Source organism: Streptococcus sp. HF-100, from assembly GCF_015594635.1.
Classification (GTDB): domain Bacteria; phylum Bacillota; class Bacilli; order Lactobacillales; family Streptococcaceae; genus Streptococcus; species Streptococcus vaginalis.
The window spans coordinates 57,672-99,960 of sequence record NZ_JADNQV010000007.1 but is presented as its reverse complement, the minus strand read 5'-3'; the positions used below and the strand labels follow the sequence as shown (position 1 = coordinate 99,960).

The following is a 42,289-nucleotide window of genomic DNA, read 5'->3' as shown; positions in this document are numbered from 1 at the left end:
CGAATCGTCATACACCAGAGAAGCCACAAATTCCACAAACCCCACCAAGTACACCAGAGAAGTCGAAGAAGAAAATTCTCCCTTCAACAGGTAGTCAAAATTCATTCTTTGCATTACTTGCAGGTCTATTCACCTTAAGTGGAGCTGCTTACTTGTTAAAGAAGAAGGCGTAATTCTATCATCAGATAGATCGAGTAAAGAGGCTGGGATAAAAGTCCGACCTCAAATATAAAAAGCGAACAAAACTAGTTTTCTGGTAATCAGAATTCTGCTTTGTTCGCTTTTCGCATTTAATTATAGATTTGAAGGGCTTAATAATTAAGATTTTTAAAAATTGAAATCTTTTTGTCCCAAACTCTTTTAAGGGTTCTTTGTCAATTGAAGTGGGTGACGGTATTGAAAAAGCTGCCAATGATTTTGAATCAGAAGTAGCTGCTACAATGGCTGCTGAACTTGGACAAAACTAAACCAGTTAATCCACTATCTAGAGTTTAAAATAAGTAAAAAGGTTAGAGAACTAAGTCTGTTCTCTAACCTTTTCTAGTCTCATTTGCTATTATTTTACAATTCGTTTCGTGAATCCCTTGTGAGAAATCACAGAGTCTACAAAGATTAAAACGATTAAAGAAATTAGTAGATAGGTAATTTCGGAGTAGGTAAAAGCGATTCGATATGTTTGTGTAAAGAGAATAGCACAGACACTTACAGTAATGATAGCTAAATCAATTGTCCATTTTGTTTTAGGGTTTATTGAAGACGGTTCAAATAAAAATGGAGCAAATAAGCAGATGACTAACGGGACGACTTGGACATCCACATAGTCAGCAGAAATAATTGTAAAAAAGAATAAAGTTGAAACCAACCAAACCAGTACATGACGTGTATATTTGAACCAATCCATTTTCATTCATTTGGCCTCCTTTTATTATTATCGTCAAATTTTCATCTATATTATAACGCTTTAAAATTAAAAGGCAAGCGTTTACACTCGAATTATTCCTATTCTATAAGCTTTTTCACTTGCTTGAATAATCAGACTTTTCAGTTTTTCATTTAGGTCTTTTTCTTTCAAAAATAAGAGATTTTCGGTATAATATTAGTCAAAGATAGTCAATGTCAGTTGCTCATTTATGGAGCAAAAGAAAGAACTGGAAGAAAGAGTTGTCATGAGCCATAAGAATACGTCAGACAGTATTGAGGAATATATCAAAGCAATTTTAGCTCAAGCTGGGATTGCAGAGTTGAAGCGCAGTGAAATTGCGGATGTTTTTCAGGTTGTTCCAAGTCAGATAAATTATGTCATCAAGACACGTTTTACGGAAAGTCGTGGCTATGTTGTTGAAAGCAAGCGTGGTGGAGGCGGCTACATTCGGATTGGTCGGATTGAGTTTTCCAATCATCATGAGCTGCTTTGTGATTTGCTGCATAGCGTTGGCGAGCAGATTAGTCAACAGGTCTTTACAGATATCATTCAGCTATTGTTTGATGAAAAAATCATGACAGAACGAGAAGGGAATCTTCTTTTAGCGACGACAACAGACAGGGTATTGGGAGTAAATGCTGCACAGATTCGTGCGCGGATGTTAAAGAAAATTTTACAACAAGTTGATAGAAAAGGGAAAAACTAATATATGAAATATTCAAAAGCTTTGACAGAAAGTATTGAGTCGGCGCAACTGCTAGCAAGCCATTTTGAAACAGATTATTTGGAGTCTTGGCATTTGTTGATTGCCATGGCGAATAATCCTTATAGTGTTGCGGGTTCTGTTTTAAATGATTATCCGCTTGAAATTGATGATTTTGAGAAAGCAGCCTTTCATATCACAGGAAAGATTTATCAACAAGAGGGAAGCTTTACCATTTGGCCATTTTCTCATCGTATGAAAGTGTTGTTTTTAACAGCTGAGCGAATTGCAGAGGCTGTGCATGCTAAGAATCTTGGGACAGAGCATGTGTTGTTAGCTATGCTGTTTGACCGAGGAAGTTTGGCGGCACGTTTCCTTGAATTTACAGGCTTTAGCTATGAGGATAAAGAAGGCGTTTTACGTATGACCGATCTTCGGAAAAACTTAGAGCATAAGGCTAGCTGGGGTAAAGAAGATATAAAGGCTATTCGCCACTTAAATAAAAATATTGCTGCAGCGAAACAAACGATGGCTAATATGATGGGGATGCCTCCTTCTACCAGTGGCGGACTAGAAGATTATACCCGTGATTTAACCGAAATGGCTCGTGCTGGTCTTTTAGAACCGGTTGTCGGACGTGATAAAGAGATTTCTCGTATGCTTCAGATTTTAAGTCGCAAGACGAAAAATAATCCAGTGTTGGTTGGAGATGCAGGAGTTGGGAAAACAGCACTGGCCCTTGGTTTGGCGCAGCGTGTGGCTGCTGGTCAGGTTCCAAATGAGCTTGCAAAGATGAGAGTTCTGGAGCTGGATTTGATGAATGTGGTAGCTGGGACTCGTTTTCGCGGTGATTTTGAAGAGCGGATGAACAATATTATCAATGATATTGAAGCAGACGGGCATGTGATTCTCTTTATTGATGAGCTTCATACTATTATGGGTTCTGGCAGTGGGATTGATTCGACATTAGATGCAGCGAACATTCTCAAGCCAGCTTTGGCTAGGGGGACGCTCAGAACGGTCGGCGCAACGACACAAGAAGAGTACCAGAAATATATTGAAAAGGACGCAGCTCTTTCACGGCGATTTGCCAAAATTACTATTGAAGAGCCGACGGTAGCCGATAGTATTGCGATTTTACAGGGGCTCAAGAAAAGTTATGAAGAACACCACAAAGTGGTGATTACAGATTCAGCGATTGAGACAGCGGTTAAGTATGCTCATCGTTATCTAACAAGTAAACATCTACCTGACTCGGCGATTGATTTGCTAGATGAAGCTGCCGCAACGGTACAAAATAAAGGTCCGCAAAATCATGTAAAAACAGAATTGAGTGCAGCAGACGAGGCTTTAATGGCAGGCGATTGGAAAAAGGTTGGCACTTTGTTGGAGAAAGAAAGTCAGCCAATTGTCTACAAACTAAAGGTTAAAGATGAGGATATTTTGGCAACACTCAGCGGTTTATCGGGAATTCCTGTGCAAAAGTTGACGCAAACAGATGCGAAGAAATACCTCCATTTAGAAAAGGAGTTGCACAAGCGGGTCATTGGGCAAAATGAAGCAATTTCTGCTATTAGTCGAGCGATTCGGCGCAATCAATCCGGTATCCGCACTAGCAAGCGTCCAATTGGCTCCTTTATGTTCTTAGGGCCAACCGGGGTCGGAAAAACTGAGCTGGCTAAGGCTTTGGCAGAAGTTCTCTTTGATGACGAAACGGCACTGATTCGTTTTGATATGAGTGAATACATGGAAAAATTTGCTGCCAGTCGCCTTAATGGAGCGCCTCCAGGTTATGTTGGTTATGAAGAAGGGGGCGAATTAACTGAAAAAGTTCGCAATCGTCCATACTCTGTACTCCTCTTTGATGAGGTAGAAAAAGCACATCCTGATATTTTCAATGTGCTTCTCCAAGTCTTAGATGACGGGGTGCTGACAGACAGCAAGGGGCGCAAGGTAGATTTTTCCAATACCATTATTATTATGACCAGCAATCTTGGTGCGACAAGTTTGCGGGATGATAAGACGGTCGGTTTTGGAGCGCGTGATGCCCGCTTTGATCATGAAAGCATGGAAAAACGGATGATGGAAGAACTCAAGAAAAGTTATCGTCCGGAATTTATCAATCGGATTGATGAAAAGGTTGTTTTCCATAGCCTGACTAGCGAAGACATGCAAGAAGTGGTAAAAATTATGGTGAAGCCACTCATTGTCAGTCTCGCTGAAAAAGGAATTGAGCTGAAATTCCAACCTAGTGCTTTGAAACTTCTGGCTCAAGAGGGTTATGACCCTGAAATGGGAGCTCGTCCACTGCGCAGAACTCTACAAACTCAGGTAGAAGATCATTTATCCGAATTACTTTTAGCTGGTGAGTTACAGATGGGACAAAGTTTGAAAGTCGGTGTCAAAGCTGGACAGCTGAAGTTTGAAGTGCTCTGAGTTTTTATACGAAGCATTCATCTGGGAATAGATAAGGTATTTTAATATGAACATTCGTGAAATGACAGAAACGGATTATGATCAGGTTTATCAATTGTGGTTATCATGTGCAGGCATGGGATTGAATGATTTAGATGATTCAAAAGAGGGAATTGCTCGGTTTTTGCAGAGAAATCCTCAAACTTGTCTGGTGGCAGTAGAAAATCAAACGATTATCGGAGCGATTTTAGTTGGTTCGGACGGACGAAGAGCCTATATCTACCATACAGCTGTTCATCCGAATTACCGTAGGAGAGGGATTGCTCGGCAGTTGGTTGAGACAGTTTTAACTGTCTCAGATGAGTTAAAAATTCACAAGGTCGCTTTGGTCGTATTCAAAAGGAATACAGAAGGAAATCGTTTTTGGGAAAAATTAGGTTTCTCTGTTCGAGAAGATCTCATTTACCGCAATCAAGCAAGGACTGAAATGACTCGGATAGATACCTGGTAGAAATTACTCTTTAAATAAAAAGCACCAACCATTTGGGAATAATTTTCCAGATGATTGGTGTCTTTTTTTTGGTGTTTAGACTTGCAGCAACTCTTCAATTTCCGCAAGGCTGTTGGCTTGGGAAATGGCACCGCGGAGTTTGGCCGCGCCAGCAGTTCCGCGGAGGTAATGAGGAGCTAAACCGCGAAATTCTCGAACGGCGATATGCTCTCCTTTAAGGTCAATCAAGCGCTTCAAATGATCGTAAGCAATGTGCATTTTATCCTCAAAGCTGAGGTCGGGCAAGATTTCTCCCGTTTCAAAATAATGGTTGATTTGTTGGAAGAGGTAAGGATTGCCCATAGCAGCGCGCCCAATCATGACAGCGTCAGCACCGACTTCTTCTATGCGTTGTTTGGCATCTTGAACGGTGCGAATATCGCCATTGGCAATGAAAGGAATCTTGGTTAAGGCTTGCGCAACATGGTGGAGAGTTTCAAGATCGGCATGCCCAGTGTACATTTGTTCGCGTGTGCGTCCGTGCATAGCAAGAGCTGACACACCAGCAGCTTCAGCTGCCAGTGCATTTTCCACAGCTAGTGAGGCGTCCGACCAACCAGTGCGCATTTTCACAGTCAACGGAATATCTAGAACAGAACGAACTTTATTGATAATAGAATAGATTTTTTCTGGATCTTTGAGCCATTTTGCCCCAGCTTCGTTTTTAACAATTTTATTGACGGGACAGCCCATATTGATGTCCACAATATCTGTTTGGGTATTTTCTTGGATAAACTCGGCTGCACGTGCCAAACTATCTTCGTCACTCCCAAACAACTGAATGGAAACGGGATGTTCTCCTTCATCAATATGCAGCATGTGAAGTGTCTTTTCGTTATTGTACTGAATGCCCTTGTCTGAAACCATTTCCATGACGACAAGTCCTGCGCCAAGCTCTTTTGCAATCGTCCGAAAAGCCGAATTGGTCACACCTGCCATAGGAGCGAGAACCGTTCGGTTGGGAATTTTCACATTGCCAATCAGAAAAGAGGTGTTAAGATTTGTCACGAATGAGTTCCTCCAAGTCTTTTTCGTCAAAATGATATGTGCTTTGGCAGAATTGGCAAGTGATTTCAGCACCGTGGTCTTCATCTCGCATTTCTTCAAGATCTGACTTAGGTAGGCTTGAGAGGGCATTTAAAAACCGATCTTTGCTGCAATCACATTGGAAGCGGAGTTCTTCTTCTGACAATCGTTTGTAAGGTTCGTTGCCGTAGATAGCTGAAAGCAGGGCTTCAATATGGTTTTCGGATTCTAAAAGTGTTGAAATAGCAGGCATTTCTTGGATTCGCTTTTCAAAGCGAGCGATTTCTTCTTCTTTGGCACCAGGAAGGACTTGCAAGAGGAAACCACCAGCAACCTTGACCTTGTCATTGGCATCTAGTAGAACATTTAACCCGACAGCTGACGGAGTCTGCTGGCTTTCTGTTAGATAGAATGCCAAATCTTCGCCAATCTCACCGGATACAAGTGGTGTCATAGAATGATAAGGATTTCCAGTTCCATAGTCTGTAATGACAAGGAATTCGCCATTTCCAACGAATGGTCCGACCAGCACTTCGCCAGTCGCGGTTTTTTTAATGTCTACGCCGGGATTTTGTACATAACCTTTGACCGTACCTTTTGTATCTGCAACGGTGATAATAGCACCGAGAGAGCTTGTTCCCAGCACTTTGACGGTGATTTTTGTATCTCCTTTTTCGTTTGCTGCAAGAATTTGACTGGCAATGAGCGTGCGACCTAGTGCTACAGTTGAGCTGGCCTGAGTGTGATGTTTTTCTTGAGCTGTCCGAACGGTTTCAGTACTGCCCAGTACATAAGCTCGGAAAGCTCCGTTTTCTGAAATAGTTTTAATAATCTTGTCCATACCTTTTATTGTAACATAAAAAAAGAAAAGGGAGCGGGACAAAAATCGGTATTTCGTAAGAAATTGATTTTGTTGTTCCACCCCGCATAGTTGACGAGGTTGTTGTCATTCTTTGCATAGCAAGGAATGACAACAACCAAGCACCTATTTCGTTTCGGTGAAAAAATAGTATATTATAAGAATTTAGGAAACTTTTGTCCTAAACTCTTGTTCCAGTCCATTAGTTTTCGTTTGTAGTCCGTTCATCCACTTCTTTTTGAGTTTCTTTTCCCTGATCTAGCAAAGCTTGGATAATCTTTTGGTCGCGTAGTTTAACAGAGTCGTTAATGGTTTCAGCGGATTGGATAACGGTCGCTTCAAGGAGAGCGCGTTTTTCCCGTCCTTTGTCAATGGCTTCGATAATACCTTGGTTTTGAGCGACTAAGCTTTCAGCCAACTTAGTGACAGATTCGACTGCAATTGTTGGATTTTGCGAGATTCTCTCCATTTGTGGAATGACTTCTTTGCTGGTTTCAGCCAGCATTTGAAGCGCTGCATTGTTGGCATTAGAAATAGCGTCCGCTACCTGACCAGATTTCATTGATTGTTGCAAAATACCTAGTTGAGCAATAGAGAGCTTCATGGTCGGAATGGTATTGCGACGAAGCATGCCGAGCTTTTGGCGCATATCAGAAGATACCTTCACGAGATTACGCATTTGCGGGGTAGTGGCCCAAGCAACATACAGACGGCTGATGTATTCAGTGTGTTGCTGTTCCAATGTATTGACAACTTCAGTCAAGCGAGCCAATTCTTGTGATTTGGTTTGGTAATCTAGAGTGGCAGTATCTAATTGTGCCACTTTATTTTGAAGAGTCAAGGCACGCGCACTGGCTTCTCTTTGACTGGCTTCGATAAAGGAAATGACACCGACTAGATTTTCAATGGATTTGGTGTTGTCTTCAATTAACATTTCGGCAGAAACGATATTGCGTGCGAGTACATCTTCTTGCTTGACGACAGTAGCAGCCATTCCGTCCATTTTTTGCTCGATATTTTGTGAATCAAAATAGAACTCTTGCAAGGTATTCTTGCTTTGTTTAAAGAGTTTTTCTAAGAAATTTGGTTTTTTATCTAGTTCTGCAATTTGAGCATCCTTGTACTTAGCAACAAAACCATTTAACTCTTTATTAGTGTTTTTTAGCAATTCATCGACTTGTGGGATTTGAAGTTTCTTTTGCTCGGCTAAAATACGGTTGACAGTGTTATTAACATCTTCGACCGCGGCTTGTCCAAAATCTAAAAGAGCATTTTGGTCGGAAATAAAGTTATCTACCAACTGAGGGGCTTTTGCCATGATAGCATTTTGTTGTTCAGGAGTTAATTTCTCCAAAAAAGTTAACTGCCCATTTGCTTGAGTTCTGGTTGATTCAATGATTTCGGTGGTTTTATCCGTTTTCGTAATGGCATTGTTAGCGATTTTGTCAATGTCGAAGTTAAATTCTTGGCTCATAAGGTCTCCTTTTGATGTTATAGTTCTGTGTTCGTCTCTTTTTTAGTTAAAATCCGCAAGCTGATGTCAAAATCTCGTAAATCAGCTTCGTTGAGCTGACGGAGTGTTTCATCCAAGTCTAAATCAAACTGCTCAATAGCCGCTTTGGCACTGGAGAGCCGTTCCTTGGCATTGTAAAAATCTTTCGGGGAAGCCTTGATTTTTAGGTAGCCTTCTAAAATATCCTCATAATGCTCCATTTGAGATTGATGGATCGCAGTTAATTCTTCCTTGTTGTTGCTTTCTGACTGAGAAATTTTCTTGAGAATAGCTTCATGGTCGGTTTGGATATTGTGAATGGTTTCGAGCAATTCTGGTGCTAATTCTTCAAGGCTTGACTTTGTACTCTCAGCATCTTGCGTGCGGAGGTTGTAAAGTTGAGCATGAATGTCTGCTGTTACGTCTCGCACTTTCCGTTGAATCCGCTGGTAAATCTCAGGTGAGATATGTTTTTTCAAGGTATCAGTCCGACCTTGGATATAGCTTAATTGAGGCAAGAGTTGTTCAGCTAACTGTTGGTATTTTTCATAAGCCTTTTCTTCCAGATAAGCATCTAATTGTTTGATTCGACTATCTGCGGCACCGATTTCCTCTTTCAAATCTTCAATTTGCTGACTGGCGCTAGGTCCTGTGATTTTTTTCGGCTGATGGGTTGCATAGTAGTAAATTCCGTAGCCTATACCGACAGCAAAGAGGATTGGGATGAGGTACTGCATAATAATACCGACTGCGATAAAAATAAGCAGTATACCAATCCATCTTCTAGAACGTACATTTCTATAATCTCTTCTGGACATAAATTCTATAATCCCGTTTCTTCTGAAATTTCTAAGTCTATTTTAGCATAAAAAAGCATCAAAGACGGAACTGAACAATATTTTTAATAAAAAGTTTGGCTGAAAATAATCATGGGCTGCTAAGATTTTTCAAAAATTTCTTGACTTCGAGTGCACTCCAAGGTATATAATAAAAGTGTAAATATTTTATCTTTTTGATGAATGTGGAGCATCATCTTTTTAATAGAGAAAGGAACAATAAGATGAAAGCAGCAGTTTTTGTAGAACCAGGAAAAATGGAGGTAAGAGAGGTTGCGCGTCTAGATGCTATTTGTCGGACGCGTCGGAGTGCCACATACAGGAGACATCAATATCGGTGACTACTGGATGGTCAACTTGGCAATGGCTGGTGGACCTGCTTCTTGTACAATTTATGATAAAGAAGTCTTGTTAAAAGCAGTTCTAGACGGTCAAATCAATCCTGGTAAAGTTTTCACTCAATCTTACAAATTGGAAGATATTGACCAAGCCTACAAAGATATGGCTGACAGAAAAACGATTAAAGCCATGATTGTGATGAATTAAGAGTTCTGAAAGAGGTTGGTATAATCCGGCCTCTTTTATGATTGTGAATGTTAGTTCAATAGTTCTCAAATACCTTCATTTTTGATAAAATAAAAGAAAAGCAGTTAAAAAGGGAGAAAGTCATGTCTTTAACTAGTCAGATTATTACAGCTGAATTTCCAGATTTAGAAAAAGTGGAACGACTCAACACGGAAGCTTTTCCTGAGGAAGAACGTGCACCGTTATCGGAGTTGCTACGCTATGGAGATGGAGAATTTTCTCATTTCTTTGCCTTTTATGATGAGAATGAATTTGTCGGTTTTGCCTTTTCAGTCTACAATGACAAAGCCTTTTATGTTAGCTTTTTTGCGATCATGCCTCATTTACGCAGCCACGGTTATGGTGGCAAAATTATTGATAAATTGGTGGATTTTTACCAAAGGACAATGGTTTTAGAGGTAGAACGCCTTGACGAGCCTTGTGATAATCTGGAACAGCGAAAAGCTCGTATGGATTTCTACCAGCGAAACGGCTTTCGCTCTTCGCATGCCTACTTAGAATACGACGGTTTAAGCTTTGAAATTCTTTATAAAGGACCGTTTTTTGATGAAGAAGCCTACCGTGATATTTTCAAAAAAATCCAAGAAGACGGTTATTTTGAATTTGAAATCAAGCATGGTCATGGAAGAGACTGGGAGTAGCTGAGAAATTCTAGCAGATATTTCTATTTTTCATTGAAAGTTATACATAAAAAAACGAGCTGTTGTTTTCAGCTCGTTTTACAGTGTATTTAGTATTTAATGGATTTCTGGGAAAAGTTTAGCCAAAATTTTAGGTGTAATGCTTTGACCGGGACCTTCTGCGCAATAAGTGTGCATATACATGGATGGATTGAAATTCAGCTCAATGCAGGTGCAGTGGGGCTCATTTTTGCTGGCTGGAAGTGTGCTATCTGGGATAATTAAATCCACGCCACAGACCCAAGCTCCCATAGCAGCTGCCATTTCTGCTGCTAGTTCCTTATAGGAGGTGTGCATGGTTTCAGTCACATCTACTGAGTCTCCACCAGTAGAAATATTAGAATTACGGCGAAGAAAAACTTGAATTCCTTGCGGTAGGACATCATCTGCTTTATAACCTTGCTGGGCTAGCATGAGTAGCTCAATCTCACCAAGCTCAATCATTTCCAGTGGAGAGCGATGGTCGCGCCCTCGTAGGGGATTGGTATTTTTAAAAGCTACCAATTCTCGAATAGTATGCTGACCGTCTCCTACAACATTGGCTGCTAAGCGCAGAAGCACTGCCTCACATTTTCCGTCTAGGACAAAGAAACGGTATTCGGTTCCTGCGATAAATTCCTCAACAAGGATAGAGCTGTCCTCTGAAAAGGCAATTTCCAATGCTTTTTGGTAACTGTTTCTGCTGGCTGGTTCCTGAAAAATAGAAATTCCTAACCCGAAGTTGGTGGATTTGGGTTTGACAACAATCGGCTTATTTTTGATAAAGGGATAGTAAGCTATTCCTTCTTCCAGAGTGGAAAATTCGGCTCCAGCAGGAACAGGAAAGCCAGCAGCAGATAAAATTTTCTTAGTTACTGTCTTATTTGCCATCGCAAGAGGCACGATATAGTTGTCCTTTGAGGTCATATTGCCATTTTTGACATACTCGATATGATCTTTATGTTGAAGCTTTAAAAACTGGTCACTTTCGTCCAAGATTTCTACTTGCACCCCTTTTTGAATAGCGTCAAAGAGGAGCATTTGAGTGGAGAGTTCCATATTTTCATAGCCTTTTAGCGCATAATGTGCATGCCAAGCGTAGTTGTGGTATTCTTTGGCTTTTTCTAAACCAAAGGCTTCTAAAGACTGGTTTCGAAGATAAGGCAAGAGCTGAGCGGAAAGGGTCAGACTGGGGTCCGCAACTGCAGTTTTTACATGATGAAACAGGTCTTGATAATAGGAGCTTAATCCGAATTGGTGAATGACAGCTTGCATAGCTTCAAGGAGCAAATCGCTGTCAGCTTCAACAGGCAAAGGAGTCAGAGGGTGGCTGAGAGCTATTTTTTCATTTAGAGCATGAGCTTGCTCTAGGATCTCATCAGGGTATGCTATATCATCTAGCCAGAGCAAGGCAAGCAAAAAGAGATGAACCGTGTCCATGGTCTCTTGGCTGATTCCTAGCACTTCAAAAGGATTGAGGTCAAAACAGCGGAATTCCAAATAGGTAATTCCTTTTTCTAGGTAATGCCGATTTTCTTTTTGCCCACGGAAGCGGACGGGTGTGTAGCATTCTTTCTCGGCAATTAAATCGCCTTGTGCTACGTATTTCTCTATATCGCTTACATAAGACTCTAGTGAAGCATAGGAAATGTGAATCTTTTTATCGTTTACATATCCTAAATCACTGTTGCGGATAGAGCGTACAGGCTGAGAAATCTTTCTCGTCAAAAACCCTTCTTCAGCAATTGGTGCTGCCCCGTATAAATAGGTCAGAAACCAGCGGAACCGTAAAAAGTTTCGAGCCAATTTGAGATAGAGGTCATTTTTAAAAAGCCGAATATTTGGGTAATCACTGACCTTGAAAAGAGCTTGGATCAAGTCGGCTCCCAATTCCACATTGTAGTGAATGCCTGAGATAGCTTGTAGCGTTTTTCCATATTTTTTTGCTAAACTTTCTCGATAATGACGCTCAAAATCGTTTTCTAAATGAGCGATTTGAATTTCTGCTGGCGATAATTTTGGGGGCATAGAGAGTGGCCAGATTGCTTCATTTTTTTGGATGGTGCGTCCAGCTACATCGGTAATAGCAGTGAGAAAACGCCTTGCTTCTTTTGTAGAAGTTGCAATCGGGGTGATGAGTTCTAATTGCTGCTCACTAAAATCGGTCTGAATCGTCGGGTGAAAATTGCGGTTGCCAAATGCTTGGGGATGAGGAGTTTGAGCTAATTTTCCGTTTTGATTGATGCGCAAGCCCTCCCTTTCCAACCCAAAAGTAGCTTGTAAAATAGGTGTATCTGCTGCTAATTTTTCGAATAAGTGATTGATGTTCATGGGAAATACCTGTTTATTTTCTAATACTTTTAGTCTATTATAAAAATGCTCAGAAAACAAATTTCTACTACGTTTTCCGAACCTTTTTTAAAAGAAAACGATTCTATTTTAGATAGGATAAGAATTTTCCAAAAGAGGGGGACTCAAACTTCGTCATTTGCAAACAACTGCGATAGTCTTATCTTGAAAAAAGAAGGAATTTTTCTTATAATAAAGTGTAAGACATAATTGCGGGTGAAACTCCTGCCATGTAGACAAGAAAGGACGAGCGCTTAGCTCAGACAAAATTATGACATCAGTTGTAGTTGTAGGAACCCAGTGGGGAGATGAAGGAAAAGGAAAGATTACAGATTTCCTTTCAGCTAATGCCGAAGTTATTGCCCGTTATCAAGGCGGAGACAATGCCGGACATACCATTGTAATTGACGGTAAAAAGTATAAATTGCACTTGATTCCATCCGGTATTTTCTTCCCAGAAAAAATCTCTGTTATCGGAAACGGAATGGTAGTCAATCCCAAGTCTCTTGTAAAGGAATTGGCTTATTTGCACGAGGAGGGTGTCACGACAGATAATCTTCGGATTTCAGATCGAGCCCATGTTATCCTTCCTTATCATATCGAGTTAGATCGCTTACAGGAAGAAGCCAAAGGTGATCACAAAATCGGGACGACTATTAAGGGAATTGGTCCTGCTTATATGGATAAAGCAGCTCGCGTGGGAATCCGCATTGCGGATTTGTTGGATAAAGATATTTTCAGAGAACGTTTGGAGCGCAACTTAGCTGAAAAAAATCGTCTCTTTGAAAAACTCTACGACAGCACAGCTATCCAATTTGACGATATTTTTGAAGAATACTACGCATACGGTCAGCAGATTAAACAATACGTGACCGATACGTCGGTTATCTTGAACGATGCTCTCGATCAAGGTAAACGTGTCCTTTTTGAAGGAGCGCAGGGAGTTATGCTAGATATTGACCAGGGCACTTATCCATTTGTTACCTCTTCTAATCCTGTTGCAGGTGGTGTGACGATTGGTTCCGGTGTGGGTCCAAGCAAAATTGACAAGGTTGTTGGGGTTTGTAAAGCCTATACCAGTCGTGTTGGTGACGGGCCATTCCCGACAGAACTGTTTGATGAAGTAGGCAACCACATTCGTGAAGTCGGGCATGAATATGGAACGACTACAGGGCGTCCTCGTCGTGTTGGTTGGTTTGATTCAGTTGTTATGCGTCACAGTCGCCGTGTGTCTGGGATTACCAACCTTTCTCTCAATTCCATTGATGTTTTGACGGGACTGGATACGGTTAAAATCTGTGTAGCTTACGACCTAGACGGAGAACGTATTGACCATTACCCGGCTAGTTTAGAGCAACTCAAACGCTGCAAACCAATCTATGAAGAATTACCAGGTTGGTCAGAAGACATTACAGGTGTTCGCAGTTTAGAAGAGTTGCCAGAAAATGCCCGCAACTACGTCCGCCGTGTGAGTGAACTTGTCGGTGTCCGCATTTCCACTTTCTCTGTTGGACCAGGTCGCGAGCAAACCAATATCTTGGAAAGTGTTTGGTCAAGTTTGTAATAGAAGCAGACAAAGCGGGTTTCGACTCGCTTTTTATTGACGCAATAAAAAAGTTTAAATAATGATTCTCTCTTAAGTTAATTTTAAGCCAGCTGGGTTATACTAAAATCATCAGATGAAGACCTCCTAACTTTATTTGATAGAAATCCTAAACTTTTTCATAATAATCTCCTGAAAGTCACTGTAAAGTGGCTTTTTTTCTTTCTCTTTGTCTTATGATATAATGGAAAGCAGAATGAAAATGAACTGAAGAAGAGATGAGAAATGGAATATACGCGCGAAGAAAAAGAAAAATTTATGCGGGAAGCTTTGAAAGAAGCAGAAATTGCACTTGACCATGATGAAATCCCGATTGGTTGTGTCATTGTCAAGAACGGAGAAATTATTGGGCGCGGGCACAATGCGCGTGAGGAGCTGCAGCGAGCTGTGATGCACGCTGAGGTGATGGCGATTGAAAAGGCAAATGCTTATGAAAAAAGCTGGCGACTGCTAGACACCACTCTTTTTGTTACCATTGAGCCTTGTGTTATGTGCAGTGGCGCCATTGGTCTGGCTCGCATTCCACAGGTTATCTATGGTGCAAAGAATCAAAAATTTGGCGCAGCTGGCAGCCTTTATGATATTCTAACGGATGAACGACTGAATCACCGAGTTGAGCTTGAAAGTGGGATTTTGGAAGCAGAATGTGCTCAGATGATGCAAGATTTTTTTAGGAAGAGGAGACAAAAATGAAACGTTGGCTAAGTGCTTTGCTCTTTCTTTTAACTTTGCTGTTTATTGGGTTGCTGATAGGCAATTTAGAATTTCAAGCTTGGGCTTTTACACGTCATCAAAACCAGCTATCTTGGTATATTCGTCCGATTCTCATTTTACCGATTATCTATTTCTCTTATCGAAAGAGCCTTCTTGGCATTTCTGCTAGTATCTTTGCTCTCTTTACCAGTATGATTTGGTTTTGGGTGCCAAAGACGACCTCTCCTTTGGTAAAAGAGTTTCTAGCTTACGAGCAAGATTTCTTGCAGGCAGATTGGAATCTCAAAAAAGTTTTGTTTGCTTTTTTGGTAATTAGTTTCTTTCTACTTCTGATTAGAGCAACTTGGCTCCATAGTTGGAAATTGTTGACATTACTGTTAATTATCACGGCCTTTTTGAAAATGCTCTGGTCCTATCTAGATAGTGGTAGAGCTGGTTTAACGATTGTTGTACCAGCGATTCTAGGTTTATTCATCTGCTTATTTTTCCTTTCTTTTTGGAAAAAAGGAAAATCTTAATTGGCACAAAAACAAATTTATGGTATAATACTTATCGGAGCAACAATTCTGCGTGAAGCGGGTCAGGGGAGGAATCCAGCAGCCCTAAGCGAGTGTGAATTGTGTGCTCTTTTTATGTAAGAAGAATATTAACGAGAGCCATTACTAAAGAGTGTGTTAAAAGGTTGAAAAACTTCTTCAAAAAATAATGTTTAATAGTGAATCAATATCATTTTTCAGAAAAGGAAAGACATATGTATTACATGGGTGAAATTTTTAGAGAATTGCGAACAGGTCGGCACATCTCTCTTAAGGCGGCAACAGGAGAAGAATTTTCCTACTCCATGCTTAGTAAATTTGAAAATGGGACGTCAGATATTTCGGCTTCAAAACTGTTAATTGGTCTAGAGAATATTAGAACAGAATTAGAAGAATTTGTCTATTTGGTGCGTGGCTTCCAGCCCACTTCCTATACTTTGTTAAAAAATAAACTGTGGCAAGCTCAAGAAAAGAAGGATATGAATACATTATGGGAAATGTACCACAATGAAATGACTCAATATCAGTCTGAACAGGAAGAAAAGTATATCCTAAATGCGATTGTTATCAAAGGTCACATGTTTTTCTTGGATGAAACCATTCAAGCAACAGAGATTGAGTTGAATTTTTTATATGATTATTTATTTTCTGTTGAAATTTGGGGAGAGTATGAATTACACCTGTTTTCAGATATTGCCGCCTTGCTCCCTCTTGATCTTTACTTTCGATATGTTCGAGAAATGCTTCAAAAGGTTGATTATTTAGGAGATTTACAGAAGAACAAAAACTATATTTACACGATTCTTTTAAATGGTTTGTTTAAATCCATTGCAGAAAAAAGTTTAACAAAAGCTGCTTATTTTGATAAAAAAATCAAAGAAAAATTTTTTGATGAAAACGATGCATACTTGAGAATTGTCTATTTATTTGCAGATGGACAGCATGATTATATTTTGGGAAAGAGAGATGAAGGTCTTACAAAAATGAAAAATGCTATATCAACCCTTGAAATTATAGGTTGCAAGCAGAGTGCTGATTATTACTCTAAAAATATGTCTGACTGGTTAAAAGAATGTGAATAAATGACAATCGGAACTTTTTTGCAAAAAAATTTAAAGTGAGGAAATGAGTCTATGGAATAAAAAAATAGACTGCTTTCCTTATTTTTTTTGCTCAAAAACGGAGTTGAATATATGACAATTTTGTTTTGGAAGTCGCTTTTCAAGTTATACTTAGTGCAACAAAAGTTTGAAAGGAAACTTGATATGAAATTATTCTTCTCAAATGCATTATATAGAAGTATTACGCTCTCTCGGATGCTTAACCTAATGGGGTCTTATTTATACAATATTGTGTTTGTGATTTATGCTGCTAGTTTGCCTTATGCCAATACAGCTGTGTTTATTGCAAATATCATTACAATTATTCCTACACTTTTCACATTTTGGATAGGAGTACAAGCCGATAGGACAGGTAGAAAAGGCGATTTCATGATTTTTATCGGCTTTGTTCAGGCACTTCTATTTACAGGGGTAACTTTTCTGATTTCTAATAAGACATTTCTTATTTTTGCAATTATCTGTTTTTTGAATGTGCTAACAGATATGTTAAGTGACTATGCTGGTGGGTTAAGAATGCCGATTTTGCAAAAGAATTTAGAAAAAGATGATTTATTTGAAGCCTATTCCTTTACGCAATTTATCACTTATTTATGCAGCATTACTGGACAAACAGTAGGGGTCTGGTTGCTCGCAACTTCAGACAATAATTTTGCACTAGTTGCCATAATCAATGCGTTGTCATTTCTAGCCTCTTCTTTAGTGCTTTTGCACAAGCGTCGTCAATTAACCCATGAAGCTGTGGTAGCAACTCCTGAAAAAATTTCTCTTTTTACGCAATTTAAAATGCTTTATCAAAATATGGAGTTGATTTTTCAAGAATCCGAAAATGCTTCATTCATTCACTTGTTACTTGCGATTTTAACTTTGAATATGATGGGAGGAGCTATTAACAGTATTTACAATTTTTATTTTCTAAAACATACCATTTCTCATCTTACTTATGCACAATCTCTTTTGATCGTAGAAGTTGTTTTGTTAGTTGGCGCCATTTTAGGAAGTTTAACACCTCACGATTATTTTTCAAAAAAATCATTCTCATTTCTGCTCATAATGAATAGTTCTTCATTTGGATTAGTTGGCATTAGCAACTTAGTAGGATTGCCATCCATCATTGGGATTCTTATTTTAGCTTTTTCTGCTTACATAATGGGGAAATCCACGCCTAAACTAGATGCTATGTTAATGGCAAATCTACCGTCTGATGTCTTGGCTCAAAGCAATAACTTTCTCGGATTATTATTTACCTTTTCTCTGCCATTGGGAACGGTCCTCTTTTCAGTTCTCTCTGCCTACAATATCTACTTGTGCTGGTTTATTTTTGTTGTCTTTTCACTGTTGGCACTTTTGCTGTCTCTGCAAAATAATCGACTCAAAAAAGGAAACATTAGTTAAACTCTAGAACCTAAGATTAGGCTACTATTTATTTTCCTCTATTTTTTATTTTAGAAGTATTCTGTGGGTGATTATTTTTTGATTTACGCAAACGATTGCTTTAAAGGTTGGTATGAGATTGCGATTTTTGAAAGTTAATTATAAAAAAACAATTTGGAAACGTTTTATTCAAGAAAATTGCTTGATAAAAAAGTAGTAAAGCGGTATCATAGTAGAGAAGAAAAATTGGAGGACTATAATGACACATATTCAGTTTAATTACTCAAACGTGCTTGGAAAATTTGTTGCACCGCATGAAGTAGATTACATGCAAACACAAGTTTCTGCGGCAGATGAACTGTTGCGCAAAGGAACTGGTGCAGGAAGTGACTTCCGTGGCTGGCTTGACCTTCCAGAAAACTATGACAAAGAAGAATTCGCTCGCATTTTGAAAGCGGCAGAACAAATCAAATCAGACAGCGATGTTTTGGTCGTGATTGGGATTGGTGGGTCATACCTTGGAGCAAAAGCAGCGATTGATTTCTTGAGCAATCATTTTGCAAACTTGCAAACCAAAGAAGAACGCAAAGCTCCACAAATCCTTTATGCTGGAAATTCTATTTCATCTACTTACCTTGCAGACTTGGTAGAATACGTTTCAGATAAAGATTTCTCAGTTAATGTGATTTCTAAATCAGGGACAACGACAGAACCTGCTATTGCTTTCCGCGTCTTCAAAGAACTTTTGATTAAAAAATATGGTGAAGCTGAAGCTAACAAACGTATCTATGCGACAACTGACCGCCAAAAAGGTGCAGTTAAGGTGGAAGCAGATGCCAATGGTTGGGAAACATTTGTGGTGCCAGATGACATTGGCGGACGTTTCTCTGTATTGACAGCAGTAGGACTTCTACCAATTGCAGCATCAGGCGCAGACATCAAAGCCCTTATGGAAGGTGCTAATGCTGCTCGTAAGGACTACACTTCAGACAAGATTGCAGAAAACGAAGCTTATCAGTACGCAGCTCTTCGTAACATCCTTTATCGCAAAGGCTATGCGACTGAAATTTTGGTTAACTACGAACCATCTCTGCAATACTTCTCAGAATGGTGGAAACAATTAGCTGGTGAGTCAGAAGGAAAAGACCAAAAAGGTATTTATCCAACATCTGCTAACTTCTCGACAGATCTTCACTCTCTTGGACAATTTATCCAAGAAGGTGCGCGTATTATGTTTGAAACAGTTGTCCGTGTGGACAAACCACGCAAAAACGTAACGATTCCTGAATTGGCAGAAGACTTGGACGGACTTGGCTATCTTCAAGGAAAAGATGTTGACTTTGTTAACAAGAAAGCGACAGACGGTGTACTTCTGGCTCATACTGACGGTGATGTGCCAAATATGTATGTAACACTTCCTGAGCAAGATGCCTTTACTCTTGGCTATACTATTTACTTCTTTGAGTTGGCTATCGCTATTTCTGGCTACTTGAATGCGATTAACCCATTTGACCAACCAGGTGTAGAAGCTTACAAGAAAAATATGTTTGCTCTTCTTGGAAAACCAGGATTTGAAGAATTGAGCAAAGAATTGAACGCTCGTTTGTAATGTGTAAACAACGGAACGGCTTCTAGAAAGAAGTCGTTTTTTATATGCTTGAAACAGAGTTTAAGTGAAATTTTCACAAAAAACAGGAGAAAAGAATAGAAAGAAAGCGCTTTATTGTGTATAATAAAAGCAGAACATACAATGGAGGCGTTTTATGTCACAAGAAACCTATATTATGGCGATTGACCAAGGGACAACCAGCTCGCGGGCGATTATTTTCAATAAAAAGGGTGAGAAGGTTGCCACGAGTCAAAAAGAGTTTACTCAGATTTTTCCACAGGCGGGCTGGGTTGAGCACAATGCAAATGAGATTTGGAATTCTGTGCAGTCGGTCATTGCAAATGCTTTTATTGAAAGTGGCATCAAGCCCACAGAGATTGAAGCAATCGGCATTACCAATCAACGGGAGACAACGGTTGTGTGGGATAAAGAAACGGGCTTGCCCATTTACAATGCCATTGTCTGGCAGTCTCGGCAAACAGCTCCTTTAGCAGAAAAGCTCAAGCAAGATGGATATGTAGATTTCTTTCATCAAAAAACAGGTTTGATCATAGATGCTTATTTCTCTGCGACCAAGGTACGCTGGATTTTAGATCAGGTAGAGGGAGCGCAGGAACGTGCAGAGCGAGGAGAATTGCTCTTTGGTACGATTGATACCTGGTTAGTCTGGAAATTAACGGATGGTGCAGCTCATGTGACTGATTATTCAAATGCAGCGCGGACCATGCTATACAATATCAAAGAGCTCCAATGGGATGATGAGATTTTGTCCTTACTCAACATTCCTAAAGCGATGTTGCCAGAAGTTCGCTCGAATTCAGAAATTTACGGTAAAACAGCACCTTATCATTTTTATGGTGGAGAGGTACCAATTGCAGGAATGGCGGGCGATCAGCAGGCAGCTCTCTTTGGGCAATTAGCATTTGAGCCGGGAATGGTGAAGAATACTTATGGGACAGGCTCTTTCATCATTATGAATACTGGTCAGGAGTGCAATTTATCCAAAAATAATCTTTTGACAACCATTGGTTATGGGATAAATGGCAAAGTGACTTATGCTTTGGAAGGTTCGATTTTTATTGCAGGTAGTGCCATTCAGTGGCTTCGTGACGGCCTTCGTATGATTGCTAGCTCACCTGAATCTGAGCAATATGCAAAAAATTCCACCAATGAAAATGAAGTGTATGTTGTTCCAGCTTTTACGGGACTTGGAGCTCCTTATTGGGATCCAGAAGCAAGAGGTTCTATTTTTGGCTTGACACGTGGAACGAGTAAAGAAGATTTTATCAAAGCAACTCTGCAATCCATTGCTTATCAAGTGCGCGATATCATTGATACGATGCAAATGGACACAGGTACAGCTATCCAAGTCCTGAAGGTAGATGGTGGTGCTGCCATGAATGATTTCCTCATGCAGTTTCAAGCAGATATTCTGGGAATTGAGTTAGCGCGTGCGGCAAATTTGGAAACAACGGCTCTTGGAGCAGCTTTTCTAGCAGGACTTGCGGTTGGTTATTGGAAAGACATGGAGGAGTTGAAAACATTAAATGCGGTCGGGGAAATATTCTGTCCAACTATGCCAGAACTAGAGCGGCAAAAATTGTACAAAGGCTGGAAAGCAGCAGTTGCCACAACACAGTTTTTCGCAAAAGAATCTAAAAAATAGTTAAAAACCCAGCATTGTTCAGATTGATGAATGCATGTAATCATTTCGTAGCAAATGGAAAAGGGCGATTAGGGGCCAATCTTAGTCGCTCTTTTTTGGCTTTACGATTCCTTTAACAGACTAAGAGTGAATTACATGCGTTTTGTATCAGTTGGATAGAGTAAAATGGTGAATATGCCTGCTCTTATTGGTTTTTTTGAAAATTATGGTATAATAGATATAATTTTGGTAGATGGAGTTGAGTTTTGAAGAAAAGCTATCGCGTCAAGAGCGAGAAAGATTTTAATGCGATTTTCAAAAGTGGGCAAAGTTTTGCCAACAGAAAATTCGTCATTTATACATTAGAAAAGAAGCAAAAACACTTTCGAGTAGGAATATCTGTCAGTAAAAAACTGGGAAATGCAGTAATGCGCAACAAGATTAAGCGCCGTATTCGACACGTTTTGATAGCTCATCAAGCAGAGCTAGCGACGCTTGATTTTGTTGTCATTGCACGAAAAGGTGTAGAATTTCTGACCTATCAAGAATTGGAACAAAATTTACTTCATGTACTAAAAATAGCAAAAATTTATCAGGAAGGTTTGAGTTGTGAAAAAGAAAAGTAAGTTGGCGGGGCTTTTAGTTCTGGCTTTGCTCATTTTAACTGCATGTGGAACGAGTGAGGTCACAGCGAGTTCGCCAGATTTATGGGAAAGATTTGTGTATTTCTTCGCCGTAACGATTCGGTTTCTCTCCTTTAACGGAAGTACGGGGATTGGGATTATCCTCTTCACTTTAATTATTCGAACGGTTCTTCTGCCAGTTTTCCAATTGCAGATCAATGCTTCTCGGAAAATGCAGGAAGCCCAGCCGTTAGTGAAAGAATTGCAGGCAAAATATCCGGGACGCGACATGGAAAGTCGCAGTCGTTTAGCTGAAGAAACTCAAAAGCTGTATAAGGAATTAGGAGTAAAACCGTCGGCATCATTTTGGCCTTTGCTCATTCAAATGCCTGTGTTGATTGCCTTGTATCATGCTTTGACGCGTGTTGAATTTCTCAAAGTAGGGCATTTTCTCTGGCTGAATCTGGGTGCGACAGACCCTTATTATATTTTGCCGGTTTTAGCAGCTGTTTTCACCTTTTTGAGTACTTGGTTGAGCAATAAAGGAATGGCGGAACGCAATGGTTTGATGACAGGAATGATGTTTATCATGCCGCTGTTTGTTTTCTTCTTTGCTATGAGCGTAGCGAGTGGGGTTGCTTTATATTGGAGCACATCGTATGCGTATCAGGTGTTCCAAACGCTTTTACTAAGCAATCCGTATAAAATCATTGCAGAAAGAGAAGCAAAAGCGACTGCTGAGCGGGAACGGGAAGAAAAGAAAAAACGTGCTTATCGTAAAGCACAAAAAAAGAAAAAGTAAGGAGGCACTTGTATGGTATTATTTACAGGAGCGAGTGTTGAAGAAGCCATTCAAAATGGCTTGCGCGAGTTAGATATTCCACGGATGAAAGCACATATCAAAGTGATTTCTCGTGAGAAAAAAGGATTTTTGGGATTATTTGGCAAGAAATTAGCCCAAGTTGATGTGGAACCTATTAACGAAACAACTGTAGTAAAAGCTAACCAAAAAGCTGTCAAAGGTGTTCCGGAAGCAATCAACGCTCAAAATGAGCCCGTTAAAAGCGTGAGTGAAGCAACTGTTGACTTAGGACATGTTGTTGCAGCCATTAAAAAAATCGAAGGAGAAGGCAAAGAAATCTCAGATGATGTCAAAGCTGAAATTTTGAAGCACGAAAAAGAAGCCAGCACGATTCTTGAAGAAACAGGCACAATTGACTTATTGAAAGATAGTGACATCGTAAATTTTCAAAAATCGGTCGCTCAAGAAGAAAAGACAACTGACAAGATTATTTCTTTTGACCAGGCTGTAGAAAAGCGCTCGGAAGTCCAACCGATAGCTGAAGAGCCGGCTGATTTTGAAGATTTGGGCATTCAAGTGGAAGAAAATTATGATGTTGAAGAAGTTGTTGCGAGTGTGACGGGCTATGTGCAAAACATCGTGGACGAAATGGATGTTGAAGCTAGCATTGCAAGTGCTCATAATCGTCGGACAATCAATATGCAGATTGATACCAATGAGCCTGGTCGCATTATTGGCTATCACGGAAAAGTGCTGAAAGCTCTTCAATTGTTGGCACAGAATTATCTTTATAATCGCTATTCTAAGAGTTTTTACATTTCTATCAATGTCAATGATTATGTAGAACATCGAGCAGAAGTTCTACAAAGCTACGCTCAGAAGCTAGCTGATCGTGTGTTGGAATACCAACATAGTCAAAAAACCGACCCTATGTCTAACAATGAGCGGAAAATTATTCACCGAATTATTTCTAAAATGGACGGGCTTACCAGCTATTCAGAGGGTGACGAACCAAACCGTTATGTTGTTGTGGATATTGACAGTGAATAATAAACTAAGGACTGAGAAGAATTTCTTTTCAGTCTTTCTTTCCGTTTAGTCCACTAATTGACGTGCTTGAGATTGAGAAGAAAGGAGCTTACATGTCTATTTTTCCAGCTATTGAAACTTACTTAGCATTACAAGGACATAAATATATTTCTCCTGATAAAGCGGGAGAATTGAGAGAAATGATGCTTGATTTCAAACAGAAAGGTCAGGCAGCACGCGCGGAATTTTCGGACTTGGTTAAGCAATTTCAAAGATTTTATCCAAAATTAACTCTGGAGCGTACCAGCAACTGGATGAATCAAGCTCAAATTTTGCGTCCCCATTTTTGGAACTACTTGCGCGGTTGTGGCGATGTCACAGAACCAATGTTTGCCCTTCGCTTATATGGGAATCCGAAAGACTTTGGGGTGTCGCTAGAAGTTAGTTTTATTGAGCGTAAGAAAGATGAGACCAGTCTGACCAAGCAAAATCGGGTCTTGCAGGTGCCAATCGCAGTTCCAGTTTATTATTTGGCTCAAATAAATGGAGTCAGTCAACGATTTACTGGAACAGAAGAAAATCGGAAGTATTTGAGCCAACAAGTAAAAACAGGGCAAGTCCGTAAAGTCTTAGTAAAATACGATGTGGATTTAGCCCAAGCTACTTCAATCAGGCAAGTGTTGGATAAGCTTCAGGCTACTATGACAACTCTCATTCCGTTCTATGAGGCAACCAGAGAATTGTACGAGGTTTAGACAAACTTTCTTGAGGCTTTAGCAAAAACAATTTCGCGCTGCTATTGACAAAAGGCGTAGAATCATATAGAATAATAAAGTATGTTTAGTAACTGATCACAATAGCCGGCTAAACGAATACAAGAATCTAAGAGGAGGTATTCAAAGTGAAACGTACTTATCAACCAAGTAAAATCCGTCGTGCGCGCAAACATGGTTTCCGTCATCGTATGGCAACTAAAAATGGTCGTCGCGTACTTGCAAGCCGTCGTCGTAAAGGACGCAAAGTTTTGGCTGCATAATCCAAACGAATACAAAATGAAGAACCAACGGAAACTCGAGACCGCTGGTTTTTTGTTTGAGAACAAAGGGACAATCTGCATTTGCTCAGAGATTTTGATATAATAGAAACTGATATAAAGAGGAATGAATGATGAAAATTTTTGATACACATACTACAGACCTCAATCTGTGATTTTAAAAGATATTACAGTTCTTAAGGTGGCAATTAACCAAGAAACTAACCAAAGGAAAGTAAGTGTAGCATGCAAAAAGAGGAATTCGTAATGAGTTCCTCTTTTAATCTATGCTTTTTATGATTTCGTTAAACGACGAAATGAGTTTGATTTGTTTATCGTCCGATAAATCAGAAAGATTATCTACGAGTGTATCAAGAGATACGGAATTATCAGAGAGTGGGAAGTCAAAGAATTCTTCCACCGTCATATCTAAGGCGGTCAATACTTTTTCAAGTGTTTGGATTTTAAAGTCGTATTTTAAAGTTTCGATATTTTGAATTGCCTTAACACCCAGTCCCGCATCGTTTGAAAGTTGTTCTTGGCTTAGCTTCTTTTCTTTGCGACATTCTCTGATTCTGTTAGATATATATTTCTGTAATTGGTTAGCTTTCATTCTTACAATCCTCTTTGGTATCATTTTACAATCCTTTTTGCATGAAATTAAGTACAATAAACAATCTAAAAACAAACAAAAGTATTGTTTATTGGTATATATTTTGATAAAATAGATAAAAGACGATACAAGAGGAGGTTGCTTAATGTTAGTATATTCTGCAACAACTGCAAAAGCATATAAAACTTACCATGCAACTGAGGCTATGACAACAAGTCAAAAAGAACAATTTCATCGAGCATTTAAAAAATATGCCATAGAGGAATTTAAGAAAAAAGAGAAATTAGTTAGTTACAAATTTGACGGGACTAAAAAACTATTATCAAGAAATGTGTTCAGCGTAACTGTATATAGTTTTTACCATTCTGCTAACCTAAAAAATTTAGCGATGTATAAAAAAATGCCTAATTGGCACTATTTTAATACTGGCAAGGACGTTGAAACTATTTGTAAAAAGACCATCACATTGATAAAAGCAGCAGGTTATAAAGCTGAATACAAAGATAGTGGGACTATTTTGATGTGGAAAGTGAGAAAGTAGAGGGAGGATTATGGTTTTTAAATTATTGAATGATTTTTTACAGACTAGTATCGAAGAGCGTATTGAAGTATTATATCTTTATCTCGTAAAAGGAGAATCAAGTGGTTTTATTGCTGAAAATTACTATAAAAATAAAAATTATGCTTGGAAAATTTCAGCAATTACACAAGGGTACAGCGAGTCTAAAGGAATGAATAGAGGGAAAGTCTCTACAACTAAGGATAATATAAAAAATTTTATTGAAACTTATCCGAAAGGAACATATGATAAAGGGTTAACTTTATCGGAATGGATAGAGAATTCTGGAACTAAGCCGTTTTTCATAAGTGAATTTATGGAACTTGAGAATGAGCATCAGAAAATGGTGGAAGAAAGAGTTAAAAAACATGAACAGGAAAGAATTAAAAAAATTTTTTCTAAATTTCATAATACTCCGATCAAAATAAAATATAAGCGACCTATAACATTAGTAAGTGGCACTACCCATGACACTTATAATCAAATGTTATCTGAAATGTTCCCTAATAGAACTGTAATCTATGAATTAGACGGTTTTTATAATGTGAAATATCAATATAATTGTGGTGTTAAAGTATTTTTTTATCCAGACTTTTTATATATAATTGAGAAGCCTTATTTTGGTAACTTGTTTAATGGGAAAGAGTATGTCGAAGGTGTAAGTCGTGATTGGACTTTGTTCGACAAGTTGATTATGTATAAAGATATTAACAAAGTTCATGGTTCTTATGCTAGTGTGCATAATGAAACAAAATTTTCAACATCAGAGTGGGCATATAGTGACACATATGAAGTGACTCATTTTTATCTAGGTGAAGTTGGGGAAGTATTTTCTACTTATCGTAATGATGATGAGACAAAGAAAATCATTAGTACAATAAATAATATTATCAAAACATATAAAGGAGAATGAGATTTGATTAAAATGAGCAGAGACCTTCGTTTCCCAAAACAATTTGGAGATTTTGCGGAGTCCTTAGTGATGTATGTTTTGGGTTTAAACAATTGGTCTGTTGCACTGATTGATCATGTTGGTGCTGATGTTCTAGCAGTTAGTCGCGAATTAAACTATAAGAGATTGGCTATTTCGGTAAAGGGAAGAAATTTTCCTCCTAAAGAAAGTAAATCTTTTGATTTTGACAGAAATAATATTGAAAAGCTAAGAGATACTTCTAATCTCTTGGGAATGATTCCAGCAATTTCTTTTGTTTTTGTAGATACTCAAGAGGATGTAAGGAAAATCAGAATTATAATGACTGAGTTATCTGTTTTAGAAAGTCTAGCGGAGGATAAAAATTGTGATTTTGTAAATTACAATAGCAAACAGGGCTTACAAGTGAAATTTACTCAATCTCAAAGAGTGAACCGTCTTGAAACAATAAAAAATATGTCGGATATTTTCTATACAGAATTATCTTTTAGCAATACCATAGATGACATAGTTATTTTTGGTAAAGATTACTCAAATTAGATATAAATATTTTTATATGGTCCTACTTGACGAATAAATATGCCTTTGTAAGCAGTGTTCTATAATATAATTATGCATAACAGTTGTACTTTTTGTATAACTGTTATTTTTTTATGCATTTATAAGAACTGTTTCTACTTTATACCTTGTCGCTTATCCTCTATAAGAAAAGCAATTCTCCCCTTTCTGTAGTGTTGGTAAATCCAAAAGGAGGAACTAACACATGGAAATAAATAATCAAGTAGAGCAGAGGAGAGAGGATAAGATTCAAAAAGCGGTTAAACGGGGAGATTGGGAAGAGGTTAGTAGACTACTTGATCAACCGTATTTCAACGTATTGAGAAGAGACAGAAAAAAAGGATTATGCAGTTTAAATAGCACGGGTCTAAATGGTTCGGGTGAATTAATTGATATTGTTTCGGATAACCAGACCCCTTTAACGATTCTTATAAAAAAAGAAATAATGGCTACTATAGTAAAAAGGCTACAAGAGCTATCTGAGGTTGATAGAGTAATTTTTTTGGAGCGTTCTATCTATGAAACTAGCTATGTAGCTTTGGCAAAGAAATTTGGTATAAGCGATAAGACGGTCAAAAGACATTATGAACGAGTAAGAGAAATGTTGAAAGAAAATTTAGAAAAAAATTAAAAAATTTTCCGAATTTCTTGAAATTTTCTCCTTATAGATAGGAGGTGAATTTTAGTGCCTAGCAAAAATTTTATGATTTGCTTTTAGAAAAAGAAAGAGGTTGTATATGTCATTGAAGAATTTATCACATTTCACTGAATTTAATGCTTCGTTGTTCTTAGCTCACAAAGAACTTCGTTTCATTTCTGCTACTTCGTGGGTAGAGAAAACTGAGTCTGGTTCTAAGGTTGAAAAAGGGGTGAAGGTAGGGCTACTTGTCTTTGTTGATGATAGTGACTATTCCAACGAGAAAAACAATCTTGGTGAACAGCTTGTTGTCAAAGTACCTTATGCTACTCTGGATGATTTCGCAGATTTTCAACCAATGCTCACAATCTGTGAAATCGTTGATATTGAAAAAGCTTCGGTTTACGGTGAATATCGTAATCAGTTGTCAATCACTGCAAAAGTTGTTAAAGCTGACGATATTGTCGAGTTGTAAAGTAGTCAGATATATCGTTTATCTGACTACCCTAATTTGAAGGAGGTTTTGAAATGCCATCTATTTTAGAAGAATTACCTAGAAAAGCTTTGAAGGCTGTTGGTAAAGGTTTTCAATTTTGTAGGAAAAAATTAGAGGAATATAATGCAAAAATGCTAGAAAAAGAAAAACAGAGGAGATGGGCTGTCTTTCTTGAACAGACTCAGCATGAACTAATGAAGTTGGTAAAAGAGCAAATCAAAGCTGACCAATTTGATTATACGACACGACCAGTTTTTGAAAAGCAAGAAATTGTTCACAATAATGGGGGTAGGTCAGTTCAGATGGTGCATGTAGCAGATGAGATAGTTCCAATTTGTTATGATAGTGGAGATTTTCAAGCAGATTGTATTGTATTTAGCTTTACTATATTTGGTGAGTTAGATTCTGATATTTTGCTCAAAATGAAAGAAAAATGGGTCTATTATCTAAAAATAAATGGATTGTATGGTATCGCTGATACTTATAAAAAAGATGATTTACGTCGTTTAGCGTTTATCATCTATGAAAAAAGAAATGAGCGGGCAGTTAAAGGCGATTTGTTTCGCTTGAAGAATCCATAAATGTGTGATACGAGAAATAAATTCTATCTTTATGCCGCGAAATTTTATTGATGATAGGCTGAGATAACTTAGACTGGTTGGGGCGGTACGGTCGAACTATGTTCGTACGTGCCGACACAATCAGTTTAATCATCTTAGGGAACCTGTTGTCAATAAAACCGTGGAATAAATTAGAATTTAATGATTACAATTTTGACGCTCTTAACTTGATAAGCGTCAAACAAAAGCGCGATAAGGATAAATATATATGTATGAAATAGATTCAACTAAACTTGTTAAAAGTTACTTGTATGGTGATACGATAGAAATGACAACTGCGAATGGGCAACAGGAGCAGACCATCAAGGTAATATCTGGAAAACGTTATGTAAATCTGGAGACGGGAGAAATTCATGACATGGATACTTCTAATAGTAGTCGTCTTGATAATTTGAAGTCAACAAAGCAAACGATGAAAAAACTGCGTCGCTTGGTTGCTCATAATTTTTCAGGTGGTGGTGATAATCAGCTATGGCTTACATTTACCTATCGTGAACATGTGATTGATCCTGTTCAAGTCTATAAAGATTTTAAGGCATTTATGCGACGCTTGCGTAGTAAGTATAGTCATGTAGAATATATTGCCGTGATTGAGCCACAAGAGAGCGGACGGTGGCATTTACATGTGCTTATGAAGAATGAAACGACTCTCTCTATCCCTAATGATGTAGTTGCTACTATGTGGGGTAAAGGTTTTACAAAGACCAAACGATTGAGAAGGGCTGATAAGGTTGGAAATTACTTGATAGCTTATCTATCTAATTTGCAGATAGGTGATAAAGATTCACAGAGTAAAGCAACCGTTAAGGGAGCGAGACTATACATGTATCCAAAAGGGATTCGTATTTATAGAACCAGTCGTGGGATAGAAAAGCCTTTGGAAATCACAACAACAAAGGGGGAACTTATGGAGACTTATAAAATTAATAGTCCACCGAATTTTTCACGTACTACAAAATATGAAACTCCTTACGGCATAAAAGAATACACAACGGAGTTTTACGATAATGTAAAAAGCCTGTCAGACACTTTTAGCGGAGCAACTGACAAGCCAAATGAGTGACAAAAGAAAAACTTTTATCATCTCTATTATAGCAGAAGAAGAGGTATTATGGAACATTTATACAAAACAAAGAAAGGGATTTCAGAATTATTTGACATTCCTTTAAAGACATTAAATAATGATTTGACTGAGATGAGGCGGATGGAGCAGTTTCAAGATTTTATTTTGAAGCCCTCTCATAAGAGGGTTTATATAAGTATTGAGGGATATGAGCGTTTTTTGCAATATAAACAGAAGAAGTATGAGGAAGCTATGTAGTTATGTTATAATTAAGCTATGCTACATAGCTTTCCTTTATTTATGACGATAAAAAGGAGAGATGATGTTTTATAAAGAGTTAGATAATGGCAAATATCGTTATTATGAGAAGTTTTATGATGATCGTGATAAAAAGTGGAAACAGGTGACTGTTACTTTGAAATCAAAATCTAGAGTTTCTCAAGCAGAAGCAAAACGGCGATTAGCAACTAAGATAGATAAAATTCTTACAACACCGACAAAAGAAGAGCTGAAACAACAAAAATATGAAGCGACTACGTTTAGTCAGCTGTTGGCAGAATGGAAAACTATTCGAGCTAGTGAAATTAAACCGTCAAGTTTCAGAAGTGAAATGAAATGTCTGCAATTTTTTGCTGATGCGGTAGGAGATTTGAAGTTATCAGAATACACTACCCAGCAAATACAGAGCTACCTAATGAGTTTAAATGTTGAAAACTCTACAAGGAAAAATCGAAAGATTTATCTTAATGGTATCTTTGGCTATGCTGAGAAGGTCGGATATATCACCAAGAGTCCTGTCAAAAATGTAGTAATTCCTAAGCAGAAGGCTGACTATGAAAAACTCAAAAAGGCTAAGGAACATTTTATCAGTAAAGAAGAGTTAGGAAAAGTTTTATCGTATTGCGAAAGTCATAATAAAGATAGACGCTATACATTAGCGATGGAGTTCATTTTTTTAACAGGTCTTCGCTTTGCTGAATTTATCGGTGTTCGCTATCAAGACATAGATTTTGAAAATCATCTTTTGAAGATTGACCATACGATTGATTATGTAGCTCACAAGTACGATGAGCGAGTGCTTCAAACTACTAAGACGGTAGGTTCTGTTAGAACTATAATTCTGAGTGAACGTTGTATAGAGATTGTTTCATATTTTCGTGAGCATTGTCGTGATGAAGAGTTTGTTTTTGTCACAGAGCAAGGAAATATTATGAGACAACCTTTATTATACAAATTCATCAAGAATAGTTGCGATACAGTCTTAGGTGAAGTAAAAGCCTATAATATCCATATGCTCCGGCATTCCCATATCAGTTTACTTGCTGAACTGGGATTGCCTGTTAAAGCGATTATGGAGCGTGTAGGTCACCGAGATGAGTCCATTACTTTACAGGTATATAGTCATGTTACTGAAAATATTCAAGATGAAGTAAGAACTAAACTCAATCAAATTCACTTGTAAAAAACTAACCAAAAAACTAACCATGAATTAACCAAAGCGGTGAGAAATAACAGGAAATACAGGGAAATATTGAAAAATAAAAGCCTGTATTTTCAATGGTTAGAGAAGCATAGGGAAGAAGGAGGAAACAAAGTTTGAAAATTTTTGATACGCATACACACCTCAACGTGGACAATTTCGCAGGAAAAGAATCTGAAGAAATTGCTTTTGCACGCGAGTTAGGTGTCACAAAGATGAATATTGTGGGATTTGATGCAGAAACCATTGAAAAGTCGCTTGCGCTGTCTCGTCAATATGATGAGCTTTACAGTACGATTGGCTGGCATCCGACAGAGGCCGGTTCTTACACGCAGGAAGTGGAGGACATGCTTGTCAGTCATTTGCATGATCCCAAAGTTATTGCCCTTGGTGAAATTGGATTGGATTATCATTGGATGACAGCACCGAAAGAGACGCAAGAGCAAGTTTTTCGACGGCAGATTCAATTGTCAAAAGATCTTGACTTGCCTTTTGTAGTGCACACTCGTGATGCCTTGGACGACACATATGAGATTATTAAAAGTGAAGGTGTAGGTTCATGTGGCGGCATTATGCACTCTTATTCAGGTTCTTTGGAAATGGCAGAGCGTTTTATCCAACTTGGTATGATGATTTCATTTTCGGGTGTGGTCACGTTTAAGAAGGCTGTAGATGTGCAGGAAGCTGCGCAAAATCTCCCTTTGGACAAAATCCTAGTTGAAACGGACGCACCTTACTTAGCTCCTGTTCCAAAACGTGGTCGTGAAAATCGGACGGCTTATACTCGCTATGTTGTAGATAAGATTGCAGAGCTTCGTGGCTTGATGTCAGAAGAAGTTGCGCAAGCAACGTATGAAAATGCGCTGCGAATATTTAATTTGAAAGAAGATTGATGAAAGAAAAGATTTCTCAGGTTCTAGTTGTAGAAGGTCGAGATGATACGGCCAATCTCAAACGGTATTTTGACGTCGAAACTTACGAAACAAGAGGGTCTGCAATTTGCCAAGAAGATATGAAGCGTATTAAACGTCTTCATGACCTGCATGGAGTGATCGTTTTTACTGACCCAGATGTCAATGGTGAGCGGATTCGTAGGATGATCATGACCGCTATTCCTAGTGTTCAGCATGCTTTTTTAAGGCGTGATGAAGCCGCTCCTAAGTCTAAAAATAAAGGGAAGTCATTGGGTATCGAGCATGCTTCTTATGAAGATTTAAAAGCTGCTCTTTCTCAGGTAACTAAAAATTTTGAAAAAAAAACTGATTTTGATATCACACGTTCAGATTTGATCCGCTTAGGATTTCTGGCAGGCAATGACAGCCGCAAACGTCGTGAATTTTTAGGAGAAGAACTCCGTATTGGCTATTCAAATGGGAAACAGTTGCTTAAACGCTTAGAATTATTTGGGATAAATTTAGCAAAAGTTGAGAGCGTGATGGCGCATTATCAAGAAAGTGAAAAGTAAAGGAATAGTATGAAAAAATGTATCATAACAGGTGGAAATAGCGGGATAGGTTATCAAGCAGCTAAACAGCTAGCTGATAAAGGCTGGCAGGTAACGATTTTTTGTCGTAGTAAAGAGAGAGCTGAGAGCGCCTGTGAGACAATCATTAGTGAAACTGGTAATTCTCATGTCAGCTACCTATTAGCAGATCTTTCTGACTTGACGAGTATCAAAACAGCTATTGAAAATTATATCCAGACTCAAGGAGCGCTTGATGTCTTGATAAATAATGCTGCTGACTTTGATTTATCAATTAAGCAACCAGTTTTAACCAAAGATGGATTGGAAAAGCAGTTTGCGACCAATGTTGTAGCTCCTTTTTTGCTATCCCAGTCTTTTATTCCCTTATTGAAAGAGTCCGAGAGTGGTCGCATTCTCAATATTTCATCGCAAGGTTTACAAGCCTATCCTTTTATTAAATTGAATTTTGATAATCTAAAGGGCGAACAATCTTACAGCCCTTCAAAAACTTATTACCAGAACAAATTAGCGCTTCTGATGCTGACCTTAGCGATGAGAGCAAGGTACAAAGACGTTACAATTCAGGCTATCAGAGTACCTAGTGTTAAGGTAGATATGAAGCGTTATAGTCACCTTTCTTCCTTTATGAAAAACCTATACAAACTGAAATCTCGATTCTCAATTTCGCCTGAAGAAATGGCACAAACCTATGTCGCTCTCGCCACAGGAAACAGCTATAATGGCTTTTTATACAATGAAAAATGCCAAGAGGTCAAAGCCAATCGCTCGGTTTATAATCAAGAGGCGCAAGAGAAACTCTACCGAATTTTGACGCAACTAACAACAGAGAAAACCGGAGAATGATAATCGAATATTATAGCGTTTAGTACGTTTTTTAAGCATGATGAGTGGTAAGGGGTATTTAGCTGGCGATAATATGTCAACTTTGATATTTAAAAAAGATTATGTTTGAAGTGCTTGACAGTGATGATGACTGATGTCACTAATGAAACATTATGCGCTATTGGTTTCGCAGGAAGTTGATGTCCAAAAATATCGTGGATTCTGAGTTGAAGAATTCCGCATGGGCTATTCAAATGAGAAACAATTGCTCAAACGGCTGGAATTATTGAGATTATATTGACAGATGTTGAAATGGAATGAAAAAAATACGAAAGGAAGCGAGATGGCAAATAGAAGCTATATTTATTTAAAAAACGGAGATGAGGCACGTGTTTTAGCGGAGGGAATTTATACGATTCCTTATTTCTGGCAACTATTTTGGGGTGAAGAAGAGCTGCAAGCGGCTATTGATTTGTGGCAAAAAGCAGAAGAGCTTGAAAAAGAAGATAAAGAGAAGACAGAAGAATTTTATCGGACACAGGATATGGGGATTGCTCTTTCTGTTGAAAAATTCCAACAAAATGCACATCATAATCGCTCCTTTTTAGAGCAGCATGCTCCACAGACTTTGCAATTGTACGATGACTTTTTGCGTTACATTACTGTAAATATCAAAGAGGGCGATACGCTAGGATTTGACGTTTTAGAAATTATTTCTATGGACGAGTTGCCTATTGCTTCTGACAAACTTTTAAAAAATGTCCGAGCTATTCAGCAAAATCGACCAGAAGATTTAGATTTTTCTTTAGCGGACGAGGATTTGCTTGGGATAGCTATGGGTTTCCCAGATGATTATGCTTCAGACATGCTGCCAGTAGATAATATTCTAAATTCGGTTGCTTACCAAGATGAGTTGAAGAAGCGGCAAAATCAAGAAAGCAAGCAGGCAGATAATGTGATTGAATCCGATTCAAAAGGTAACAAACGCCGGATTCATCCAGCATTTTGGATTTTGCTTGTGCTAGGAATTATGCGGATTTTATATATTTTATTCAGCTAACAGATAGAAAAGAGATTTATGAGAATTGCGGATTATAGTGTGACGCGAGCTATTTTAGAGCGTCATGGCTTTACTTTTAAAAAATCATTCGGTCAGAACTTTCTGACGGATACCAATATTTTACAAAAAATTGTGGACACAGCTGAGATTGATGAGAATGTTAATGTTATCGAAATCGGACCAGGCATCGGAGCTCTAACTGAGTTTTTGGCAGAAAATGCAGCCGAAGTTATGACTTTTGAAATTGATGAGCGCTTGGTGCCGATTTTGGCAGATACTTTGCGGGATTTTGACAATGTGCGCGTGGTCAATGAAGATATTCTTAAGTCAGACTTGCAAGCCCGAATCAAGGAATTTGCTAATCCAAATCTTCCTATCAAAGTGGTGGCCAACCTGCCCTACTATATTACCACTCCTATCCTCATGCACTTGATTGAGAGTGGCATTCCTTTTAGTGAATTTGTCGTGATGATGCAGCGAGAAGTGGCTGATCGTATCTCGGCGCAACCCAATAGTAAATCTTATGGCAGTTTGTCAATAGCGGTGCAGTATTATATGACCGCCAAGGTCGCTTTTATCGTACCACGAACAGTCTTTGTTCCTGCTCCAAATGTGGATTCGGCTATCCTCAAGATGGTCCGCAGAGACCAGCCAGCAGTTGAGGTCAAAGATGAGTCATTATTCTTCAAAGTCTCAAAAGCTAGCTTTACTCACCGCCGGAAAACCCTCTGGAATAATCTGACCAGTTATTTTGGGAAGTCTAATGAAGTCAAAACAAAGCTAGAGTCCGCTTTGGACAATGCTGAGTTATCTCCAAGTGTACGAGGAGAAGCGCTTGATTTGCAAGAATTTGCACGTTTAGCAGACAGCTTATATGACGAAGGGTTCAGATAAGTTGAATAATATTGTAAACAAAAAGCCTCACTAAGTTCGTCTTAGTGAGGTTCTTTATAAGGAAAGGACGGGATTTGAACCCGCGCATGAATAAAATCCATTTGCCGGATTTCGAGTCCGGTGCCGTACCAAGCTGGGCCACCTTTCCAAAATTTAGAATAAGCAATTTTTGAATGGGCTCGATAGAAGCATTCAAAATAGGCTATTTCGTTTTAGGCGAGAAAGCAAAGCGCACATAACGTGAAGTGAAGTGCGATACAGTTGACAACTATCAAACGAAATAAAAATGCGGAAAAAGGGATTTGAACCCTCACGCCCGAATGGACACATGCGCCTGAAGCATGCGCGTCTGCCGTTCCGCCATTTCCGCTTGGTTTCTATTATACCATATTAGAAACGTTTTTCATCATTTTTTTGCACTAAAAAGCAAAATACTGCTTTTTTTGTTATAATGAACTTATTAAGCGTTAAAGGAGTCCATTTGAAAGGAATAATCGTGAAAGCCTTAGCAGGTTTCTATTATGTAGAGTCAGAAGGCAAGGTTTATCAGACTAGAGCTAGAGGAAATTTCCGCAAGAAAGGACAAACTCCCTATGTGGGGGATGAGGTCGAATTTTCTGCTGAGAAAGATTCTGAAGGTTATATCTTAAAAATAGCAGAGCGAAAAAACAGTCTGGTACGACCACCTATTGTCAATATAGATCAAGCTGTTGTAATAATGAGTGCCAAAGAGCCAAATTTCAATCCTAATCTTTTGGACCGTTATTTAGTCCTCTTGGAGCAGAAAGCCATTCATCCGATTATTTATATCAGTAAATTGGATTTGTTGGAGGATGACAAGGAGTTAGATGTTTTTCTTGAGGTTTACCAAGCGATTGGTTATGATACTGCCAAAACAGTCGCAGAACTGTTGCCATTTTTGACAAGTAAAAAGACGGTTTTCATGGGGCAGACGGGAGTTGGCAAATCCACTTTGCTCAATAAAATGGTGCCAGATTTACAGTTGGAAACCGGAAAAATTTCAGAAAGTTTGGGTCGTGGTCGCCACACAACTAGAGTGGTTAGTTTTTACAATCTTAATGGAGGAAAAATTGCGGATACTCCGGGATTTTCTTCCTTGGATTACGAAGTGGACAATGCGGAGGATTTAAACCGAGCATTTCCTGAAATTGCTGAAGTCAGTCGCAGCTGTAAATTCCGAACGTGTACCCATACGCATGAACCGAATTGTGCGGTGAAACCTGCTGTTGAAAATGGAATAATTGCAGCCTTTCGATTTGAAGATTACCTGCAATTTTTGAGTGAAATTGAACATCATCGTGAAACCTATAAAAAAGTAGTTAAAAAGCAACCTAAATGAGGAGGAAGCCAAATGAAATCATATAAAATTGCACCGTCTATTTTAAGTGCAGACTATGCAAACTTTGAATCAGAATTGAAAAAATTAGAAGCCACAGGGGCAGAGTACGTTCATATTGATATTATGGACGGACATTTTGTTCCCAATATCAGCTTCGGTGCGGGTGTGGTAGCGAGCATGCGACCACACAGTAGATTGGTATTTGATTGTCATCTTATGGTCTCCAATCCAGAACACCATATTGAAGATTTTGCTCGTGCGGGTGCAGATATTATCAGCATCCACGCTGAAGCAACGCCACATATTCACGGAGCTTTGCAAAAGATTCGGGCTGCTGGTGTCAAGGCAAGTGTCGTTATCAATCCAGGAACGCCTGTTGAAGCGGTGAAAAATGTTTTGAATTTGGTCGATCAAGTCTTGGTTATGACTGTTAATCCGGGCTTCGGTGGACAAGCCTTTCTGCCAGAAACAATGGATAAAGTACGCGAATTAGTCATTTTGAGAGAAGTGAACCAATTAGACTTTGATATTGAAGTAGACGGTGGTATTGATGATGAAACCATTGGCATTGCCAAAGAAGCTGGTGCTAATGTCTTTGTGGCAGGTAGTTACGTTTTCAAAGGTGATGTCGCTCATCAGGTTCAAACCTTGAAAGAAGCATTGCATGATTAAAATTGCTCTCTTTGCTGGTGGGACGATAGATAATTTTCAAATGGATTTTGACCTCTTTATCGGAGTAGATAGGGGAAGCCTGCTTCTCATTGAACAAGGTATTTGTCCAGACCTAGCGGTCGGTGATTTTGATTCCGTTTCGGAGAAAGAGTTGGCTTTGATTTGTTCTCAATCGAAAGAGGTACTTCAAGCACAACCTGAAAAAGATGATACGGATTTGGAGTTGGCGGTTAAAGCTGTTTTTGCACGTTATCCACAGGCTCAAGTGACGATTTTTGGGGCTTTTGGCGGGCGCTTGGATCATACTTTGGCAAATATTTTCTTGCCGAGTAATCCTGAAATTACTCCTTATATGCAGCAAATTCGACTGTGCAATGCACAAAATGAGCTCCGCTATTGCCCTCAAGGGCGTCATGAGATAAAGCCAGTAGCTGGTATGAACTATCTAGCCTTTATGCCTGCGGACGATAGCCGGTTGACCATTGAAGGGGCTAAATATCCTTTAAACGAATCCAATTATTTTTTTAAAAAAGTGTATGCTTCTAACGAATTTATAGATGAGCCCGTTTTTTTAGAGTGCCAATCAGGTTATGTTATTGTCATTTATAGCAAAGACAGGAGTTAGTATGGAGTTTGTAATCATCCTCTTATTGTTGGGAAATCTTATTGTGACCTTTCTTTTGTGGCAAAAGAATCAGCAACAGACAGACCAACAGAAAAAGATTTTTGAAGATCAAGCCGATCAGTTATCTGATCAGTTGGATTATCGTTTTGAACAGGAGCGGCAGCAGAGCCTTTTAGCACAGCAACAGCTGGAATTAACTCTGGGAGATCGTTTGGGAGAAGTGCGCACGGATTTACATCGAAATTTAACAGAAATGCGGTTAGAGATAAGCGAGAATCTAACCAAAAATCGTGATAAGACAGACGAACGAATGCGTCAGATTCAGGAGTCAAATGACCGTCGTTTAGAACAAATGCGCCAAACAGTGGAAGAAAAATTAGAGAAAACGCTGCAGACGCGGTTGCAAACCTCCTTTGAAACGGTTTCTAAACAGTTGGAGTCAGTCAATCGTGGTCTAGGCGAGATGCAACATGTAGCGCGTGATGTGGGCACTCTAAATAAAGTGCTCTCCAACACCAAAACGCGTGGAATTTTAGGTGAATTGCAACTCGGTCAGATTATTGAAGATATTATGACACCGAGCCAGTACGAACGCGAATTTGCGACAGTTGCAGGCTCTAGTGAACGCGTAGAGTACGCGATTAAATTACCGGGGCAAGTAGAAAAAGAATACATTTATTTGCCAATTGATTCCAAGTTTCCGCTTGCTGACTACTATCGCTTAGAGGATGCTTATGAGTCAGGAAACAAAGAAGAGATTGATTTGTACCGCAAGTCTTTGTTGGCTAGTGTCAAACGTTTTGCCAAGGACATCAATAAGAAATATTTAGCGCCTCCTGCAACAACAAACTTTGGCGTGATGTTTTTACCAACGGAAGGGCTTTATTCAGAAGTCGTTCGCAATCCGGAATTCTTTGACAGTTTGCGTCGAGACGAGCAGATTGTGGTCGCAGGACCATCTACGTTGTCTGCCCTACTCAATTCGCTTTCGGTCGGTTTTAAAACGCTCAACATTCAAAGAAGTGCAGATGACATCAGCAAGGTTTTGGGCAATGTCAAATCAGAATTTAATAAATTTGGTGGCATTTTGCTCAAGGCGCAAAAACATTTGCAACACGCTTCTGGCAATATTGATGAATTGCTGACGCGCAGAACCAATGCTATCGAGCGAACTTTGCGCCATATTGAAATTTCGGACAAGTCGGACTTAAATGGTCTGCTAGATTTCCAAGATGAAGAGGAAGAATATGAAGATTAACCAAATGAAAAAAGACGAGCTATTTGAGGGATTTTATCTCATCAAATCCGCTGAACTACGTCAGACAAGGGCTGGAAAAAATTATTTGGCATTTACCTTTCAAGATGATACGGGAACGATTGAAGGAAAATTATGGGATGCTCAACCTCACAATGTAGAAGAATTTACTGCTGGAAAAGTCGTGCACATGCAAGGGCGCAGAGAAGTGTATAACAACACCCCTCAAGTCAATCAAATTACCTTGCGATTGCCTAAAGTTGGCGAGCCAAACAATCCAGCTGATTTTAAGGAAAAACCACCAGTTGATGTCCAAGAACTACGTGAATATCTGGCACAAATGATCTTCAAAATTGAAAATCCAGTTTGGCAGCGTGTGGTGCGAGCTTTGTATGCTAAATACGATAAAGAATTTTACTCCTATCCAGCAGCGAAAACCAATCACCACGCTTTTGAGGCAGGACTTGCTTTTCATACAGCTACAATGGTGCGGCTGGCAAATGCCATTGGTGAGATTTACTCGCAATTAAATAAGAGCTTGCTCTATGCAGGAATTATGCTCCATGATTTAGCAAAGGTGCTGGAATTGACAGGTCCAGAGCAAACAGAATACACCGTTCGAGGCAATCTCATCGGACACATCGCTTTGATTGATGAAGAAATAACAAAGGTGTTGGCAGAATTAAAAATTGACGACACTAAAGAAGATGTCATTGTTCTCCGTCATGTTCTGCTAAGCCATCATGGCTTGTTGGAGTACGGCAGTCCTGTCCGTCCGAAAATCATGGAAGCTGAAATTATCCACATGATTGACAATTTAGATGCGGAAATGATGATGATGACTTCGGCTTTAGCCTTGGTTGGCGAGGGTGAGATGACCAATCGAATCTTTGCTATGGACAATCGCTCTTTCTATAAGCCTAATTTTGATAAGTAAAAAGCGAAAAACGAATGTTATTGCAAAAATAATGTTCGTTTTTTGGGTTGATTATGATATAATGAAGAAAATAAAATAAATTGGTGAAAAAATGAAATTAAGAAGAAGTGAACGCATGGTAGTCATTTCTAACTACCTAATCAATCATCCGTACGAATTAACAAGTCTCAATACATTTGCTGAGAAGTATGAGTCCGCAAAATCTTCCATTTCCGAAGATATTGTCATTATCAAACGTGCTTTTGAAGAAATGGAAATCGGGCATATCGAAACCATTACAGGAGCAGGAGGAGGCGTTATTTTTACTCCTTCTATCTCGGATAAAGAAGCTAGAGCAATGGTGGAAAACCTCCGTACGAAATTGTCTGAAAGCAATCGAATTTTACCCGGTGGCTACATTTACTTATCGGATTTGCTGAGTACGCCTTCTATTTTAAACAACATTGGACGCATTATTGCCAAGACGTTTCGAAATCAAAAAATTGATGCCGTAATGACTGTTGCCACAAAAGGAGTGCCGTTGGCAAATGCAGTGGCAAATGTGTTAAATGTTCCATTTGTCATTGTGCGCCGCGACTTGAAAATCACAGAGGGTTCAACGGTTAGTGTCAATTATGTGTCTGGTTCAAGTGGTGACCGTATTGAAAAAATGTTTTTGTCGAAACGGAGCCTGAAAGCTGGAAGCCGTGTGTTAATCGTAGATGATTTCTTAAAAGGTGGCGGAACAGTCAATGGCATGATTAGTCTTTTACGAGAATTTGATTCGGAATTGGCTGGCGTAGCGGTCTTTGCGGAAAATGCACAGACAGAACGCGAACATTTGGATTACAAATCATTGTTGAAAGTGACAGCTATTGATGTGAAGTCCAACAAAATCAGCGTAGAAGTTGGCAATATTTTTGACAAATAGATGAGGTGAAAATTTGAAAAATATATTGGATAAATTGGATCAAAGCTCCTTGTGGCTGAGAGTTTCGATTGTTACAGTTTTGGCACTCATTCTTGCTGCGGGATTATTTTTCGTTAAAAAGCAAGATGACGCGGCGCGTGCAGCCGCTCCGACTGTAAGACGAACAGTTTCAATGTCAAAAACCTCAGAGTCGAAAGCAGAAAAGGACAAAAAAGAACAAGCGAAAATTGTGCAAGAAGCAGAAGAGGCTGTTAAAAAACTGGAAGCGGAGCAGACAACAGCTAATGTAACAGCTGCTCAGGAAAAAGTAGATAAGGTAAAAGACGAAACACAAAAGACTCAATTTCAACAGCGGATTAAGGCAGTCAGTGATGCGATTGCGGCGCGTGCAGCTAGCGAAGCAGCTGCTACAGAAAGTCAAAATGCTGTGACGCCTCAAACAGATGCAGGGCAAACGTACCAACAAACTTATCCTCAAACCTATCAAGCGCCAGCAACTTCAGCCACCACAGGACAGGCTGAGACCAATTCAGCTCAAACTCCAGCCGCAAATACTACGGGGCAGTAACTGGGATTTCAATAGGAAAACTATAAAAAATATATTGACAAAGAAAGTGTCGTCGTGTTATACTAATAGACGGTACTTTTTACTTTTGGTCTCTCAAAAGTGTACAGAGACGTGCTGACAAATGTTGCAAAAGTACACGCAGATGATAGCTGTCACCAAGTGTATCATCACCAAAATTAAAAAAATACAGGAGAAATGTAGATGCCTACAATTAACCAATTGGTTCGCAAACCGCGTAAATCAAAAGTAGAAAAATCTAAA

The 42,289-nt window shown here is 38.9% G+C and carries 46 protein-coding genes, 2 tRNA genes, 1 other RNA gene and 1 pseudogene (1 of these 50 running past the window's edge); 41 read left to right on the top strand and 9 right to left on the bottom strand.

Annotated elements, in window-relative coordinates; translation table 11 throughout:
• Positions 1-29: 29 nt before the first annotated feature.
• Complete coding sequence (locus IYQ23_RS07815; RefSeq protein ID WP_324253125.1) at positions 30-173, top strand: LPXTG cell wall anchor domain-containing protein; 144 nt, start codon at positions 30-32, stop codon at positions 171-173.
• A 383-nt stretch (positions 174-556) separates the two neighbouring features.
• Here the strand turns inward: IYQ23_RS07815 and IYQ23_RS07810 are convergent, their stop codons facing one another.
• The gene (locus IYQ23_RS07810) at positions 557-907 is read right to left on the bottom strand and encodes a hypothetical protein (RefSeq protein WP_195674569.1); all 351 of its coding nucleotides are present in this window, start codon (positions 905-907) and stop codon (positions 557-559) included.
• Positions 908-1,166: 259 nt separating this feature from the next.
• Here IYQ23_RS07810 and IYQ23_RS07805 point away from each other — a divergent pair, with 259 nt between their 5' ends.
• Genes IYQ23_RS07805 through IYQ23_RS07795 form a run of 3 tightly spaced genes read left to right on the top strand, consistent with a single transcriptional unit; the run spans position 1,167 to position 4,551 of the window.
• Complete coding sequence (locus tag IYQ23_RS07805) at positions 1,167-1,628, top strand: CtsR family transcriptional regulator (RefSeq protein WP_049506832.1); 462 nt, start codon at positions 1,167-1,169, stop codon at positions 1,626-1,628.
• A gap of 3 nt (positions 1,629-1,631) precedes the next feature.
• Positions 1,632-4,061 carry an ATP-dependent Clp protease ATP-binding subunit gene (locus tag IYQ23_RS07800; protein ID WP_195674568.1) on the top strand — a complete coding sequence of 810 codons (2,430 nt, stop codon included), beginning with the start codon at positions 1,632-1,634 and terminating at the stop codon, positions 4,059-4,061.
• Between the two features lie 46 nt (positions 4,062-4,107).
• Positions 4,108-4,551 (top strand): GNAT family N-acetyltransferase, encoded by a 444-nt coding sequence (locus IYQ23_RS07795; protein ID WP_195674567.1) that lies wholly within the window; start codon positions 4,108-4,110, stop codon positions 4,549-4,551.
• Between the two features lie 75 nt (positions 4,552-4,626).
• Here the strand turns inward: IYQ23_RS07795 and dusB are convergent, their stop codons facing one another.
• From dusB to IYQ23_RS07775, 4 genes are all read right to left on the bottom strand, one after another.
• Positions 4,627-5,598: a tRNA dihydrouridine synthase DusB gene (gene dusB / locus IYQ23_RS07790; RefSeq protein WP_195674566.1), complete on the bottom strand. Its 972-nt coding sequence runs from the start codon at positions 5,596-5,598 to the stop codon at positions 4,627-4,629.
• Positions 5,585-6,457 carry an Hsp33 family molecular chaperone HslO gene (hslO, locus tag IYQ23_RS07785; RefSeq protein ID WP_229311964.1) on the bottom strand — a complete coding sequence of 291 codons (873 nt, stop codon included), beginning with the start codon at positions 6,455-6,457 and terminating at the stop codon, positions 5,585-5,587. The genes dusB and hslO overlap by 14 nt, the downstream gene beginning before the upstream one ends.
• Before the next feature lie 220 nt (positions 6,458-6,677).
• On the bottom strand, positions 6,678-7,949 hold the full coding sequence (locus IYQ23_RS07780) for a toxic anion resistance protein (protein ID WP_195674565.1): 1,272 nt from the start codon (positions 7,947-7,949) through the stop codon (positions 6,678-6,680).
• A gap of 17 nt (positions 7,950-7,966) precedes the next feature.
• Complete coding sequence (locus IYQ23_RS07775) at positions 7,967-8,785, bottom strand: membrane protein (protein WP_003026492.1); 819 nt, start codon at positions 8,783-8,785, stop codon at positions 7,967-7,969.
• A 312-nt stretch (positions 8,786-9,097) separates the two neighbouring features.
• Between IYQ23_RS07775 and IYQ23_RS07770 the strand changes: the two are divergent.
• Together IYQ23_RS07770 and IYQ23_RS07765 are read left to right on the top strand one after the other, a co-directional pair.
• A pseudogene (locus tag IYQ23_RS07770) lies at positions 9,098-9,349 on the top strand (alcohol dehydrogenase); the annotation flags it as partial.
• A 122-nt stretch (positions 9,350-9,471) separates the two neighbouring features.
• Positions 9,472-10,029 carry a GNAT family N-acetyltransferase gene (locus tag IYQ23_RS07765; RefSeq protein WP_195674564.1) on the top strand — a complete coding sequence of 186 codons (558 nt, stop codon included), beginning with the start codon at positions 9,472-9,474 and terminating at the stop codon, positions 10,027-10,029.
• A gap of 96 nt (positions 10,030-10,125) precedes the next feature.
• Here the strand turns inward: IYQ23_RS07765 and gshAB are convergent, their stop codons facing one another.
• Positions 10,126-12,378, bottom strand: a complete 2,253-nt coding sequence (gene gshAB, locus IYQ23_RS07760; RefSeq protein ID WP_195674563.1) for a bifunctional glutamate--cysteine ligase GshA/glutathione synthetase GshB — start codon at positions 12,376-12,378, stop codon at positions 10,126-10,128.
• A gap of 289 nt (positions 12,379-12,667) precedes the next feature.
• Between gshAB and IYQ23_RS07755 the strand changes: the two genes are divergently transcribed.
• The 13 genes from IYQ23_RS07755 (at position 12,668) to rpmH (ending at position 24,485) form a co-directional block, all read left to right on the top strand.
• Positions 12,668-13,960 carry an adenylosuccinate synthase gene (locus IYQ23_RS07755; protein ID WP_195674562.1) on the top strand — a complete coding sequence of 431 codons (1,293 nt, stop codon included), beginning with the start codon at positions 12,668-12,670 and terminating at the stop codon, positions 13,958-13,960.
• A 264-nt stretch (positions 13,961-14,224) separates the two neighbouring features.
• Positions 14,225-14,692, top strand: coding sequence for a tRNA adenosine(34) deaminase TadA (gene tadA, locus IYQ23_RS07750; protein WP_022526016.1), 468 nt, complete (start codon positions 14,225-14,227; stop codon positions 14,690-14,692).
• Complete coding sequence (locus IYQ23_RS07745) at positions 14,689-15,231, top strand: hypothetical protein (RefSeq protein ID WP_195674561.1); 543 nt, start codon at positions 14,689-14,691, stop codon at positions 15,229-15,231. Before tadA ends, IYQ23_RS07745 begins: the two co-directional genes overlap by 4 nt.
• Positions 15,232-15,257: 26 nt before the next feature.
• Positions 15,258-15,355: signal recognition particle sRNA small type (gene ffs, locus IYQ23_RS07740), an RNA gene on the top strand.
• Between the two features lie 109 nt (positions 15,356-15,464).
• Positions 15,465-16,331 (top strand): Rgg/GadR/MutR family transcriptional regulator, encoded by an 867-nt coding sequence (locus IYQ23_RS07735; RefSeq protein WP_195674560.1) that lies wholly within the window; start codon positions 15,465-15,467, stop codon positions 16,329-16,331.
• A 183-nt stretch (positions 16,332-16,514) separates the two neighbouring features.
• Positions 16,515-17,762: a transporter gene (locus IYQ23_RS07730; RefSeq protein ID WP_195674559.1), complete on the top strand. Its 1,248-nt coding sequence runs from the start codon at positions 16,515-16,517 to the stop codon at positions 17,760-17,762.
• A 238-nt stretch (positions 17,763-18,000) separates the two neighbouring features.
• Positions 18,001-19,350 carry a glucose-6-phosphate isomerase gene (locus IYQ23_RS07725; RefSeq protein WP_003026484.1) on the top strand — a complete coding sequence of 450 codons (1,350 nt, stop codon included), beginning with the start codon at positions 18,001-18,003 and terminating at the stop codon, positions 19,348-19,350.
• 154 nt (positions 19,351-19,504) lie between these two features.
• The gene (glpK, locus tag IYQ23_RS07720; protein WP_195674558.1) at positions 19,505-21,016 is read left to right on the top strand and encodes a glycerol kinase GlpK; all 1,512 of its coding nucleotides are present in this window, start codon (positions 19,505-19,507) and stop codon (positions 21,014-21,016) included.
• Between the two features lie 245 nt (positions 21,017-21,261).
• On the top strand, positions 21,262-21,621 hold the full coding sequence (rnpA, locus tag IYQ23_RS07715) for a ribonuclease P protein component (protein ID WP_003026482.1): 360 nt from the start codon (positions 21,262-21,264) through the stop codon (positions 21,619-21,621).
• Positions 21,605-22,420 (top strand): YidC/Oxa1 family membrane protein insertase, encoded by an 816-nt coding sequence (locus tag IYQ23_RS07710; protein ID WP_144211049.1) that lies wholly within the window; start codon positions 21,605-21,607, stop codon positions 22,418-22,420. The genes rnpA and IYQ23_RS07710 overlap by 17 nt, the downstream gene beginning before the upstream one ends.
• A 12-nt stretch (positions 22,421-22,432) precedes the next feature.
• Positions 22,433-23,470, top strand: a complete 1,038-nt coding sequence (gene jag, locus IYQ23_RS07705; RefSeq protein ID WP_003026480.1) for an RNA-binding cell elongation regulator Jag/EloR — start codon at positions 22,433-22,435, stop codon at positions 23,468-23,470.
• Positions 23,471-23,562: 92 nt separating this feature from the next.
• Entirely contained in the window at positions 23,563-24,204 is a 642-nt protein-coding gene (locus IYQ23_RS07700; protein ID WP_049517043.1) for a hypothetical protein, read from the top strand.
• A 146-nt stretch (positions 24,205-24,350) separates the two neighbouring features.
• Positions 24,351-24,485, top strand: a complete 135-nt coding sequence (rpmH, locus tag IYQ23_RS07695; RefSeq protein ID WP_003026476.1) for a 50S ribosomal protein L34 — start codon at positions 24,351-24,353, stop codon at positions 24,483-24,485.
• 277 nt (positions 24,486-24,762) lie between these two features.
• Here the strand turns inward: rpmH and IYQ23_RS07690 are convergent, their stop codons facing one another.
• Entirely contained in the window at positions 24,763-25,095 is a 333-nt protein-coding gene (locus IYQ23_RS07690; protein WP_229311963.1) for a helix-turn-helix transcriptional regulator, read from the bottom strand.
• A gap of 145 nt (positions 25,096-25,240) precedes the next feature.
• On the opposite strand from IYQ23_RS07690, the gene IYQ23_RS07685 reads away from it, so the two are divergent.
• The 14 genes from IYQ23_RS07685 to rsmA all read left to right on the top strand — a co-directional run bounded on the left by IYQ23_RS07685 (position 25,241) and on the right by rsmA (position 35,701).
• On the top strand, positions 25,241-25,636 hold the full coding sequence (locus IYQ23_RS07685; protein ID WP_195674556.1) for a hypothetical protein: 396 nt from the start codon (positions 25,241-25,243) through the stop codon (positions 25,634-25,636).
• A gap of 10 nt (positions 25,637-25,646) precedes the next feature.
• On the top strand, positions 25,647-26,567 hold the full coding sequence (locus IYQ23_RS07680; protein ID WP_049506795.1) for a hypothetical protein: 921 nt from the start codon (positions 25,647-25,649) through the stop codon (positions 26,565-26,567).
• A 12-nt stretch (positions 26,568-26,579) separates the two neighbouring features.
• Positions 26,580-27,125 carry a hypothetical protein gene (locus tag IYQ23_RS07675; RefSeq protein ID WP_049506797.1) on the top strand — a complete coding sequence of 182 codons (546 nt, stop codon included), beginning with the start codon at positions 26,580-26,582 and terminating at the stop codon, positions 27,123-27,125.
• A gap of 223 nt (positions 27,126-27,348) precedes the next feature.
• Complete coding sequence (locus tag IYQ23_RS07670) at positions 27,349-27,774, top strand: RNA polymerase sigma factor (RefSeq protein WP_051426762.1); 426 nt, start codon at positions 27,349-27,351, stop codon at positions 27,772-27,774.
• Between the two features lie 106 nt (positions 27,775-27,880).
• Positions 27,881-28,255 (top strand): hypothetical protein, encoded by a 375-nt coding sequence (locus IYQ23_RS07665; RefSeq protein ID WP_119055674.1) that lies wholly within the window; start codon positions 27,881-27,883, stop codon positions 28,253-28,255.
• 53 nt (positions 28,256-28,308) lie between these two features.
• Entirely contained in the window at positions 28,309-28,857 is a 549-nt protein-coding gene (locus IYQ23_RS07660) for a hypothetical protein (RefSeq protein ID WP_195674555.1), read from the top strand.
• 247 nt (positions 28,858-29,104) lie between these two features.
• Positions 29,105-29,959 carry a rolling circle replication-associated protein gene (locus IYQ23_RS07655; protein WP_195674554.1) on the top strand — a complete coding sequence of 285 codons (855 nt, stop codon included), beginning with the start codon at positions 29,105-29,107 and terminating at the stop codon, positions 29,957-29,959.
• Positions 29,960-30,007: 48 nt separating this feature from the next.
• The gene (locus tag IYQ23_RS07650; protein ID WP_000400707.1) at positions 30,008-30,217 is read left to right on the top strand and encodes a hypothetical protein; all 210 of its coding nucleotides are present in this window, start codon (positions 30,008-30,010) and stop codon (positions 30,215-30,217) included.
• 64 nt (positions 30,218-30,281) lie between these two features.
• Entirely contained in the window at positions 30,282-31,421 is a 1,140-nt protein-coding gene (locus IYQ23_RS07645) for a tyrosine-type recombinase/integrase (RefSeq protein WP_195674572.1), read from the top strand.
• A 134-nt stretch (positions 31,422-31,555) separates the two neighbouring features.
• Positions 31,556-32,332 carry a TatD family hydrolase gene (locus tag IYQ23_RS07640; RefSeq protein ID WP_037593729.1) on the top strand — a complete coding sequence of 259 codons (777 nt, stop codon included), beginning with the start codon at positions 31,556-31,558 and terminating at the stop codon, positions 32,330-32,332.
• Entirely contained in the window at positions 32,332-32,904 is a 573-nt protein-coding gene (gene rnmV, locus IYQ23_RS07635) for a ribonuclease M5 (RefSeq protein WP_195673598.1), read from the top strand. Before IYQ23_RS07640 ends, rnmV begins: the two co-directional genes overlap by 1 nt.
• Before the next feature lie 9 nt (positions 32,905-32,913).
• The gene (locus IYQ23_RS07630) at positions 32,914-33,768 is read left to right on the top strand and encodes an SDR family NAD(P)-dependent oxidoreductase (RefSeq protein WP_195674553.1); all 855 of its coding nucleotides are present in this window, start codon (positions 32,914-32,916) and stop codon (positions 33,766-33,768) included.
• A gap of 322 nt (positions 33,769-34,090) precedes the next feature.
• Positions 34,091-34,807 carry a dimethyladenosine transferase gene (locus IYQ23_RS07625; protein ID WP_195674552.1) on the top strand — a complete coding sequence of 239 codons (717 nt, stop codon included), beginning with the start codon at positions 34,091-34,093 and terminating at the stop codon, positions 34,805-34,807.
• An 18-nt stretch (positions 34,808-34,825) separates the two neighbouring features.
• A complete protein-coding gene (rsmA, locus tag IYQ23_RS07620; protein WP_126467795.1) occupies positions 34,826-35,701 on the top strand; it encodes a 16S rRNA (adenine(1518)-N(6)/adenine(1519)-N(6))-dimethyltransferase RsmA in 876 nt (291 codons plus the stop codon).
• Between the two features lie 59 nt (positions 35,702-35,760).
• Here the strand turns inward: rsmA and IYQ23_RS07615 are convergent.
• Positions 35,761-35,849 (bottom strand) — tRNA-Ser (locus IYQ23_RS07615).
• Between the two features lie 139 nt (positions 35,850-35,988).
• Positions 35,989-36,071 (bottom strand) — tRNA-Leu (locus IYQ23_RS07610).
• 111 nt (positions 36,072-36,182) lie between these two features.
• Between IYQ23_RS07610 and rsgA the strand changes: the two genes are divergently transcribed.
• From rsgA to rpsL, 8 genes are all read left to right on the top strand, one after another.
• Positions 36,183-37,061, top strand: coding sequence for a ribosome small subunit-dependent GTPase A (gene rsgA / locus IYQ23_RS07605; RefSeq protein WP_195674551.1), 879 nt, complete (start codon positions 36,183-36,185; stop codon positions 37,059-37,061).
• A 12-nt stretch (positions 37,062-37,073) separates the two neighbouring features.
• Positions 37,074-37,733 (top strand): ribulose-phosphate 3-epimerase, encoded by a 660-nt coding sequence (rpe, locus tag IYQ23_RS07600; RefSeq protein WP_049517041.1) that lies wholly within the window; start codon positions 37,074-37,076, stop codon positions 37,731-37,733.
• Complete coding sequence (locus tag IYQ23_RS07595; protein WP_195674550.1) at positions 37,726-38,358, top strand: thiamine diphosphokinase; 633 nt, start codon at positions 37,726-37,728, stop codon at positions 38,356-38,358. Before rpe ends, IYQ23_RS07595 begins: the two co-directional genes overlap by 8 nt.
• A 1-nt stretch (position 38,359) precedes the next feature.
• Positions 38,360-39,616, top strand: coding sequence for a DNA recombination protein RmuC (locus IYQ23_RS07590; protein ID WP_195674549.1), 1,257 nt, complete (start codon positions 38,360-38,362; stop codon positions 39,614-39,616).
• Complete coding sequence (locus IYQ23_RS07585) at positions 39,606-40,550, top strand: 3'-5' exoribonuclease YhaM family protein (RefSeq protein ID WP_049517038.1); 945 nt, start codon at positions 39,606-39,608, stop codon at positions 40,548-40,550. The genes IYQ23_RS07590 and IYQ23_RS07585 overlap by 11 nt, the downstream gene beginning before the upstream one ends.
• Positions 40,551-40,641: 91 nt before the next feature.
• The gene (purR, locus tag IYQ23_RS07580; protein ID WP_195674548.1) at positions 40,642-41,460 is read left to right on the top strand and encodes a pur operon repressor; all 819 of its coding nucleotides are present in this window, start codon (positions 40,642-40,644) and stop codon (positions 41,458-41,460) included.
• Positions 41,461-41,473: 13 nt separating this feature from the next.
• Positions 41,474-42,028 carry a hypothetical protein gene (locus IYQ23_RS07575; RefSeq protein WP_195674547.1) on the top strand — a complete coding sequence of 185 codons (555 nt, stop codon included), beginning with the start codon at positions 41,474-41,476 and terminating at the stop codon, positions 42,026-42,028.
• Between the two features lie 201 nt (positions 42,029-42,229).
• Positions 42,230-42,289 carry the start of a 30S ribosomal protein S12 gene (gene rpsL, locus IYQ23_RS07570; protein ID WP_003026451.1) on the top strand. Its footprint extends 354 nt past the window's final position, so only the first 60 of its 414 coding nucleotides appear in the window; the start codon lies at positions 42,230-42,232; its stop codon lies beyond the right edge, outside the window.

Bases quoted from the DNA above. Each gene is read 5' to 3' on its own strand.
- IYQ23_RS07810 (WP_195674569.1), bottom strand. From the start codon at position 907: ATGAAAATGGATTGGTTCAAATATACACGTCATGTACTGGTTTGGTTG.
- IYQ23_RS07805 (WP_049506832.1), top strand. From the start codon at position 1,167: ATGAGCCATAAGAATACGTCAGACAGTATTGAGGAATATATCAAAGCA.
- IYQ23_RS07800 (WP_195674568.1), top strand. From the start codon at position 1,632: ATGAAATATTCAAAAGCTTTGACAGAAAGTATTGAGTCGGCGCAACTG.
- IYQ23_RS07795 (WP_195674567.1), top strand. From the start codon at position 4,108: ATGAACATTCGTGAAATGACAGAAACGGATTATGATCAGGTTTATCAA.
- hslO (WP_229311964.1), bottom strand. From the start codon at position 6,457: ATGGACAAGATTATTAAAACTATTTCAGAAAACGGAGCTTTCCGAGCT.
- IYQ23_RS07780 (WP_195674565.1), bottom strand. From the start codon at position 7,949: ATGAGCCAAGAATTTAACTTCGACATTGACAAAATCGCTAACAATGCC.
- IYQ23_RS07775 (WP_003026492.1), bottom strand. From the start codon at position 8,785: ATGTCCAGAAGAGATTATAGAAATGTACGTTCTAGAAGATGGATTGGT.
- IYQ23_RS07765 (WP_195674564.1), top strand. From the start codon at position 9,472: ATGTCTTTAACTAGTCAGATTATTACAGCTGAATTTCCAGATTTAGAA.
- gshAB (WP_195674563.1), bottom strand. From the start codon at position 12,378: ATGAACATCAATCACTTATTCGAAAAATTAGCAGCAGATACACCTATT.
- IYQ23_RS07755 (WP_195674562.1), top strand. From the start codon at position 12,668: ATGACATCAGTTGTAGTTGTAGGAACCCAGTGGGGAGATGAAGGAAAA.
- tadA (WP_022526016.1), top strand. From the start codon at position 14,225: ATGGAATATACGCGCGAAGAAAAAGAAAAATTTATGCGGGAAGCTTTG.
- IYQ23_RS07745 (WP_195674561.1), top strand. From the start codon at position 14,689: ATGAAACGTTGGCTAAGTGCTTTGCTCTTTCTTTTAACTTTGCTGTTT.
- IYQ23_RS07735 (WP_195674560.1), top strand. From the start codon at position 15,465: ATGTATTACATGGGTGAAATTTTTAGAGAATTGCGAACAGGTCGGCAC.
- IYQ23_RS07730 (WP_195674559.1), top strand. From the start codon at position 16,515: ATGAAATTATTCTTCTCAAATGCATTATATAGAAGTATTACGCTCTCT.
- IYQ23_RS07725 (WP_003026484.1), top strand. From the start codon at position 18,001: ATGACACATATTCAGTTTAATTACTCAAACGTGCTTGGAAAATTTGTT.
- glpK (WP_195674558.1), top strand. From the start codon at position 19,505: ATGTCACAAGAAACCTATATTATGGCGATTGACCAAGGGACAACCAGC.
- jag (WP_003026480.1), top strand. From the start codon at position 22,433: ATGGTATTATTTACAGGAGCGAGTGTTGAAGAAGCCATTCAAAATGGC.
- IYQ23_RS07700 (WP_049517043.1), top strand. From the start codon at position 23,563: ATGTCTATTTTTCCAGCTATTGAAACTTACTTAGCATTACAAGGACAT.
- IYQ23_RS07690 (WP_229311963.1), bottom strand. From the start codon at position 25,095: ATGAAAGCTAACCAATTACAGAAATATATATCTAACAGAATCAGAGAA.
- IYQ23_RS07685 (WP_195674556.1), top strand. From the start codon at position 25,241: ATGTTAGTATATTCTGCAACAACTGCAAAAGCATATAAAACTTACCAT.
- IYQ23_RS07680 (WP_049506795.1), top strand. From the start codon at position 25,647: ATGGTTTTTAAATTATTGAATGATTTTTTACAGACTAGTATCGAAGAG.
- IYQ23_RS07675 (WP_049506797.1), top strand. From the start codon at position 26,580: ATGAGCAGAGACCTTCGTTTCCCAAAACAATTTGGAGATTTTGCGGAG.
- IYQ23_RS07670 (WP_051426762.1), top strand. From the start codon at position 27,349: ATGGAAATAAATAATCAAGTAGAGCAGAGGAGAGAGGATAAGATTCAA.
- IYQ23_RS07665 (WP_119055674.1), top strand. From the start codon at position 27,881: ATGTCATTGAAGAATTTATCACATTTCACTGAATTTAATGCTTCGTTG.
- IYQ23_RS07660 (WP_195674555.1), top strand. From the start codon at position 28,309: ATGCCATCTATTTTAGAAGAATTACCTAGAAAAGCTTTGAAGGCTGTT.
- IYQ23_RS07655 (WP_195674554.1), top strand. From the start codon at position 29,105: ATGTATGAAATAGATTCAACTAAACTTGTTAAAAGTTACTTGTATGGT.
- IYQ23_RS07650 (WP_000400707.1), top strand. From the start codon at position 30,008: ATGGAACATTTATACAAAACAAAGAAAGGGATTTCAGAATTATTTGAC.
- IYQ23_RS07645 (WP_195674572.1), top strand. From the start codon at position 30,282: ATGTTTTATAAAGAGTTAGATAATGGCAAATATCGTTATTATGAGAAG.
- rnmV (WP_195673598.1), top strand. From the start codon at position 32,332: ATGAAAGAAAAGATTTCTCAGGTTCTAGTTGTAGAAGGTCGAGATGAT.
- IYQ23_RS07630 (WP_195674553.1), top strand. From the start codon at position 32,914: ATGAAAAAATGTATCATAACAGGTGGAAATAGCGGGATAGGTTATCAA.
- IYQ23_RS07625 (WP_195674552.1), top strand. From the start codon at position 34,091: ATGGCAAATAGAAGCTATATTTATTTAAAAAACGGAGATGAGGCACGT.
- rsmA (WP_126467795.1), top strand. From the start codon at position 34,826: ATGAGAATTGCGGATTATAGTGTGACGCGAGCTATTTTAGAGCGTCAT.
- rpe (WP_049517041.1), top strand. From the start codon at position 37,074: ATGAAATCATATAAAATTGCACCGTCTATTTTAAGTGCAGACTATGCA.
- IYQ23_RS07595 (WP_195674550.1), top strand. From the start codon at position 37,726: ATGATTAAAATTGCTCTCTTTGCTGGTGGGACGATAGATAATTTTCAA.
- IYQ23_RS07590 (WP_195674549.1), top strand. From the start codon at position 38,360: ATGGAGTTTGTAATCATCCTCTTATTGTTGGGAAATCTTATTGTGACC.
- IYQ23_RS07585 (WP_049517038.1), top strand. From the start codon at position 39,606: ATGAAGATTAACCAAATGAAAAAAGACGAGCTATTTGAGGGATTTTAT.
- purR (WP_195674548.1), top strand. From the start codon at position 40,642: ATGAAATTAAGAAGAAGTGAACGCATGGTAGTCATTTCTAACTACCTA.